48 protein-coding genes and 1 tRNA gene are annotated in these 52,351 nt (G+C 71.9%); 35 read left to right on the top strand and 14 right to left on the bottom strand.

Annotated elements, in window-relative coordinates:
* Positions 1–188 precede the first annotated feature (188 nt).
* A complete protein-coding gene (locus ACZ407_RS11005) occupies positions 189–1,658 on the top strand; it encodes an amino acid permease (RefSeq protein WP_468127398.1) in 1,470 nt (489 codons plus the stop codon).
* 157 nt (positions 1,659–1,815) lie between these two features.
* Here ACZ407_RS11005 and ACZ407_RS11000 read toward each other — a convergent pair.
* A tRNA-Leu gene (locus ACZ407_RS11000) sits at positions 1,816–1,903 on the bottom strand.
* A 173-nt stretch (positions 1,904–2,076) separates the two neighbouring features.
* Between ACZ407_RS11000 and ACZ407_RS10995 the strand changes: the two genes are divergently transcribed.
* The 3 genes from ACZ407_RS10995 (at position 2,077) to ACZ407_RS10985 (ending at position 4,732) form a co-directional block, all read left to right on the top strand.
* Positions 2,077–3,402, top strand: coding sequence for a M20/M25/M40 family metallo-hydrolase (locus ACZ407_RS10995; RefSeq protein ID WP_468127397.1), 1,326 nt, complete (start codon positions 2,077–2,079; stop codon positions 3,400–3,402).
* 130 nt (positions 3,403–3,532) lie between these two features.
* The gene (locus tag ACZ407_RS10990; RefSeq protein ID WP_468127584.1) at positions 3,533–3,766 is read left to right on the top strand and encodes a chaplin; all 234 of its coding nucleotides are present in this window, start codon (positions 3,533–3,535) and stop codon (positions 3,764–3,766) included.
* A gap of 150 nt (positions 3,767–3,916) precedes the next feature.
* Positions 3,917–4,732 (top strand): chaplin, encoded by an 816-nt coding sequence (locus tag ACZ407_RS10985; RefSeq protein WP_468127395.1) that lies wholly within the window; start codon positions 3,917–3,919, stop codon positions 4,730–4,732.
* Positions 4,733–4,793: 61 nt separating this feature from the next.
* On the opposite strand, the gene ACZ407_RS10980 is transcribed toward ACZ407_RS10985, so the two are convergent.
* Positions 4,794–4,982: a DUF5703 family protein gene (locus ACZ407_RS10980; protein ID WP_468127393.1), complete on the bottom strand. Its 189-nt coding sequence runs from the start codon at positions 4,980–4,982 to the stop codon at positions 4,794–4,796.
* Positions 4,983–5,029: 47 nt separating this feature from the next.
* Here ACZ407_RS10980 and ACZ407_RS10975 point away from each other — a divergent pair, with 47 nt between their 5' ends.
* Positions 5,030–5,680: a hypothetical protein gene (locus tag ACZ407_RS10975; RefSeq protein WP_468127392.1), complete on the top strand. Its 651-nt coding sequence runs from the start codon at positions 5,030–5,032 to the stop codon at positions 5,678–5,680.
* Positions 5,681–5,764: 84 nt separating this feature from the next.
* On the opposite strand, the gene ACZ407_RS10970 is transcribed toward ACZ407_RS10975, so the two are convergent.
* On the bottom strand, positions 5,765–8,131 hold the full coding sequence (locus tag ACZ407_RS10970) for a helix-hairpin-helix domain-containing protein (RefSeq protein WP_468127391.1): 2,367 nt from the start codon (positions 8,129–8,131) through the stop codon (positions 5,765–5,767).
* Entirely contained in the window at positions 8,128–9,120 is a 993-nt protein-coding gene (locus tag ACZ407_RS10965) for an aldo/keto reductase (RefSeq protein ID WP_468127390.1), read from the bottom strand. Before ACZ407_RS10965 ends, ACZ407_RS10970 begins: the two co-directional genes overlap by 4 nt.
* 113 nt (positions 9,121–9,233) lie before the next feature.
* Between ACZ407_RS10965 and ACZ407_RS10960 the strand changes: the two genes are divergently transcribed.
* Together ACZ407_RS10960 and ACZ407_RS10955 are read left to right on the top strand one after the other, a co-directional pair.
* Positions 9,234–10,283: an LLM class F420-dependent oxidoreductase gene (locus ACZ407_RS10960; RefSeq protein WP_468127388.1), complete on the top strand. Its 1,050-nt coding sequence runs from the start codon at positions 9,234–9,236 to the stop codon at positions 10,281–10,283.
* A 259-nt stretch (positions 10,284–10,542) separates the two neighbouring features.
* On the top strand, positions 10,543–11,331 hold the full coding sequence (locus ACZ407_RS10955; protein ID WP_468127386.1) for a ferritin-like domain-containing protein: 789 nt from the start codon (positions 10,543–10,545) through the stop codon (positions 11,329–11,331).
* 58 nt (positions 11,332–11,389) lie between these two features.
* Here ACZ407_RS10955 and ACZ407_RS10950 read toward each other — a convergent pair whose 3' ends face one another.
* A complete protein-coding gene (locus ACZ407_RS10950) occupies positions 11,390–12,382 on the bottom strand; it encodes a magnesium and cobalt transport protein CorA (RefSeq protein WP_468127384.1) in 993 nt (330 codons plus the stop codon).
* A gap of 55 nt (positions 12,383–12,437) precedes the next feature.
* Here ACZ407_RS10950 and ACZ407_RS10945 point away from each other — a divergent pair, with 55 nt between their 5' ends.
* The 4 genes from ACZ407_RS10945 (at position 12,438) to mshC (ending at position 16,028) form a co-directional block, all read left to right on the top strand.
* Positions 12,438–13,145: a histidine phosphatase family protein gene (locus tag ACZ407_RS10945; protein WP_468127382.1), complete on the top strand. Its 708-nt coding sequence runs from the start codon at positions 12,438–12,440 to the stop codon at positions 13,143–13,145.
* A gap of 91 nt (positions 13,146–13,236) precedes the next feature.
* Positions 13,237–13,827 carry a DUF3090 domain-containing protein gene (locus ACZ407_RS10940; RefSeq protein ID WP_468127380.1) on the top strand — a complete coding sequence of 197 codons (591 nt, stop codon included), beginning with the start codon at positions 13,237–13,239 and terminating at the stop codon, positions 13,825–13,827.
* Positions 13,824–14,678: an SCO1664 family protein gene (locus ACZ407_RS10935; protein ID WP_468127378.1), complete on the top strand. Its 855-nt coding sequence runs from the start codon at positions 13,824–13,826 to the stop codon at positions 14,676–14,678. Before ACZ407_RS10940 ends, ACZ407_RS10935 begins: the two co-directional genes overlap by 4 nt.
* A gap of 120 nt (positions 14,679–14,798) precedes the next feature.
* Positions 14,799–16,028, top strand: a complete 1,230-nt coding sequence (gene mshC, locus ACZ407_RS10930) for a cysteine--1-D-myo-inosityl 2-amino-2-deoxy-alpha-D-glucopyranoside ligase (RefSeq protein WP_468127376.1) — start codon at positions 14,799–14,801, stop codon at positions 16,026–16,028.
* 118 nt (positions 16,029–16,146) lie between these two features.
* Here the strand turns inward: mshC and ACZ407_RS10925 are convergent, their stop codons facing one another.
* The 5 genes from ACZ407_RS10925 to ACZ407_RS10905 form a co-directional block, all read right to left on the bottom strand.
* Positions 16,147–17,154 (bottom strand): PAC2 family protein, encoded by a 1,008-nt coding sequence (locus tag ACZ407_RS10925; RefSeq protein WP_468127374.1) that lies wholly within the window; start codon positions 17,152–17,154, stop codon positions 16,147–16,149.
* A 179-nt stretch (positions 17,155–17,333) separates the two neighbouring features.
* Positions 17,334–18,941: a glycerol-3-phosphate dehydrogenase/oxidase gene (locus tag ACZ407_RS10920; RefSeq protein WP_468127372.1), complete on the bottom strand. Its 1,608-nt coding sequence runs from the start codon at positions 18,939–18,941 to the stop codon at positions 17,334–17,336.
* A 50-nt stretch (positions 18,942–18,991) separates the two neighbouring features.
* Positions 18,992–20,518 (bottom strand): glycerol kinase GlpK, encoded by a 1,527-nt coding sequence (gene glpK, locus ACZ407_RS10915; protein WP_468127370.1) that lies wholly within the window; start codon positions 20,516–20,518, stop codon positions 18,992–18,994.
* Between the two features lie 70 nt (positions 20,519–20,588).
* Positions 20,589–21,344 (bottom strand): MIP/aquaporin family protein, encoded by a 756-nt coding sequence (locus ACZ407_RS10910; protein ID WP_468127368.1) that lies wholly within the window; start codon positions 21,342–21,344, stop codon positions 20,589–20,591.
* A 350-nt stretch (positions 21,345–21,694) separates the two neighbouring features.
* Positions 21,695–22,462, bottom strand: coding sequence for an IclR family transcriptional regulator (locus tag ACZ407_RS10905; protein WP_468127367.1), 768 nt, complete (start codon positions 22,460–22,462; stop codon positions 21,695–21,697).
* Between the two features lie 303 nt (positions 22,463–22,765).
* Here ACZ407_RS10905 and metH point away from each other — a divergent pair, with 303 nt between their 5' ends.
* The 4 genes from metH (at position 22,766) to ACZ407_RS10885 (ending at position 30,792) form a co-directional block, all read left to right on the top strand.
* Entirely contained in the window at positions 22,766–26,275 is a 3,510-nt protein-coding gene (gene metH / locus ACZ407_RS10900; protein WP_468127365.1) for a methionine synthase, read from the top strand.
* A gap of 115 nt (positions 26,276–26,390) precedes the next feature.
* Complete coding sequence (locus ACZ407_RS10895) at positions 26,391–27,092, top strand: HAD family hydrolase (protein WP_468127364.1); 702 nt, start codon at positions 26,391–26,393, stop codon at positions 27,090–27,092.
* Positions 27,093–27,538: 446 nt separating this feature from the next.
* Positions 27,539–29,146, top strand: a complete 1,608-nt coding sequence (locus ACZ407_RS10890) for an ABC transporter substrate-binding protein (protein WP_468127362.1) — start codon at positions 27,539–27,541, stop codon at positions 29,144–29,146.
* A gap of 71 nt (positions 29,147–29,217) precedes the next feature.
* Positions 29,218–30,792, top strand: coding sequence for an ABC transporter substrate-binding protein (locus ACZ407_RS10885; RefSeq protein WP_468127360.1), 1,575 nt, complete (start codon positions 29,218–29,220; stop codon positions 30,790–30,792).
* A gap of 125 nt (positions 30,793–30,917) precedes the next feature.
* Here ACZ407_RS10885 and ACZ407_RS10880 read toward each other — a convergent pair whose 3' ends face one another.
* Both ACZ407_RS10880 and ACZ407_RS10875 read right to left on the bottom strand, forming a co-directional pair.
* Positions 30,918–31,589, bottom strand: a complete 672-nt coding sequence (locus ACZ407_RS10880) for a response regulator (RefSeq protein ID WP_468127358.1) — start codon at positions 31,587–31,589, stop codon at positions 30,918–30,920.
* Between the two features lie 62 nt (positions 31,590–31,651).
* Positions 31,652–32,524 carry a RecB family exonuclease gene (locus tag ACZ407_RS10875; RefSeq protein WP_468127357.1) on the bottom strand — a complete coding sequence of 291 codons (873 nt, stop codon included), beginning with the start codon at positions 32,522–32,524 and terminating at the stop codon, positions 31,652–31,654.
* Here ACZ407_RS10875 and ACZ407_RS10870 point away from each other — a divergent pair.
* From ACZ407_RS10870 to ACZ407_RS10860, 3 genes are all read left to right on the top strand, one after another.
* The gene (locus ACZ407_RS10870) at positions 32,523–33,908 is read left to right on the top strand and encodes a site-2 protease family protein (protein ID WP_468127355.1); all 1,386 of its coding nucleotides are present in this window, start codon (positions 32,523–32,525) and stop codon (positions 33,906–33,908) included. The genes ACZ407_RS10875 and ACZ407_RS10870 overlap by 2 nt on opposite strands.
* A 19-nt stretch (positions 33,909–33,927) precedes the next feature.
* Complete coding sequence (locus ACZ407_RS10865) at positions 33,928–34,830, top strand: tRNA (adenine-N1)-methyltransferase (protein ID WP_468127354.1); 903 nt, start codon at positions 33,928–33,930, stop codon at positions 34,828–34,830.
* 221 nt (positions 34,831–35,051) lie between these two features.
* Positions 35,052–35,621: a hypothetical protein gene (locus ACZ407_RS10860; protein ID WP_468127352.1), complete on the top strand. Its 570-nt coding sequence runs from the start codon at positions 35,052–35,054 to the stop codon at positions 35,619–35,621.
* Positions 35,622–35,625: 4 nt separating this feature from the next.
* Here the strand turns inward: ACZ407_RS10860 and ACZ407_RS10855 are convergent, their stop codons facing one another.
* A complete protein-coding gene (locus ACZ407_RS10855) occupies positions 35,626–35,946 on the bottom strand; it encodes a ferredoxin (protein ID WP_468127350.1) in 321 nt (106 codons plus the stop codon).
* 253 nt (positions 35,947–36,199) lie between these two features.
* Between ACZ407_RS10855 and arc the strand changes: the two genes are divergently transcribed.
* The 6 genes from arc (at position 36,200) to prcA (ending at position 41,955) form a co-directional block, all read left to right on the top strand.
* Positions 36,200–37,966, top strand: a complete 1,767-nt coding sequence (gene arc, locus ACZ407_RS10850; protein ID WP_468127349.1) for a proteasome ATPase — start codon at positions 36,200–36,202, stop codon at positions 37,964–37,966.
* 238 nt (positions 37,967–38,204) lie between these two features.
* Complete coding sequence (gene dop / locus ACZ407_RS10845; RefSeq protein WP_468127348.1) at positions 38,205–39,716, top strand: depupylase/deamidase Dop; 1,512 nt, start codon at positions 38,205–38,207, stop codon at positions 39,714–39,716.
* Between the two features lie 181 nt (positions 39,717–39,897).
* Complete coding sequence (locus ACZ407_RS10840) at positions 39,898–40,110, top strand: ubiquitin-like protein Pup (RefSeq protein ID WP_328971189.1); 213 nt, start codon at positions 39,898–39,900, stop codon at positions 40,108–40,110.
* Positions 40,046–40,366, top strand: coding sequence for an endonuclease domain-containing protein (locus ACZ407_RS10835; RefSeq protein WP_468127346.1), 321 nt, complete (start codon positions 40,046–40,048; stop codon positions 40,364–40,366). Before ACZ407_RS10840 ends, ACZ407_RS10835 begins: the two co-directional genes overlap by 65 nt.
* On the top strand, positions 40,318–41,157 hold the full coding sequence (gene prcB / locus ACZ407_RS10830; RefSeq protein ID WP_468127344.1) for a proteasome subunit beta: 840 nt from the start codon (positions 40,318–40,320) through the stop codon (positions 41,155–41,157). Before ACZ407_RS10835 ends, prcB begins: the two co-directional genes overlap by 49 nt.
* A 36-nt stretch (positions 41,158–41,193) precedes the next feature.
* Positions 41,194–41,955, top strand: coding sequence for a proteasome subunit alpha (prcA, locus tag ACZ407_RS10825; RefSeq protein ID WP_468127342.1), 762 nt, complete (start codon positions 41,194–41,196; stop codon positions 41,953–41,955).
* Between the two features lie 129 nt (positions 41,956–42,084).
* Here the strand turns inward: prcA and ACZ407_RS10820 are convergent, their stop codons facing one another.
* Positions 42,085–43,089 (bottom strand): LacI family DNA-binding transcriptional regulator, encoded by a 1,005-nt coding sequence (locus tag ACZ407_RS10820; protein WP_468127339.1) that lies wholly within the window; start codon positions 43,087–43,089, stop codon positions 42,085–42,087.
* 135 nt (positions 43,090–43,224) lie between these two features.
* Here ACZ407_RS10820 and ACZ407_RS10815 point away from each other — a divergent pair, with 135 nt between their 5' ends.
* The 11 genes from ACZ407_RS10815 (at position 43,225) to ACZ407_RS10765 (ending at position 52,351) form a co-directional block, all read left to right on the top strand.
* The gene (locus ACZ407_RS10815; protein ID WP_468127338.1) at positions 43,225–44,496 is read left to right on the top strand and encodes an MFS transporter; all 1,272 of its coding nucleotides are present in this window, start codon (positions 43,225–43,227) and stop codon (positions 44,494–44,496) included.
* An 81-nt stretch (positions 44,497–44,577) separates the two neighbouring features.
* Positions 44,578–45,939 (top strand): Pup--protein ligase, encoded by a 1,362-nt coding sequence (gene pafA / locus ACZ407_RS10810; protein ID WP_468127336.1) that lies wholly within the window; start codon positions 44,578–44,580, stop codon positions 45,937–45,939.
* Between the two features lie 126 nt (positions 45,940–46,065).
* Entirely contained in the window at positions 46,066–47,004 is a 939-nt protein-coding gene (locus tag ACZ407_RS10805; RefSeq protein ID WP_468127334.1) for an FKBP-type peptidyl-prolyl cis-trans isomerase, read from the top strand.
* A 40-nt stretch (positions 47,005–47,044) separates the two neighbouring features.
* Entirely contained in the window at positions 47,045–47,422 is a 378-nt protein-coding gene (locus ACZ407_RS10800) for an FKBP-type peptidyl-prolyl cis-trans isomerase (protein WP_468127332.1), read from the top strand.
* A 124-nt stretch (positions 47,423–47,546) separates the two neighbouring features.
* Positions 47,547–48,503, top strand: a complete 957-nt coding sequence (locus ACZ407_RS10795; protein ID WP_468127330.1) for a helix-turn-helix transcriptional regulator — start codon at positions 47,547–47,549, stop codon at positions 48,501–48,503.
* 17 nt (positions 48,504–48,520) lie between these two features.
* Positions 48,521–49,525, top strand: a complete 1,005-nt coding sequence (locus tag ACZ407_RS10790; protein ID WP_468127328.1) for a helix-turn-helix transcriptional regulator — start codon at positions 48,521–48,523, stop codon at positions 49,523–49,525.
* 13 nt (positions 49,526–49,538) lie between these two features.
* The gene (locus ACZ407_RS10785) at positions 49,539–49,796 is read left to right on the top strand and encodes a hypothetical protein (protein WP_468127327.1); all 258 of its coding nucleotides are present in this window, start codon (positions 49,539–49,541) and stop codon (positions 49,794–49,796) included.
* Positions 49,797–49,806: 10 nt separating this feature from the next.
* On the top strand, positions 49,807–50,022 hold the full coding sequence (locus tag ACZ407_RS10780; protein WP_468127325.1) for a hypothetical protein: 216 nt from the start codon (positions 49,807–49,809) through the stop codon (positions 50,020–50,022).
* Positions 50,023–50,149: 127 nt separating this feature from the next.
* Positions 50,150–50,428: a Sec-independent protein translocase subunit TatA gene (gene tatA / locus ACZ407_RS10775; RefSeq protein ID WP_468127323.1), complete on the top strand. Its 279-nt coding sequence runs from the start codon at positions 50,150–50,152 to the stop codon at positions 50,426–50,428.
* Positions 50,429–50,483: 55 nt separating this feature from the next.
* Complete coding sequence (gene tatC, locus ACZ407_RS10770) at positions 50,484–51,440, top strand: twin-arginine translocase subunit TatC (protein WP_468127321.1); 957 nt, start codon at positions 50,484–50,486, stop codon at positions 51,438–51,440.
* A gap of 17 nt (positions 51,441–51,457) precedes the next feature.
* Entirely contained in the window at positions 51,458–52,351 is an 894-nt protein-coding gene (locus ACZ407_RS10765) for a diacylglycerol kinase (protein WP_468127319.1), read from the top strand.

Below are 52,351 nucleotides of genomic sequence, written 5' to 3'. Positions count from 1 at the left end.
GTTTTGTGGCCAACTCCACCTTCCCTGGGTCCCCCCGCCCGGCGTAGACTCGGGCAACAGGGGGGGGGCCCCCGGGAGGGGGGGGGGCGCCCCCCCCCCCCCCCCCCCGCCTCCGGCGCGGAACGGGCACACCCAGGCCTGCTGCGCGCCGCCCGGAGCTGCCCGTTCCACCCACGAAGGCGTCCTACATGAGTGACCGCACCCTGACCGAGGCCGGACAGCCGTCCGGCACCGACCGGGCCGCAGCCGCGTCCCCGCACGTCGATGCCGGCGACGAGGGCTACAGCAAGGACCTGAAGTCCCGCCACATCAACATGATCGCGATCGGCGGGGCGATAGGCACCGGCCTCTTCCTCGGCGCGGGCGGCCGCCTGGCCGGCGCCGGCCCCTCGCTCGCGATCGCGTACGCGGTCTGCGGAGTCTTCGCCTTCTTCGTGGTGCGCGCCCTCGGCGAGCTGGTCCTGTACCGGCCCTCCTCCGGCGCCTTCGTCAGCTACGCGCGCGAGTTCATGGGCGAGAAGGGCGCGTACACCGCCGGCTGGCTGTACTTCCTCAACTGGTCCACGACCACCGTGGCCGACATCACCGCGGCCGCGACGTACGCCCACTTCTGGTCGCTGTTCACCGACGTACCGCAGTGGCTCCTCGCGCTGATCGCCCTGTCCGTGGTCCTCGCCGCCAACCTGATCTCGGTGCGCTACTTCGGCGAGATGGAGTTCTGGTTCTCCATCGTCAAGGTCGCCGCCCTGGTCGCCTTCATGCTCGTCGGCATCTACCTGGTCGCGACCGGGCACCCGATCGACGGCCACACCCCGGGCCTCGGCTCCGTCACCGACAACGGCGGGCTCTTCCCGTCCGGCGTCCTGCCCATGCTCCTGGTCATCCAGGGCGTGGTCTTCGCGTACGCCTCCGTCGAGCTCTGCGGCGTCGCCGCCGGCGAGACCGAGAACCCCGAGAAGATCATGCCCAAGGCCATCAACTCGATCATGTGGCGCGTCGGCGTCTTCTACGTCGGCTCGGTGGTCCTGCTCGCGCTGCTGCTGCCCTACACCGCGTACTCGGCCGACCAGAGCCCGTTCGTCACCGTCTTCGACAAGCTGGGCGTCCCCGGCGCCGCCGGCGTCATGAACCTCGTCGTGCTCACCGCGGCCCTGTCCTCGCTCAACTCCGGCCTGTACTCCACCGGCCGGATCCTGCGCTCGATGGCCATGGCCGGCTCGGCGCCGAAGTTCACCGCCCGCATGAACAAGGGCAAGGTCCCCTACGGCGGCGTGCTCTTCACCGCGGCCTTCGGCGTCGCGGGCGTCGGCCTCAACTACTGGATGCCGGGCGAGGCCTTCGAGATCGTCCTCAACCTCGCCTCCATCGGCATCCTGGGCACCTGGGCCATGGTCATGGTCTGCTCCCTGCTGTTCTGGCGCCGCGCCCAGGACGGCCGGGTCACCCGCCCCGGCTACCGCCTGCCCTGGGCCCCGTACACGCAGATCGCCACCCTGGTCTTCCTGGTGGCCGTGCTCGTCCTGATGTGGTGCGACGGCGGGGTCGGCCGCACCACCGTCATGCTGCTGCCCCTGATCGCCGCAGCCCTGGTCGGCGGCTGGTTCCTGGTCCGCAACCGGGTGGCAGCCCTGGCCGCGGGGGAGCGCGACGCCGGCTGACCCCCCGCCGTACCCCTCCCGGAAGGCCGGGCGCACCGCGGCGCCCGGCCTTCCGGCACGTCCGGACGCGTACGCCGCCCGCGGCCGGGAAGCACGGCCCGGGGAACGCGGCCCGCGGAAACGCGAAAGACCCCGGCCGAAGCCGGGGTCTCTCCCGTGGTGTCCGAGGGGGGACTTGAACCCCCACGCCCGATAAAGGGCACTAGCACCTCAAGCTAGCGCGTCTGCCATTCCGCCACCCGGACAAGGTGTCTGTCTCGCGTCCCTTCCGGGCCGCTCCGACGAAGAGAACATTACCAGGGTTTCGGAGTGCCTCGATCACACCCCCTGACCGGCGGAGACGGGCCTTGGGTGGAGGCCGCCGGGAAGCGAGGATGGGGGAGACCGTGAGAACGGCTGACGAACGGGAGGAACCAGCGTGAGTGATTCGAGCACGGGCCGGACCCTGGCGGGCGAGGACGAGGTCGTCGGACTCTGCAGCGAACTGATCCGCATCGACACCAGCAACTACGGGGACCACTCCGGCCCCGGCGAGCGGAAGGCCGCGGAGTACGTCGCGGAGAAGCTCGCGGAGGTGGGGCTCGACCCGCAGATCATCGAGTCGCACCAGGGCCGCGCCTCCACCGTCGCCCGCATCGAGGGCGAGGACCCCTCCCGCCCCGCACTGCTCATCCACGGGCACACCGACGTGGTCCCGGCGAACGCGGCCGACTGGACGCACCACCCCTTCTCCGGAGAGGTGGCCGACGGCTGCGTCTGGGGCCGGGGCGCCGTGGACATGAAGGACATGGATGCGATGACCCTCGCGGTCGTACGGGACCGGCTGCGCAGCGGCCGCAAGCCCCCGCGGGACATCGTGCTGGCCTTCCTCGCGGACGAGGAGGCGGGCGGGACCTACGGGGCCCGGCACCTGGTCGACAAGCACCGGGGCCTGTTCGACGGGGTCACCGAGGCCATCGGCGAGGTCGGCGGCTTCTCGTTCACCGTCAACGAGAACCTGCGCCTCTACCTGGTGGAGACCGCCCAGAAGGGCATGCACTGGATGCGGCTCACGGTGGAGGGCACCGCGGGCCACGGCTCCATGATCAACAACGACAACGCGATCACCGAGCTGTGCGAGGCGGTGGGCCGGCTGGGCCGCCACACCTGGCCGGTACGGGTCACCAAGACGGTCCGGTCCTTCCTGGACGAGCTCTCGGACGCGCTCGGCACCGAGCTCGACCCCGAGAACATGGACGAGACCCTGGCCAAGCTCGGCGGCATCGCCAAGATGGTGGGCGCCACCCTGCGCAACTCGGCCGCCCCGACCATGCTCGGCGCCGGCTACAAGGTCAACGTGATCCCCGGCGAGGCCGTGGCGCACGTGGACGGCCGCTTCCTGCCCGGCTACGAGCAGGAGTTCCTCTCCGAGCTGGACCGGCTGCTCGGTCCGCGGGTCCGCCGCGAGGACGTGCACGCCGACAAGGCGCTGGAGACCGGCTTCGACGGCCGTCTGGTCGATGCCATGCAGACGGCCCTGGTGGCCGAGGACCCGATCGCCCGGGCGGTCCCGTACATGCTCTCCGGGGGCACCGACGCCAAGTCCTTCGACGACCTCGGCATCCGCTGCTTCGGCTTCGCGCCGCTCCAGCTGCCGCCCGAGCTGGACTTCGCCGGGATGTTCCACGGAGTGGACGAGCGGGTGCCGGTGGACGGCCTGAAGTTCGGCGTGCGCGTACTGGACCGATTCATCGACAACTGCTGAAACCTCGGGCAGGTGTGCGCAATCCACTGGGAAGAGTGAATGCGCTCATACGCTCGTAGCCCTGGTGCGAACTCCTCGTTACAGGTGGTGCGGTCCGCGGCTGGGACCGCATTGCCTACTAGGAGGAATGATGATCAAGAAGGTTGCCGCCGTCGCGGCTGCCACCGGTGGCCTGGTCCTCGCGGGTGCGGGTCTGGCTGCCGCCGACGCCGGTGCGCAGGGTGCCGCCATCGGCTCCCCCGGCGTGCTGTCCGGCAACGTCGTGCAGGTCCCCGTCCACGTTCCGGTGAACGTGTGCGGCAACACGGTCAACGTGATCGGCCTGCTCAACCCGGCCTTCGGCAACACCTGCGTGAACGCCTGATCCGATGCGGATCCGCACCCTCACGAGGGTCTGAGCCCCCGGCCCCCGGAGCGCCTCCAGCGCTCCGGGGTGCCGGGGCTTTCTTCGGCGTACGGGCAGGGGAGCACGTGCGCCGGTGCATGCACCAAAACATCAGGGGGTTACGAGCACATGCGACAGGTCACCAGGAAGACGCTGATCACCATGGCGGCCGCAGGGGGTGTCCTCGCTCTCGGTGGGGGATACGCACAGGCCGACGCCGGCGCCGCCGGAGGATCGTCGGACTCGCCGGGCGTGCTGTCCGGCAACACCGTCCAGGCCCCGGTCCACGTACCGGTGAACGCCTGCGGGAACACCGTCTCGGTGGTCGGGATCCTGAACCCCGCCTTCGGCAACCACTGCGCGAACGAGGGGGGCGGCCACGGCCGGCCCGGCGCGCACGCCGAGGGGGGCACCCGCAACTCGCCGGGCATCGGCTCCGGCAACACCGTCCAGGCCCCGGTCCAGGTGCCGGTCAACGCCTGCGGGAACTCGGTCTCCGTGGTGGGGATCCTGAACCCCGCCCTCGGCAACGAGTGCGCGAACGACGGCCACGCGAAGCCGGGCAAGCCGGGGCACCCGGGGGAGCCCGGGAAGCCGGGACACCCCGGCACTCCGGGGAAGCCCGGTCACCCCGGGACTCCGGGCAAGCCGGGACACCCCGGCGAGCCGGGCAAGCCGGGCACTCCCGGGAAGCCGGGGCAGCCGGGCCAGCCGGGGCACCCCGGACAGCCCGGCCACCCGGGGAAGCCGGCCCAGCCCGGTACGCCCGGCCACCCGGGGCCCTCGGGCACGCACGGCGGTGACTCCCGGGCCCGGGCCGAGGCCGGGGGCGGCGTGCTGGCGCGCACCGGCTCCGACGGCGCCCTCGGGGTCGTCCTGCCCCTCGGCGGGGGCATGCTGCTCGCCGGGGCGGTGCTCTACCGGCGCGCCCGCGCCGCAGCCTGACGGACTCCGCCGCAGGCCGTGAGGGGCCGGGGCCCGGGCAGACCGCCCGGGCCCCGGCCCCTCACCACGTGGCGCGGAGCTGGCGGATGATGCGGCGGCGCAGCCGCACCCGGCGGCTGCCGTCACGGCGCAGCGTCAGCCGGTCCAGTTCCCAGTGGCCGTACTCGGCATGTTCGGTCAGCAGACGGGCGGCCTCCTTGCGTGTCACACCGCGGGGCACGTACACGTCGACAAATTCGTATTCCGGCATCGCATCTATTGTGCGCGCACCGACCCGGTACGGATAGCGTCTGCACTATGTCTGATGCCGCTCAGCCCACCGCTGCCGAGGTACGCGCCGCCGCCGAGGCGGTCAAAGCCGCGCTGGACCGTCACCTGGCGGCGGTCGAGCGCAGGACCGGGGACGACGACCCGGCCGTGTACTCCGCGTTCAACGAACTCGCCGCGGCCGCCGAGGAGTACGACGAACTCCTCTACGACCGCTACGACGAGGTCACGCCCTTCGAGATCCCGGCGGGCGAGGACAGCGCGCGCTACGCCGGCCCGGCCGAGCCGGGGGTCTTCAGCGTGCTGATCCGCCGCGACTACGTCGTGCTGGAACCGAAGCGGCTGGTGGCCCAGGCCGAGCTGGTCGCCGCCGCCGATCCCGACCTGGACCACCCGGCGGACACCACCGGCACCGCCGAGGCCCTCGGAGTCCTTTTCAACGAGTACGAACCGGACGAAATCGCCTCCCGGCACCAGGAGTTCGGACTGGAGGAAGGCGACTCCACCCTCTGGATCGCGACCGCGGAGGAGCCCGCCGAACCCGGAGAGTGGCTCAACAAGCCCTTCGAGCACACCGACCCCGAGCGCATCCTGCACCGCTTCGAGTTCAGCTCCGTCTTCGACGAAGGCACCGACGACTACGACGAGGCGCACGACATCCTCGGCGCCGACCGCGACTGACCCGCCCGCCGCCACCGCGCCCGGCCGCCCTCCCCGAGGAGGACCGGCCGGGCGCCGTCACGACCGGCCCGGTCCGGCGCGGGATCAGGCCGTCGGCTCCGCCGCGGCCGCGGCCGCCAGGGAGCGCAGGAGGTCTGCCAGGCGGGTGGTGCGGGGCCGGGCCGGGATCTCCGCCACGGCCCGCGGCAGGGCCTGGTCCACCCCGTGCACCACCGACAGGTGCCGCTCGGCGCGGCCGAACGCCGTGTACACCCAGTCCCGCGCCAGCGCGTCCGCCGCATCCCCCGGCAGTACGGCCACCACGGCCGGCCAGCGGGACCCGGCCGCCTGGTGGGCGGTCACCGCCCAGCCGTGCCGGACCGCCGTCTCCACCTGCTCCTTCGGGACCACCACCGGCCGCCCCGCGCACTCCAGGTGCAGCCCGGCCGCGTCGGCGGACACCACCCGGCCCGCCAGGGCCCGCCCGGGGGCCGGCACGTACACGATCCGGTCGCCGGGGTCGAAGCCGCCGAACCGGCCGGGTCCGGGGTTCAGGCGCTCCTTCAGGGCCGCGTTGAGCGCGCGGGTGCCCGCGGCGCCGCCGTGCCCCGGAGTGATCACCTGGGTGAGGCCCGGCTCGATGCCGAAGGCCCGCGGCACCGAGTCCGCGACCAGCTGCACCGTGCGGTGCACGGCCTCCCCGGCATCGCGCACCGGGACGATCACGACCTCCTTGCCCGGGGCGTCCACCTGGGCCAGCTCGCCGATGCCGATGCCCGAGACCAGCTCGCCGAGCGGCCCCGGGTCCGGGGTCCGCGAGGCCAGCACCGGGCAGATGCGGGCGGCCAGCACATCGCCGAACACCCGCCCCGGGCCCGCCGAACCCAGCACGGCGGGATCCCCGCTGAGCACCAGCCGGGCCCCGTCCGGCACCGACTCCACCAGCGCCGCCGCCCCGTCCACGTCCAGCTGCGGGGCGTCGAGCACGGCGAGCAGGTCCAGGGCGAAGGCGCCCTCGGCATCCCGGCCCGGCCCTTCCGAGCCGTCCAGCAGCCCGGCCACCGTCACGGCCGCCCCGGCGGGCAGCACCGCGGCGGCCCGCTCCCGGGCATCGGCGGTGTGCACCGCCGCGTACGCACGCAACCCCAGACCGCGGGCCGCCGCCACCAGGGCCAGCGGCTCGGCCCGGGCCGCCTCCGACCCGGTGTGCGCCACCAGGCCGTGCCCGGCCGCGGCCCGGACCAGCTCCGCCGCGGAGGGGTTCGGGGCCGCCGCCGCGGCCTGCTGCCAGTCCGGCTCGTCCCCGCCGTCCTTGCCGAAAGCGTTCAGCAGGCGGGCCAGGCCGTCCGCCAGGCTCTCCTCCGCCAGGGCGTGGCCCTCCAGGCCCACCAGGACCCGGACCGGCCCGGCCGGCTCCCCGTCCTCCTCCGGCTCCTGCCCTTCCCCGCCGGCCGGTTCCTCACCGCCCTCCTGGAACACCAGCACCGCGCCGTCCGCGATGGCCGCCTCCAGTGCACCGTCCGCGTCGGGTACCCCGTACCGGCCGAGCGCGCCGGTCAGCACCGGGGCCTCCAGCGCGGTGTGCCCCTTCAGCGCGGCCTGTGCGAGCAGCCAGCCGACGAGGGCCACGGACCGGCGCTCGTCGTCCGGGCCGCACTCCGGGCCCAGCAGGGCCCGTGCGAACCCGTCGGCCTGCGAGGGCCGCACCCCGGGCAGTTCCAGCAGCCGCCACGGGTCCTGCCGCAGCACCTCCGCCGCCCCCTCGCCGAGCACGGCGGCGGCCGGGGCCGCCAGCGCGGGCGGGGCCCCGCCGGCGGCGAGGACCGCGCCCACGGCGGCCACGAGGTCGCCGGCGGGGGCCGGGGCGGGGGCGGGCCGGACGGGGGCCGGACGCGGGGCCGGCGCCGCCGGCGCGGCCACCCGGCGCGGCGCCGGCGCCTGCCGCCCGTCGAAGGACCGGGTCTCCGGCTGCTTCCCGCTCTCCACCGCCCGTACGGCGGCCAGCAGATCGGCGGCGGTACCGCTCAGCTTCGCCCCGGCCTCGATCGGCGCCGTGCGCTCGGCCTTGCGCCGCTCGATCCGCTCCCGCTCCACCTTCTGCGCCGCCAGCTCGGCCTCCGCCTCGCTCCGCGCCGCGGCCGCACCGCCGTCCCCGTCCGCGGCAGCCCCGTCCGCGTCCGCGCTCCCGGCGGCACCGGCGGCGTCCTCGGGCGCGTCCGCCGACCCGTCCGCGTCCGTGTCCTCGGCCCCGGCGTGCTCCGCCCCGTCGTCCTCCGCCTCGTCGTGCTCCGCCCCGTCGGTCTGCGGGCTCTCGGGCTCCGCGGTCCCGGCCTCCGCGGTCACGGCCGCGTCCGCAGCCGCCGGATCCGCCGCGGCCGCCGGGGCGCCCGGGTCCGCACCTTCGGACGGGGCGGCCGGGCGCGCCGCCTCCCCGGTGCCGCTCTCCGTGCCTTCGGTGCGTTCCGTACTCACAACGTGCTCCAGTCCTGGTCGGGATAGCGGTGCACGGGGGCCGACACGTCGTCCAGCGCCCGGCAGATCTCCTCGGGAAGACTAAGGGCCTCCACCGACAGCGCCTCCGCGAGCTGCGCCGCCGTGCGCGCCCCGACCAGCGGCGCGGCCACCCCGGGGCGGTCGCGCACCCACGCCAGCGCCACCTGAAGGGGTGTCACGGCCAGCCCGTGCGCCGCCGTCGCCACCGCGTCCACGATCCGCCGCGCCGTGTCGTCCAGGTACGGGGCCACGAACCCGGACAGCAGCTCCGAATCCCCGCGCGAGCCCGGCGGCACCCCGTCCCGGTACTTGCCCGTCAGCACCCCGCGGCCCAGCGGGGACGCGGGCAGCAGCCCCACCCCCAGGTCCAGCGCGGCCGGCAGCACCTCCCGCTCCACGCCCCGCTGGAGCAGCGAGTACTCCATCTGCGTACCGGCCAGCCGGGTCCGCACCCCGGGCGCCGCCAGCTGCCAGGTCGCCGCCTTCGCCAGCTGCCAGCCGCTGAAACCGGCCACTCCGGCATAGCGGGCCCGGCCGCTGCTCACGGCGAGGTCCAGGGCCTGGAGGGTCTCCTCCAGCGGGGTGTGCGGATCGAAGGCGTGGACCTGCCACAGGTCCACGTAGTCCGTGCCCAGCCGGTCCAGCGAGGCGTCCAGCGCCGCCAGCAGGTGCCCGCGCGAGCCGTCGCTGCGCCGCTCCCGGTCGCGCACGGTGCCCGCCTTGGTCGAGATCACCAGGTCGCGGCGGGGCACCAGCCCGCCCACCAGCTGGCCCAGCAGGTATTCCGCGTCCCCGCCCGCGTACACGTCGGCCGTGTCGACGAGGGTGCCGCCCGCCTCCCAGAAGACCTTCAGCTGCTCGGCCGCGTCGGACTCGGCCGTGCCCCCGGGACTCTGGCCCCAGGTGAGGGTGCCGAGACCGATCCTGGACACACGCAGGCCCGTCCGGCCGAGATGCCTCTGCTCCATGAGCGCTGAGACTACTGGGGCCCTGCCGGATGGCGTCCGGGCGCGCTAGAGTCCCGCGCAGACCGACGTTACTCATCGGTACACCATCATCGGTACAGCGGTAAGGGGACGACATGCGGCTCGGCATCAATCTCGGCTACTGGGGTGCGGGCATGGACGCCGACAACCTCGCCGTCGCCCAGGAGGCCGACCGCATCGGCTACGACGTCTGCTGGGCCGCGGAGGCGTACGGATCGGACGCCCCCACCGTCCTGTCCTGGGTGGCCGCGCAGACCGAGCGCATCGACATCGGCTCCGCGATCATGCAGATCCCGGCCCGCCAGCCCGCCATGACCGCGATGACCGCGGCCACCCTCGACTCGCTCTCCGGCGGCCGCTTCCGCCTCGGCCTCGGCGTCTCCGGCCCCCAGGTCTCCGAGGGCTGGTACGGGATCAGGTTCGACAAGCCGCTGGCCCGCACCCGCGAGTACGTCGAGATCGTCCGCAAGGCCATGACCCGCGAACGGCTCAGCTACGAGGGCGAGCACTGGACCCTGCCGCTGCCCGGCGGCCCGGGCAAGCCGATCAAGCTGACGGTGCACCCCGAGCGCGAGTACATCCCGCTCTACATCGCCGCCATCGGCCCCAGGAACCTGGAGCAGACCGGCGAGATCGCCGACGGCGCCCTGCTCATCTTCCCGGCCGCCGAGCACCTGGAGGCCACCGCCCTCACCCACATCCGGGCGGGCCGCGAGAAGGCCGGCAAGACGATGGAGGGCTTCGACGTCTGCCCGACCGTGCCGCTGGCCGTCGGCGCGGACGTCCCCGGCCTCGCCGACATGTTCCGCCCGTACACCGCCCTCTACGTGGGCGGCATGGGCAGCCGGAAGCAGAACTTCTACAACCAGCTCGCCCAGCGGATGGGCTACGAGAAGGAAGCCGCCGAGATCCAGGACAAGTACCTGGCCGGGGACAAGGCGGGCGCCGCGGCCGCCGTCCCGCACCGCCTCATCGACTCGACCACCCTGCTCGGCTCCGTCGAGCGGATCGCCGACGGCATGAAGGCCTACGCCGAGGCCGGGGTCACCACCCTGACCCTGGCCCCGGCGGGCTTCACCCGCGAGGAGCGGCTGGCCGCCCTGCGGGCCGGTGTCGAGGCCCTGGAGCTCGCCGGCCTGGCCTGAGGGCCGGGCTTGCGCCCACCCCGGCCGCCGGACTCCCGGTCCGGCGGCCGGCCCTGCCCCAGCGGCCGTGGTGGGGGCTCGGGGGGTCTTCCCCGCCACGGCCGTCACCGCCAACAACGCCTTCCGGGCCCGCGGGGTTACGCCCCGGCGGCCGCTCCTTCCGTTCCGCCGTTCGGCGCAGCGGGGCGCCCCCACGGTTGCCCGCCGTGCCGATGCGCCGTTCACTCGGTCGCAGGGGGTCCGTAGGAGGTGGCGATTCATGCTCTCGGCCCGAAGCCTGTTCCAGGAGATCGTCGACGACGACGGCTCCTTCCAGCTCTTCTGCTCCATCGCGGCGAGCGGCGAGTCGCAGGGCGGCTGGGAGAACGCCCGGATCGCCGCCCTCGTGCCGCCCACCATGGCGCACCTCGCCCCGAAGATCACCCGGCACGGGGCCGACGAGGACAAGCACGGCCGGATCTTCAACGCCCTCCTCAGGAAGCGCGGCCTGCCGCCCGTACCGGTGCCCCCGGAGACCGACTACACGATGATCCTGGAGCGCAGCGGCATCGGGCTGCCGCACGCCAAGCTGCGCGCGGACGAGCCGCTGACCGAGGAGGACATCGTCGTCTACCTCGCCCACAGCCGCGTCACCGAACAGCGGGCCGCCGACCAGATGGACATGCTCGTGCGGAACTTCGGGGACCACCCCGAGCTCGGCAAGGCCATCCGCATGATCAGCAACGACGAGGACAACCACCTCGCCTACTGCCACGAGGAGCTGCTGCGGCTCGCCGGCCAGGGCCACGGCCGCACGATCCAGCGGGTGCTGCGCGAGAGCGCCCTCGCCGAGATCGGCATCTACCGCGACGTCAGCCTCGCCGTGATGGCCCACATGGGCCGCCTGCTGGAGTGGCCCGCGGCGAAGTCCGCGGTCCTGCGCGCCGGGATCCGCGGCACGTACGCCTGGGAGCGGTTCGCCGGCTGGCACCGGGCGGTGGGCCTGCGCATGCCGGAGCGCCGGGACGCCCTGGGCGGACCGGCCGTCACCGCCGCCGAGTTCGCCTGAGCCGGCCGCGTCCGGCCGGCGCCCCGCAACCCGGCCGCCCCGCGACCCGGCCGCCGCCTCACAGCCAGCCGCGGCGCTTGAACATCCGGTGCAGCGCGAGCACCGCGCCCGCCATCACCACCAGCACCGCCGGATACGCCCACACCCAGTGCTTCTCCGGCATGTGGTCGAAGTTCATGCCGTAGATCCCCGCCACCATCGTCGGCACCGCCGCCATCGCCGCCCACGCGGAGATCTGCCGCATGTCGTCGTTCTGCCTCACCCCCACCTGCGCCAGGTGGGCCGACAGCGCGTCCGACAGCAGCCGGTCCAGCCCCTCCACGTACTCGTTCGCCTTGGACAGGTGGTCGGCCACGTCGCGGAAGAACGGCCGGGCCCGCTCGTGCACGAAGGGCACCCCCGTGCCCGCCAGCCGCGCCATCGGCAGCGCCAGCGGGTTCGTGGCCCGCCGGAACTCCAGCACCTGCCGCTTGAACCCGTAGATCCGCGCCGCCGTGCCCTTCCGGTCCGCCTCCCGCGGGGCGAACACGTCCGCCTCCAGCTGCTCCAGGTCCGACTGGAGCTCGCCCGCGACCTCGATGTAGTGGTCCACCACCGCGTCGCTCACGGCGTACAGGACCGCCGTCGGCCCCTGCCGCAGCACCTCCGGGTCCTCCTCCAGCCGCCGCCGCACCGCGGCCAGCGGGGCACCCGGACCGTGCCGCACCGTCACCACGAACGAATCCCCTATGAACACCATCAGCTCGCCCGCCGCGACCGTGTCCGAGTCCTCGTCGTACAGCACCGGCTTGAGCACCACGAACAGCGAGTCGTCGTACACCTCCAGCTTCGGCCGCTGATGGGCCGTCAGCGCGTCCTCCACCGCCAGCGGATGCAGCCCGAACTCACTGCTGACGAGCGCGAACTCCTCCTCGGTCGGCTCGTGCACCCCGATCCACAGGAAGGCGTCCCCCGACGCCCGCGCCTCGTCCAGGGCGTCCGAGAAGTCCGCCGGACCCGGCACCCGGGCGCCGTCCCGGTAAATCGCACAGTCCACAATCACGCCCGGCATTCTTCCCTGCCGCCCGCCCGCCCGCACGGGGGCCGCACCGCCTACCCTGGGCGCCATGGCCACGCTGATCCTCGTACGGCACGGACGCTCCACCGCCAACACCGCCGGGCTGCTCGCCGGCTGGACCCCCGGGGTCGCGCTCGACGAGACCGGGCTCGGGCAGGCCGCCGCCCTGCCCGGACGCCTCGCCGGCCTGCCCCTGGCCGCAGCCGTCAGCAGCCCCCTCCAGCGCTGCCGGGAGACCCTCGCCCCGCTGCTGGCCGACCGCCCCGGACTGCCCCTGCACACCGACGAGCGCATCGGCGAATGCCACTACGGCGACTGGTCGGGCCGCAAACTCTCCGAACTCGCCGACGAGCCGCTCATGAAGACGGTCCAGCAGCACCCCTCCAACGCCGCCTTCCCGGGCGGCGAGTCCATGCGCGCCATGCAGCACCGCGCCGTGGAGGCCGTACGCGACTGGAACACCCGCATCGAGGAGGAGCACGGCAGCGGTGCGCTGTGGCTCATGTGCTCGCACGGGGACATCATCAAGTCCCTCGTCGCCGACGCCCTCGGCATGCACCTCGACCTCTTCCAGCGGATCTCCGTCGAGCCCTGCTCGGTCACGGTCCTGCGCTACACCCCGCTGCGCCCCTTCCTGCTGCGCCTCGGCGACACCGGCGACCTCTCCTCCCTGGCCCCCCGCGAGCCCGCCGGGGGAGCCGAAACGGCCGAGAATGGCGGGAACGCGGTCGTCGGGGGTGCTGCGGGCGCGGCGTGATCGAACAGCGCAGTAGGGTGGATACGCCGGGCACGAGCCGCACCGCCCGCACCGCCCCGCCCCCCGCAGCCGACACATCTGGAGACTGGACGTGCCACGTCAGGTGTTCCTCTACGACCCGCCGGACCGCTTCGTGGCCGGCACGGTCGGCCTGCCTGGACGCCGTACGTTCTTCCTCCAGGCCTCCTCGGGCACCCGCGTCACCAGTGTCTCCCTGGAGAAGACCCAGGTCGCGGCGCTGGCCGAGCGCATGGACGAGCTCCTCGACGAGGTGGTCCGGCGCACCGGCGGCAACGCCCCGGTGCCGGCCGTCGCCCCCGCCGAGGCCGGGGACACCGCCCCCCTCGAGGTCCCCGTGGACGAGGAGTTCCGCGTCGGCACCATGGCCCTCGCCTGGGACGGCGAGGAACAGCGCATGATCGTGGAGGCCCAGGCCCTCGTCGAACTCGACGCGGAGTCCGAGGAGGACCTCGCCGAGGCCGAGGAGCGCCTCCTCCAGGACGAGGAGAACGGCCCGCCCATGCTGCGGGTCCGCCTCACCGGCGCCCAGGCCCGCGCCTTCGCCAAGCGGGCCCTGGACGTGGTCAACGCCGGCCGCCCGCCCTGCCCGCTGTGCAGCCTGCCGCTGGACCCGGACGGCCATGTCTGCCCCCGCCAGAACGGCTACCGGCGCGGGGCGTGAGCGGGGAAGCCGGTACGACGGGGGAGCGCAGGGTGACGAGGAACGCAGTGGACACCGAGGAACTCCTCGCCCGCGGGGAGCTGGCGGTGCTCGGCCGCATCGCCGAGGCCTCCAACGCGGTGCTGCGCTGCACCGTCACCCTGGACGGGACGAGCGCCGACTGCGTCTACAAGCCCGTCGCGGGGGAGCGGCCGCTGTGGGACTTCCCCGACGGCAACCTGGCCCGCCGCGAGGTGGCCGCCTACCTGCTCTCGCAGGCCACCGGCTGGGACCTGGTCCCGCCGACCGTCCTGCGCGACGGCCCCTACGGCGAGGGCATGGTCCAGCAGTGGATCGAACGCGCCCCGGAGGACCCGGCAGCCCCCGGGACCGGCCTCCTCGCCCTGGTCGAAGGGGAAGAGGCCGGCGCGGGCTGGCGGCCCGTGGCCTTCGCCGAGGTGGGGGAGGGCCGCACCGCACTGCTCGTGCACGCCGACGACGACCGGCTGCGCCGCCTCGCCGTCCTCGACGCCGTGATCAACAACGGCGACCGCAAGGGCGGCCACCTGCTGCCCGCCTCCGGCGGCCGGCTCTACGGCATCGACCACGGCGTGACCTTCCACACCGAGGACAAGCTGCGCACCCTCCTGTGGGGCTGGGCCGGCGAGCCGCTGACCGACGAGGCCCGCACCGTGCTCGCCGCCCTCGCCGAGGCCCTCGGCGAGGGCACCCCGCTGGCCACCCGGCTGGGCGAACTGATCACCGCCGCCGAGCTGGCCGCCGTACGCGCCCGGGTGGCGCAGCTGCTGCGCACCGGGCGGCACCCGCAGCCCTCCGGGCAGTGGCCCTCGATCCCCTGGCCCCCCGTCTGACGTGCAGCGCAGCCCGGACCGGGGCAATGCACACCCGCGGCAGATCCGCAAGAGCGCGGAACAAGCCAACAGTGGCCATCCGGTTCGTTTCCGGAACATCCGTCCGGTTAGGCTCAAGGCATGCATGCCTGGCCAGCTTCTGAGGTTCCCGCCCTGCCCGGCAAGGGCCGCGACCTCCGGATCCACGACACCGCGACCCAGGGGACGATCACCCTCGTCCCGGGTCCCGTCGCCCGTCTCTACGTCTGCGGGATCACCCCGTACGACGCGACCCACATGGGTCACGCGGCGACCTACAACGCGTTCGACCTCGTTCAGCGCGTGTGGCTCGACACCAAGCGTCAGGTTCACTACGTCCAGAACGTGACCGACGTCGACGACCCGCTGCTGGAGCGGGCCCTGCGCGACGGACAGGACTGGACCGAGCTCGCCGAGCGCGAGACCGCCCTGTTCCGCGAGGACATGACCGCCCTGCGGATGCTCCCGCCCCGGCACTACATCGGCGCGGTCGAGGCGATACCCGGCATCGTGCCCCTCGTCGAACGCCTCCGCGACGCCGGCGCCGCCTACGAGCTCGAAGGCGACATCTACTTCTCCGTCGAGTCCGACGCCCACTTCGGCAAGGTCTCCGGCCTCGACGCCGAGGCCATGCGCCTGCTGTCCGCCGAGCGCGGCGGGGACCCGGACCGCCCGGGCAAGAAGAACCCGCTCGACCCGATGCTGTGGATGGCCGCCCGCGAGGGCGAGCCCAGCTGGGACGGGGCCTCCCTCGGCCGCGGCCGCCCCGGCTGGCACATCGAGTGCGTGGCCATCGCCCTGGACCACCTGGGCATGGGCTTCGACATCCAGGGCGGCGGCTCCGACCTCGCCTTCCCGCACCACGAGATGGGCGCCTCGCACGCCCAGGTGCTGACCGGCGAGTTCCCCATGGCCAAGGCGTACGTGCACGCCGGCATGGTCGCCCTGCACGGCGAGAAGATGTCGAAGTCCAAGGGCAACCTGGTCTTCGTCTCCGCGCTGCGCCGCGCCGGGGTGGACCCGGTCGCGATCCGGCTCGCCCTGCTCTCCCACCACTACCGGGCCGACTGGGAGTGGACCGACCAGGTCCTCGCCGACGCCGAGGCCCGCCTCGGACGCTGGCGCGCGGCCGTCTCCCGGCCCGACGGCCCCTCCGCCGACGCCCTCGTCGAGGAGGTCCGCGAGGCCCTCTCGAACGACCTCGACGCCCCGGCGGCCCTGGCCGCCGTGGACCGCTGGACGGAGCTCCAGGAGAGCGAGGGCGGCACCGACGAGTCGGCGCCGGGCCTGGTCTCCCGTACCGTCGACGCCCTCCTCGGCGTGGCCCTCTAGGGTCCCTCCGCCGAACCGGAGCACAGCACCCGCAGACGCGGAAGGGGCCGGCACCCACGGGCGCCGGCCCCTTCCGCATGTCCCGCCACCCGGCACCGCCGCGTGGCCTCCCGGACGGCTACCCGTCCGGGTTCTCCTCCTCGCCGCCCCGCTCCTCCTGAGCCGGACCCGGCCCGGAGGACTCCGGCGGCTCCCCGGACTTGCGGCGCGGCGGCCGCGGCCGGCCGCCGCCCGAGGTGTCCCGCAGGTACGAGGTGTCCCCGCCCTCCGTGGCCAGGCCCGGACCGCCGTCCCGGCGCCGCAGGTACCTCTCGAACTCCCGCGCAATGGCCTCGCCGGACGCCTCGGGCAGGTCCGCGGTGTCCCGGGCCTCCTCCAGCGTCTGGACGTACTCCGCCACCTCGCTGTCCTCCGCGGCCAGTTGGTCCACGCCCAGCTGCCAGGCACGTGCGTCCTCGGGCAGCTCGCCCAGCGGGATCCGCAGGTCGATGAGGTCTTCCAGCCGGTTCAGGAGGGCCAGCGTCGCCTTCGGGTTCGGCGGCTGCGACACGTAGTGCGGCACCGCCGCCCACAGCGACACCGCCGGCACCCCGGCATGCGTGCAGGCCTCCTGCAGGATCCCGACGATGCCCGTCGGACCCTCGTACCGGGTCTCCTCCAGATCCAGCGTCCGGGCCAGATCCGGATCCGAGGTGACCCCGCTGACCGGCACCGGCCGCGTGTGCGGGGTGTCGCCCAGCAGGGCGCCCAGGATCACCACCATCTCGACGCCCAGTTCATGGGCGAATCCGAGGATCTCGTTGCAGAACGACCGCCAGCGCATGGACGGTTCGATCCCGCGGACCAGTACGAGGTCGCGCGGCTTCGCCCCGCCGATGCGCACCACCGACAACCGCGTCGTCGGCCAGGTGATCTTCCGTACTCCGCCGTCCAGCCACACCGTGGGGCGGTTGACCTGGAAGTCGTAGTAGTCCTCGGCGTCCAGCGCCGCGAAGACCTCGCCCTTCCACTCCCGGTCCAGGTGCGCGACCGCACCGGAGGCCGCGTCACCCGCGTCGTTCCAGCCCTCGAACGCGGCCACCATGACCGGGTCGATCAGCTCGGGCACGCCCTCAAGCTCGATCACCCAGGTCTCCTTCCGAAGTTCCCTTGCGTTACCGGGGTCAGCCTACGGCTTGGATCCATCCCCGCCACAGCAAGGGGAAAACGGGGAACTGCCAGTGCAGCAGCGCAAAGGGGCGGTCCGCACCCGGACCGCCCCTCTGCGCGCTCTGCCGCCGCCGGGCCCGGCGGGCCCGGCCGCCGTCAGGCCCGGCGGTCCAGCATCTCCTCGACCCGGGTGCGCACCTCGTCGGTGTCCAGGCCGCGGATCGTCAGCGTCGTGCGGCGGCGCAGCACGTCGTCGGCGGTCTGCGCCCACTCGTGGTCGCGGGCGTAGGCGACCTGGGCCCAGATCTCCGGGCCGTCCTCGTGGATGCGCTCGCCCAGCGCCGGGTCCTCGTTCACGAGGCGGGCGATGTCGAAGGCCAGCGAGCCGTAGTGGGTCGCCAGGTGGCGCGCGGTCAGCGGGTCCATGCGCATGCCCGGCTCGCGGTCCACGAGCAGGCGGTGCGCGACCGCGTTGGGGTTGGCGACACCGGGCAGCGGAACCCGGCGCACCAGGGACTTCACCGGCTCCATGTCCTCGGTCAGCGGGCTGCCCGGGAGCTTCGCCAGCTTGTCCATGACCACCCGGCCGATGTGCCGGTACGTGGTCCACTTGCCGCCGGCCACCGACAGCATGCCGGCGCGGCCCTCGGTGACCACGGTCTCGCGCTTGGCCTGGGCCACGTCCCCCGGGCCGCCGGGCAGCACCCGCAGACCGGCGAAGGCGTACGTCATCAGCGAGCGGTCGAGGTCCGCGTCCTGGATGGAGAACGCCGCCTCGTCCAGGATCTGCTGGATGTCGGACTCGGTGGCGCGCACGTCCGCCGGGTCGCCCTCGTACTGGGTGTCGGTGGTGCCCAGCAGCAGCTGGTCCTCCCACGGCAGCGCGAAGGTGATGCGGTACTTGTCGATCGGGGTGGCCATGGCGGCCTTCCAGGGCGAGTTGCGCTTCATCACGATGTGCGCGCCCTTGGAGAGGCGGATCGACGGGGCCGCGTGCTTGTCTTCCAGACGCCGCAGGTGGTCCACCCACGGGCCGGTGGCGTTGAGCACGACGCGGGCGTCGATGCCGAACTCGGTGCCGTCCAGGCGGTCCTTGAGCTCGGCGCCGGAGACCCGGCCGCCGGTCATGCGCAGACCGGTGACCTCGGCGTGGTTGAGGACGACGGCACCCGACTCGACGGCCGCGCGGACCGTCATGACGGCCACCCGGGAGTCGTTCATCTGGTGGTCGTAGTAGACCGCGACGGCCTTCAGGTTGTCCGTGCGCAGGCCCGGGTTGTCGGCGGCGGCGCGGGCCGGGGATATGACCTTGCCGATGCCGTCGCCGAAGGCCGACAGCGCGGAGTACGCGAAGACGCCCGCGCCCAGCTTGGCGGCGCCCACCGGGCCGCCCTTGTAGACGGGCAGGTAGAAGGTGAGCGGGTTGACCAGGTGCGGGGCCACGTCCTTGGCCAGCACCCGGCGCTCGTGGTGGTTCTCGGCGACCAGCTTGACCGCTCCGGTCTGCAGGTAGCGCAGACCGCCGTGGACCAGCTTGGAGGAGGCCGAGGAGGTGGCGCCGGCGAAGTCGCCGGCGTCCACCATGGCGACCCGCAGGCCCGACTGCGCGGCGTGCCAGGCCACCGAGGTGCCCAGGATGCCGCCACCGATGACCAGCAGGTCGTAGGTGGCCTTCGCCAGCTGCTCTCGGGTCTCGGCGCGGCTCGGGTTCGAGCCGGCGGTCGGGTGCGTGCCCAGCGCGGGCACGCTCTGCAGGCTGCTCATTGTTAGCTCCTCGTCAGCTGTCAGTGATCGACAAGTCCGTCAGCCGGAACTCAGCTGTGGTCTTCCTCGTCGATCCAGCCCATGGTCCGCTCGACGGCCTTGAGCCAGTTCTTGTACTCGCGGTCCCGCTGGTCGGCGGGCATCCGCGGGGTCCACTCGGCGGCCCGGCGCCAGTTCGCGCGCAGCGCGTCCGTGTCGGGCCAGAAGCCGACGGCCAGGCCGGCGGCGTACGCGGCGCCGAGGCAGGTGGTCTCGGCGACCATCGGGCGCACCACGGGGGCGTCCAGGAAGTCCGAGAGCGTCTGCATCAGCAGGTTGTTGGACGTCATACCGCCGTCGACCTTGAGCGCGGACAGTTCGACGCCGGAGTCCTTGGTCATGGCGTCGGTGATCTCGCGGGTCTGCCAGGCGGTGGCCTCCAGGACGGCACGGGCGATGTGCGCCTTGGTGACGTAGCGGGTGAGGCCGGCGATCACACCGCGGGCGTCGGAGCGCCAGTACGGGGCGAACAGGCCGGAGAAGGCGGGCACGAAGTAGGCGCCGCCGTTGTCCTCGACGGAGGAGGCCAGGGTCTCGATCTCGGCCGCGGTCTTGATCATGCCCATCTGGTCGCGCATCCACTGGACGAGCGAGCCGGTGACGGCGATGGAGCCCTCCAGGGCGTAGACCGGCTTCTGGTCGCCGATCTGGTAGCCGACCGTGGTCAGCAGGCCGCTGTAGGAGTTGATGATCTTGTCGCCGGTGTTCATCAGCATGAACGTGCCGGTGCCGTACGTGGACTTGGCCTCGCCCTCGGCGAAACAGGTCTGGCCGAACAGGGCGGCCTGCTGGTCGCCGAGCGCGGAGGCGACCGGCACGCCCGCCAGGACCCCGTCCTTGACCTCGCCGTAGACCTCGGCGGAGGAGCGGATCTCCGGCAGCACCGCGGCCGGGATGTCGATGGACTGGAGGATGCGCTCGTCCCAGGCCAGCTCGTGCAGGTTCATCAGGAGGGTGCGCGAGGCGTTGGTGACGTCGGTCACGTGCCGGCCGCCGTTCACGCCGCCGGTCAGGTTCCAGATGACCCAGGTGTCCATGGTGCCGAAGAGGATGTCGCCGGCCTCGGCGCGCTCGCGCAGGCCCTCGACGTTGTCCAGCAGCCAGCGGACCTTCGGGCCGGAGAAGTAGGAGGCCAGGGGGAGGCCGGTCTCGCGGCGGAAGCGGTCCTGGCCGACGTTGCGGCCGAGCTCCTTGCAGAGGGCGTCGGTGCGGGTGTCCTGCCACACCAGCGCGTTGTGCACCGGCTCGCCGGTGTTCTTGTCCCACATCACGGTGGTCTCGCGCTGGTTCGTGATGCCGACGGCCTTGACGTCCGCGGCGGTGATCCCGGCCTTCTGGATGGCCCCGGCGACGACCTCCTGGACGTTGGTCCAGATCTCGGTGGCGTCGTGCTCGACCCAGCCCGGCTTCGGGAAGATCTGCTCGTGCTCCTTCTGGTCGACGGAGACGATGCGGCCGTCGCGGTCGAAGACGATGCAGCGCGAGGACGTGGTGCCCTGGTCGATCGCGGCGATGAAGGGCCCGGTGCTCGTGGTCATGGTGTCTGCTCCTGGCAGGTCGTGAGGGGGCGGCGAAAGTGTTCCGTGCAGCTGGTGCTGTTCAGACGAATCAGACGAACGCGATCTTGTAGAGACCACCGGCGAGGAGGGCGCCGACGAGCGGGCCCGCCACCGGGATCCAGGAGTATCCCCAGTCCGAGCCGCCCTTGTTGGGCAGCGGCAGGACGGCGTGCATGATGCGCGGGCCGAGGTCGCGCACCGGGTTGATGGCGTAGCCGGTCGGGCCGCCGAGCGAGAGGCCGATGCCCACCACGACGAACGAGGTGATCAGGACGCCGATCACGCCGAGGCCCTTGCCGCCGTCCTGGAGGCCCTGCGTGAGGATGGCGAGGACGAGCACCGCGGTGCCGATGATCTCGGTGGCCAGGTTCTGCACCACGTTGCGGATCTCGGGGCCGGTGGAGAAGATCCCGAGCACCGGACCGGCCGGCCCGCTGAGGTCGTGCGTGACCTCGGGGTCCGTGAGGTGGGCGCGGAACTGGCCGTAGTACGTGATCCACATCAGGGCGGTGCCGATCATGGCGCCGAGCAGCTGGCCGGCCAGGTAGATGCCGGTGTTGCTCCAGTCCCCGTCCTTGACGGCGATGCCGACGGTGACGGCCGGGTTGAGGTGCGCGCCGGAGAGCGGGGCGGACACGTACGCGGCGATCAGCACCGCGAAGCCCCAGCCGAAGGTGATGGCGAGCCAGCCCGCGTTGCGGGCCTTCGAGCTCTTGAGAGTCACGGCGGCGCAGACGCCTCCGCCGAGCAGAGTGAGCAGGGCGGTACCGATGGTCTCGCCGATGAAGATGTCGGAGCTGGACACCCGCGACTCCTTTGTCCTACGTCCAGGGGGTGAGCGGTTCCACCGGTCCCGTTCGGTGGTCCGCGCACTCGGTGAGTGCGATTCCGGCCCGTGGCACTGCCCTACCTTAACGCGTATTGCCGTTAGGTGTTCGACAATGCCGACCGGTGAACGGCAGTTTTCCGCCCGTGTGAAGACGGCGTCAAGAGTCCGAGGTGCCGAATGCCGGATCGTTACCACACGGTAGGATCCCCTGAAATCCCTCGTAATGCACTGAAAGCGGACATGGCGAAAAGGCGTGGCGTCCATGAAGCCACGCCCGAGGGGCCCTGTGAAGCGCGCCTATCCGGCCACCGGCGCGTCGCCGGCGCTCAGAACCGGCCGGCGCCGAGATCGCGGGAGACCGCCCGCGCGCAGTCCCGTACGGCCGCCACCAGCTCGGAGCGCACCTCGCCCGGAGCTCCGCAGACCCGCTCCACGGCGCCCGCCACCGCCACCGCGCCCACCGGCATCCGGCGCCGGTCGTGGATCGGGGCGGCGACCGAGGCCAGCCCCTCCCAGGTCTCCTCCACGTCCGCGGCCCAGCCGCGGGCCCGGGTCAGGTCGAGGACCGCCTCGAAGCCCTCCAGGTCCGTCACCGTGGCCGCCGTGAACGCCTGGCGCTCGGCCTCGACGGCCTCGGAGTGGGCCACCGGGTCGTAGGCGGACAGCACCTTGCCCAGGGCCGTGGAGTGCAGCGGCTGCATGGCCCCCACCTCCAGCACCTGGCGGCTGTCGTCCGGCCGGAACACGTGGTGCATGATCAGCACGCCCTGCTTGTGCAGCACGCCCACGTACACGCTCTCCCCGCTCGCGCGGGCCAGGTCGTCCGTCCACACCAGGGCCCGGGCCCGCAGCTCGTGCACGTCCAGGTAGCTGTTGCCCAGCCGCAGCAGCTCGGCGCCCAGCTGGTAGCGGCCCGAGGCCGGGTCCTGCTCCACGAAGCCCTCGGCCTGCAGGGTGCGCAGGATCCCGTGGGCCGTGCCCTTGGCCAGGCCGAGCGCGGAGGCCACGTCGGACAGCCCGAGCCGGCGCTCACCCCCCGCGAGCAGGCGCAGCATCGCAGCAGCCCGTTCGAGCGACTGGATGTTCCGTGCCATCGGCGCTGCCTCCTGTGCTTGCCGGTGCGGCCCCCGGCGGGGAGGCGCTGCTTACCGGACGTGGTTCGACAATGACGAACACTATCGGTCGATGCCGACCTTGTGCATGGTGAGGGAAAGTCTGTCAAGAGCGAGTCGCGCCAGCCACCCCCGGCAACAGCATGCCCTCCGGAGTTGCCAAGGTGGTCGTCCGGAGGGTGGGACGCCTTCACCCGCCGGGCACACGCGCGGTTAACCTGACGGCGTGCACCCTGGACACACAGGGTGCAAAGCCGACAGCCGTCGCATTCCAGGGAGCAGTCCATGGCCTCGTTGCCGAACCCGTCCGCAGACACCCAGACCCGGGCCGACGCCCTCCGCCAGGCGCTCGCCACGCGCGTGGTGGTGGCCGACGGAGCCATGGGAACCATGCTCCAGGCGCAGGACCCCACCCTCGAGGACTTCCAGAACCTCGAAGGCTGCAACGAGGTCCTCAACGTCACCCGCCCGGACATCGTCCGCTCGGTGCACGAGGCCTACTTCTCCGTCGGCGTGGACTGCGTCGAGACCAACACCTTCGGCGCCAACCTCTCCGCGCTCGCCGAGTACGACATCCCCGGGCGCAACCACGAGCTCTCCGAGGCCGGCGCCCGGATCGCCCGCGAGGTCGCCGACGAGTTCACCGCCGCCACCGGACAGCAGCGCTGGGTCCTCGGCTCCATGGGCCCCGGCACCAAGCTGCCCACCCTCGGCCACATCTCGTACGGCGCGATCCGCGACGCCTACCAGACCAACGCCGAAGGGCTCATCGCCGGCGGGGCCGACGCCCTCCTCGTCGAGACCACCCAGGACCTCCTCCAGACGAAGGCCTCCCTCATCGGCGCCCACCGCGCCATGGCCGCCCTCGGCGTCACCGTCCCGCTGATCTGCTCCGTCACCGTCGAGACCACCGGCACCATGCTGCTCGGCTCCGAGATCGGCGCCGCGCTGACCTCGCTGGAGCCCCTCGGCATCGACATGATCGGCCTGAACTGCGCCACCGGCCCGGCCGAGATGAGCGAGCACCTGCGCTACCTCGCGCGCAACTCCCGCATCCCGCTCTCCTGCATGCCCAACGCCGGCCTGCCCGTGCTCACCAAGGACGGCGCGCACTACCCGCTGTCCGCCTCCGAGCTCGCCGACGCCCAGGAGAACTTCGTCCGCGAGTACGGGCTCTCCCTCGTCGGCGGCTGCTGCGGCACCACCCCCGAGCACCTGCGCCAGGTCGTCGAGCGGGTCCGCCCGCTCTCCCCGGCCGTCCGCGAGCCCCGCCCCGAGCCCGGCGCCTCCTCGCTCTACCAGACCGTCCCGTTCCGCCAGGACACGGCGTACATGGCGATCGGCGAGCGGACCAACGCCAACGGCTCCAAGAAGTTCCGCGAGGCCATGCTCGACGGCCGCTGGGACGACTGCGTGGAGATGGCCCGCGACCAGATCCGCGAGGGCGCCCACATGCTCGACCTCTGCGTCGACTACGTGGGCCGCGACGGCGTCGCCGACATGGAGGAGCTCGCCGGCCGCTTCGCCACCGCCTCCACCCTGCCCATCGTCCTCGACTCCACCGAGGTGGACGTCATCAAGGCGGGCCTGGAGAAGCTCGGCGGCCGCGCCGTCATCAACTCCGTCAACTACGAGGACGGCGACGGCCCCCGGTCCCGCTTCGCCCAGGTCACCCGGCTGGCCCAGGAGCACGGCGCCGCGCTGATCGCCCTCACCATCGACGAGGAGGGCCAGGCCCGCACCGTCGAGCACAAGGTCGCCATCGCCGAACGCCTCATCGCCGACCTCACCGGCAACTGGGGCATCCGCGAGTGCGACATCCTCATCGACACCCTGACCTTCACCATCTGCACCGGCCAGGAGGAGAGCCGCGGCGACGGCATCGCCACCATCGAGGCCATCCGCGAGCTCAAGCGCCGCCACCCCGAGGTGCAGACCACCCTCGGCCTGTCCAACATCTCCTTCGGGCTCAACCCGGCCGCCCGCATCCTGCTCAACTCCGTCTTCCTCGACGAGTGCGTCAAGGCCGGACTCGACTCCGCCATCGTCCACGCGAGCAAGATCCTCCCGATCGCCCGCTTCGACGAGGAGCAGGTCACCACCGCCCTCGACCTCATCTACGACCGGCGCGCCGAGGGCTACGACCCCCTCCAGAAGCTCATGGAGCTCTTCGAGGGCGTCAACACCAAGTCCCTCAAGGCGGGCAAGGCCGAGGAGCTCCTCGCCCTGCCCCTGGAGGAGCGCCTCCGGCGCCGCATCATCGACGGCGAGAAGAACGGGCTCGAAGCCGACCTCGACGAGGCGCTGCAGACCCGGCCCGCCCTGGACATCGTCAACGACACCCTCCTGGAGGGCATGAAGGTCGTCGGCGAGCTCTTCGGCTCCGGCCAGATGCAGCTGCCCTTCGTGCTCCAGTCCGCCGAGGTCATGAAGACCGCGGTGGCCTACCTCGAACCCCACATGGAGAAGTCCGACGCGGAGGGCAAGGGCACCATCGTCCTCGCCACCGTCCGCGGCGACGTCCACGACATCGGCAAGAACCTCGTGGACATCATCCTCTCCAACAACGGCTACAACGTGGTCAACCTGGGCATCAAGCAGCCCGTCTCCGCGATCCTCGAAGCCGCCGAGGAGCACCGGGCCGACGTCATCGGCATGTCCGGCCTCCTGGTCAAGTCGACCGTGATCATGAAGGAGAACCTGGAGGAGCTCAACCAGCGCAAGCTGGCCGCGGACTACCCCGTCATCCTCGGCGGCGCCGCCCTCACCCGCGCCTACGTGGAACAGGACCTCCACGAGATCTACGAGGGCGAAGTCCGCTACGCCCGCGACGCGTTCGAGGGCCTGCGCCTCATGGACGCCCTCATCGCCGTCAAGCGCGGCGTCCCCGGCGCCACCCTGCCCGAGCTCAAGCAGCGCCGCGTGCCCAAGCGCGACACGGCGGACCTCCGGATCGACGAGCCCGAGCCGGGCGGCCGGTCCGACGTCGCCACCGACAACCCGGTCCCCGCACCCCCGTTCTGGGGCACCCGCGTGGTCAAGGGCATCGGCCTCAAGGAGTACGCCTCCTGGCTCGACGAGGGCGCCCTCTTCAAGGGCCAGTGGGGTCTCAAGCAGGCCCGCGCCGGCGGCCCCACGTACGAGGAGCTCGTCGAGCAGGAGGGCCGGCCGCGGCTGCGCGGACTCCTGGACCGGCTGCACACCGACAACCTCCTCGAAGCCGCCGTGGTCTACGGCTACTTCCCGTGCGTGTCCAAGGGCGACGACCTGATCCTCCTCCACGAGGACGGCTCCGAGCGCACCCGCTTCACCTTCCCCCGCCAGCGCCGCGGCCGCCGCCTGTGCCTCGCCGACTTCTTCCGCCCGGAGGAGAGCGGCGAGACCGACGTGGTCGGCCTCCAGGTGGTCACCGTCGGCTCGAAGATCGGCGAGGAGACCGCCCGGCTGTTCGCCGCCGACTCCTACCGCGAGTACATGGAGCTGCACGGCCTGTCCGTCCAGCTCGCCGAGGCCCTCGCCGAGTACTGGCACGCCCGGGTCCGCGCCGAGCTCGGCTTCGGCGGCGAGGACCCGGCCGGCATCGAGGACATGTTCGACCTGAAGTACCGCGGCGCGCGCTTCTCCCTCGGCTACGGCGCCTGCCCCGACCTGGAGGACCGCGCGAAGATCGCCGACCTCCTCCAGCCCGAGCGGATCGGCGTCCACCTCTCCGAGGAGTTCCAGCTGCACCCGGAGCAGTCCACCGACGCGATCGTCATCCACCACCCCGAGGCGAAGTACTTCAACGCACGCTGACGCAGATCGACGTACACTTGTCGGTCCCACACAGGCCGGTCGCCTGAACCCCGGGGCATGCATGCCCGCGGGGGGAGGCGGCCGGCCTTGTCGTCCCCTACAGGAGGTGTGCCGTATGACCAGCACGGTTCCGGCGTCCGTCACCAGGACCGCCGACGGCTCGGCGCTCCAGGCCGTCCTCCTCGACATGGACGGCACCCTCGTCGACACCGAGGGCTTCTGGTGGGACGCCGAGGTCGCCGTCTTCGCCGAGCTGGGCCACCGGCTCGACGAGTCCTGGCGCGACGTGGTGGTCGGCGGCCCCATGAGCCGCAGCCTCGGCTACCTCATCCAGGCCACCGGCGCCGAGGTCGGCCTCGCCGAACTCAGCGTCCTGCTCAACGAGCGCTTCGAGGCCCGCATCGCCGACAGCGTGCCCCTCATGCCCGGAGCCGAGCGCCTGCTCGCCGAACTGGCCCGCCACAACGTGCCCACCGCCCTGGTCTCCGCCTCCCACCGGCGCGTCATCGACCGCATCCTCCGCTCCCTGGGCCCCGAGCGCTTCGCCCTGAGCGTCGCCGGCGACGAAGTGCCCCGGACGAAGCCGCACCCCGACCCGTACCTGCGGGCCGCCCAGGCCCTCGGCGCGCACCCCTCGCGCTGCGCCGTCATCGAGGACACCGCCACCGGGGTCGCCGCCGCCGAGGCCGCCGGCTGCCGCGTGGTCGCCGTGCCCTCCGTCGGGGCCATCGCCCCCGCCCCGGGCCGCACCGTCGTCTCCTCGCTCGAAGACGTGGACCTGGCCTTCCTGCGCTCCCTCATCACCGGAATGAACTGAACGGTCACCCGGAGTGCCGGTGCGGTCCGCTCCGGCGGGCCCGATTCCGTCACAGCGCGTTCCTCTCTCCGGGATCCCCGGGTGACCTTCGTCACCCGGGAAGACCCGCCGTGTCCCCTTTGCGCGCCCGCGGCCCTTCCCTTGTGTCCGGATTGATCATCTCCTGACCGAAACAGCCGGGCGTCACCGTGCGCAGCCAGTTGGCACCCATCACCGTGCGATTACGCCCCAAGTCCGGCCAGTTCCAGCCATCCCGCCACGGACCACTATCGTCAACGCTGGCAGTCGCGCCGCCACCTCCGTGGGCCTGCGTACACACCCCTGCACGCACCCCGCGTGGAACCGATCGTCTATCGACCCGGCCCGATCGTTCCGCCCCGAACGGGCGCCCGGCGCATTGCCCGACACCGCTGTGACCAAGTGCCGGTTGAGGGAGAACTCCGAGGATGAACCGCAAGACCCTGGTGCTGACGGCCGCCGCCGTACTGCTCACCCCCGCGCTCGCCGCCTGCGGCAGCGCCACCGGCGGGGGAGCGGGCGGAGGGGCCATCGTCGTCGGCACCACCGACCGGTTCGAGGCCGCGGACTACGCACCCGCCCCCTTCGACCCCGCCTACGCGTACGACGCCGGCGCCTGGAACGTGCTGCGCCAGACCGTCCAGACGCTGATGCACATCCCGCGCGGCGGCGGCGAGCCCGTCCCCGAGGCGGCCGAGGACTGCCGCTTCACCGACGAGAGCAACGAGAGCTACCGCTGCACCCTGCGCCAGGGCCTGCAGTTCTCCAACGGGGACGCGCTCACCGCCCAGGACGTCAAGTTCTCCATCGAGCGCACGCTGAAGATCAACGACGAGAACGGCCCCGCCGTCCTGCTCTCCACCCTCGACACCGTCGAGACCAAGGGCGAGGACACGGTCGTCTTCCACCTGAAGACCCCCGACGCCACCTTCCCGTACAAGCTGTCCACCCCCGCCGCGGGCATCGTCAGCAGCAAGCAGTACGACGGGAACAAGCTGCGCCCCGGCTTCGACGTGGACGGCTCCGGCCCGTACACGATGAAGCCCGAGGTCAAGGACAACCAGCTGGTCCGCGTCGTCTTCAGCAAGAACAAGAACTACAAGGGCGACCTCAAGCTCAAGAACGACAAGGTCGAGCTGCGCACCTTCGAGGACTCCGCCGCCATGGGCAAGGCCCTGGAGGACGGGGACATCCACATGATGTCCCGCAGCCTCTCGCCCGCCCAGATCGAGGAGCTGTCCGCGAAGCCCCCCAAGGGGGTCAAGCTCGTCCCGATGTCCGGCCTGGAGATCCGCTACCTCGGCTTCAACACCGAGGCCCCGGCCGTCAAGGACAAGGCCGTCCGCCAGGCCGTCGCCGCGTCCGTCAACCGGGCCGCGCTGATCGAGAAGGTCTACGGCCGGTCCGCCGAGCCGCTGTACTCCCTGGTGCCCTCCAGCGTCGGCGGCCACGTCAACTCGTTCTTCAACAAGTACGGCGGCGAGTCCGACCCCGCGGCCGCGGCCTCCCTGCTGCGCGGGGCCGGGGTCGCCACCCCCGTCAAGCTCACCCTGAACTACACGACGGACCACTACGGCGACGGCACCGCCGCCGAGTTCGAGGCCCTCAAGGCCCAGCTCAACGCCACCAAGCTGTTCGACGTCACGGTCAAGGGCACCCCGTGGGCCGAGTTCCGCCCCGCCCAGAAGAAGGGCGAGTACGCGGTCTACGGCCTCGGCTGGTTCCCCGACTTCCCCGACGCCGACAACTTCCTCGCGCCGTTCCTGGAGGAGGGCAACTTCCTCAACACGCCGTACGCCAACGGCACGGTGCGCAAGAAGCTGATCCCCGAGTCCCGGCGCGCGGGTGACCGCACCATCGCCGCGAACACCTTCGGGCAGATCCAGGACATCGTCGCCGAGGACGTACCGGTGCTGCCGCTGTGGCAGGCCAAGCAGTACGTGGCCGCACGCGACGGGATCACCGGTGTGGAGTGGTCGGTCAACTCCATCTCCGACCTTCAGCTGTGGGAGCTCGGCCGCGGCGTCAGCGGCTGAGACGGGCAGCAACCGGCAGCGGATGGCGCGGGCCGGCGGACACAACAGTCAAGACAGTGAGGCACGTTCGCGTGAACAGACGTAACCAGTGGTTGGCGGCCCCGCTCGGCGCGGTGACCGCGGCAGCCCTGCTCAGCGGTTGCGGTTCGGAGGAGTCGGCTTCCTCGGGCACCGGCGGTTCGGTGGTCATGGGGATGTCCGACAAGGTGGCGGCGACGGACCCGGCCTCGGGTTACGACGCCGGCTCCTGGCTCCTGTTCAACAACGTCTTCCAGACCCTGCTGAGCTTCCCCAAGGGCAGCACGTCCCCCGAGCCCGACGCCGCGCAGCAGTGCGCCTTCGAGGACAGCAGCAGCAAGGTGTACCGCTGCACCCTCAAGTCCGGGCTGAAGTTCAGCAACGGCAACCCGCTGACCTCGAAGGACGTCAAGTTCTCCTTCGAGCGCACGCTGAAGATCAACGACGAGAACGGCCCCGCGGTCCTGCTCTCCTCCATCGAGGGCATCGAGACCCCGGACGACAAGAACGTCGTCTTCCGCCTGAAGACCCCGGACGCGACCTTCCCCAGCAAGATCGCGGCCGGTGCCGGCTCCATCGTCGACCACCGGGAGTACCCGGCCGACAAGCTGCGCACCGACGGCAAGGCCGTGGGCTCCGGCGTCTACACCCTCGACTCGTTCGACGACGAGAGCGCCAAGTTCTCCGTCAACGGCTCGTACACGGGCTCGGCCAAGGCGAAGAACTCCGGCATGACCATGAAGTTCTTCCACAACGACCAGGCGGCGCTGAAGCGCGCGCTGGAGAAGGGCGACATCGACTTCGCCTTCCGCGGCCTGGCCTCGGCGGACATCGCCGGCCTGGGCACCGGCGGCGAGTCGATCGACGTGGTCCAGGGCACCGGGGCCGAGGTCAAGTACCTCGTCTTCAACACGGCCGACCCCGTCGCCGGCAAGGCCTCGGTCCGCAAGGCCATCGCCTACCTGGTCGACCGCGAGGCCCTGGTCCGCGACGTCTACAACGGCACCGCCACCCCGCTGTACTCGATCATCCCGTCCGGGATCAACGGCCACACCACGCCGTTCTTCGACCGGTACGGCGGCACCCCGCAGCCCGACAAGGCCAAGGCGGTCCTGCGCAAGGCCGGGATCACCGGCAAGGTCAAGCTCACCCTGTGGTCCACGCCCTCCCGCTTCGGGCCGGCCACGGACCAGGAGCTGGCGGCCATCGCCCGGCAGCTCAACGCGAGCGGCCTGTTCTCGGCCGAGGTGAAGTCCGTCGCCTACGACCAGTACGAGAAGGCCGTCGAGGCCGGTGAGTACGGGGTCTACGTCAAGGGATGGATCCCCGACTACCCGGACCCGGACAGCTTCGCCCAGCCGTTCTTCGGCGAGGGCAACGTGCTGAACAACCGCTACGAGAACGCCACGATCACCGGGAAGATCATCCCGAAGACCGCCAAGATCTCGGACCGGACGCTCACCAACGCCGAGTACACCCAGCTCCAGAACATCGTCGCGGACGACGTGCCGGTCCTGCCCCTGTGGCAGAGCAAGCAGTACGCCGTGGCCCGCGAGAACGTCACCGGACTCCAGTGGTCCCTGGACGCCTCGACGGTCTTCCGCTTCTGGGAGATCAGCAAGGGCTGAGCCCGGCCCGCCCCGGACGAACCGCCGCCCCGGCGCCACCAGGCGCCGGGGCGGACGCGTATCCGGCGCCGGGGCGGACGCGCCGCCGGAACACCGCCCGCGCCGCCCTGCCGCCCGCCCGGGTCCTACTGCGCGCCGGGGCGCACCAGCCCGCTCTCGTACGCGTACACGGCCGCCTGCACCCGGTCGCGCAGGCCCAGCTTGGTCAGCACGTGGCCCACGTGGGTCTTCACCGTGGTCTCGCTCACGAACAGGTCCGCGGCGATCTCCGCGTTCGACAGCCCGCGCGCCACCAGCTTCAGCACGTCCACCTCCCGCTCGGTCAGCGAGCCCAGGGTGTCCGGCACCGCCTGCTCACCCGAGGGCAGATGGCCCGCGTACTTGTCCAGCAGCCGCCGGGTGATGCTCGGCGCGAGCATCGCCTCGCCGCCCGCCACCACCCGGATCGCCTGCACCAGCTCGTTCGCAGGGGCGTCCTTGAGCAGGAAGCCGCTCGCACCCGCGCGCAGCGCCTCCACCACGTACTCGTCGAGGTCGAAGGTGGTCAGCACCAGCACCTTCGCCGGGCCGTTGCGGTCCGGGCCGGTGATCTGCCGGGTGGCCTCCACCCCGTCCATCCGCGGCATCCGGATGTCCATCAGCACCACGTCCGGCTGCAGGGCGCGCACCTGGTCCAGGGCCTGCAGGCCGTCCCCGGCCTCGCCGACCACCACGAGGTCCTGCTCGGCCTCCAGGATCATCCGGAAACCGGTGCGCAGCAGCGGCTGGTCGTCGACCAGCAGGACACGGACAGCCACGGATAACCTCACATCGTCGGGCGGATCGCGCAGTCCCGGCCCATTCTGCCCTGACCGGCGGATCAGCCTTCGGCCGGGCGCTCCCCCGCGCCCCGGCGCACGATCTCCAGAGGGTAGACCGGGGGAGTGCCCCCGAATTCGGGACACACCGACTGATGATCACACCAGCCGCAGAGCTTGGTCGGCCGCGGCCGCCACTCGCCCGTCTCCGTCGCCTCCCGGATCGCCTCCCACAGGGCCAGCAGCTTGCGCTCCACCCGCTCCAGGTCCGCCGGCACCGGGTCGTACGTCAGCACCTCGCCGCTGCCCAGGTACACCAGCTGGAGCCGGCGCGGCAGCACGCCCTTCAGCCGCAGCACGACCAGGGCGTAGAACTTCATCTGGAACAGCGCCCCCTCCGCGTACTCCGGCCGCGGCGCCTTCCCCGTCTTGTAGTCGACGATCCGCACCTCGCCCGTCGGCGCCACGTCCACCCGGTCGATGATCCCGCGCAGCCGCAGCCCCGACTCCAGCTCGGTCTCCACGAAGAACTCGCGCTCCACCGGCTCCAGCCGGGTCGGGTCCTCCAGCGTGAACCAGCGCTCCACCAGCGCCTCGGCCTCCGACAGCCAGCGGGCCAGCCCCGCCCCGTCCGGATCCTCCGCGAACAGCCCGGCCAGCTCCGGCTTGGCCTCCAGCAGCCGGTCCCACTGCCCCGGGATCAGCGCCTTCGCCCGCGGCGCGGTCCGCTCCGCCGCCGGATGGTCGAAGAGCCGCTCCAGGACCGCGTGCACCAGCGTGCCCCGGGTCGCCGCCGCGCTCGGCTTCTCCGGCAGCCGGTCGATCACCCGGAACCGGTACAGCAGCGGGCACTGCATGAAGTCACTCGCCCGCGACGGGGACAGCGAAGAGGGAGCCGCGGCACCGCCGCCGCCCGGACCGGGGATCGTCGTCATGACGAAGACCCTACGGCCCGCCGCCGACAGCCCGCGCATACCATCGACGGCGGGGCACCTCGCGCTGCATGATCGAAGCATCACCCCGCGCAGCGGAACGGCAGCCTCGGACCGCACCGAAACGGCACGGACCCCCACGAACCGACCAGCCGACCGAAGGACAGCAGTGGCCGACACCGACACCCCGGAAGGCCCCGCGGACCCCCAGCGCAACGGACGCCCCCGCCGCGATCCCGGCGGCGGCCTCCTCATGGGCCGCCCCTTCGGCGTGCCCGTCTACGTCTCGCCCAGCTGGTTCCTCGTGGCCGCCCTCATCACCTGGGCCTTCGGCGACCGCCTGGAATCCGTCCTCCCCGGGCTCGGCGCCGCCCGCTACCTCGTGGCCCTCTTCTTCGCCGTGGCCTTCTACGCCTCGGTCCTCGTCCACGAGCTCGCGCACACCGTCGCCGCGCTCCGCTACAAGCTCCCCGTACGCCGGATCCGCCTCCAGTTCTTCGGCGGGGTCTCCGAGATCGAGAAGGAGTCCGAGACCCCCGGCCGCGAATTCGTCCTCGCCTTCGTCGGCCCGCTGCTCTCCCTCGTCCTCGCCGGGCTCTTCTACGCCGGCATGCAGGCCACCCGGCCCGGCAGCATCCCCGGTGTCCTGCTGGCAGGACTGATGATCTCCAACCTGATCGTCGCCGCGTTCAACCTGCTGCCCGGCCTCCCCCTCGACGGCGGCCGCATGCTGCGCGCCGTGGTCTGGGGCATCACCGGCAAGCCCATGACCGGGACCGTCGCCGCCGCCTGGACCGGCCGGGCCCTGGCCATCGCCGTCCTCGTCGGCCTGCCCTGGCTCACCCGCAGCGAACTGCTCGGCAACCGCGCCGAGGACATCGGCGGCATGGACACCGTCACCGACGCCCTGCTCGCCGCCATCCTCGCCGCCATCATCTGGACCGGCGCCGGCAGCAGCCTGCGCATGGCCCGCCTGCGCGAGCACCTGCCGCGCCTGCGCGCCCGCACCCTCACGCGCCGGGCCATCCCCGTGGAAGCCGGCACTCCCCTCTCCGAGGCCCTGCGCCGCGCCAACGAGGCCGGCGCCCGCGCCCTCGTCGTGGTGGACGCCGAGGGCGAGCCCACCGCCCTCGTCCGCGAAGCCGCCCTGGCCTCCGTCCCCCCGCACCGCCGCCCGTGGGTGGACGTCGGCACCGTCGCCCAGGACCTCACCGAGGGGATGAAGGTTTCGGCAGAGCTCGCCGGCGAAGACCTCCTCGAAACCCTCCGCGCCACCCCCGCCACCGAATACCTCGTCGTCGAGCCCACCGGCGAGATCTACGGGGTCCTGTCCACCCAGGACGTCGAGACCGCCTTCGTGCAGGCCATGGCGCGGCCCCACTCCTGACACCCAATACACTGGTCACATGTCCGAACCGACCGGTGCCGCCCGCCGACGCGGGCCCTTCAAGGTCGGGGACCAGGTCCAGCTCACCGACCCCAAGGGACGCCACTACACGTTCACGCTCGAAGCCGGGAAGAATTTCCACACCCACAAGGGTTCCTTCCCGCACGACGAGCTGATCGGCGCTCCCGAGGGCAGTGTTGTCCGTACCACGGGGAACGTCGCGTACCTCGCGCTGCGCCCCCTGCTCCCCGACTACGTCCTGTCCATGCCCCGCGGCGCCGCCGTGGTCTACCCCAAGGACGCGGGCCAGATCCTGGCCTTCGCCGACATCTTCCCCGGCGCGCGCGTCGTCGAAGCGGGTGTGGGCTCCGGCTCGCTCAGCAGCTTCCTCCTGCGCGCCATCGGCGACCACGGGATGCTCCACAGCTACGAGCGCCGCGCGGACTTCGCCGAGATCGCCAAGGACAACGTCGAGCGCTACTTCGGCGGCCCGCACCCCGCGTGGCAGCTGACCGTCGGCGACCTCCAGGACAACCTGTCCGACACCGACGTGGACCGCGTCATCCTCGACATGCTGGCCCCCTGGGAGTGCCTGGAGGCCGTCTCCAAGGCCCTCGTGCCCGGCGGCATCCTCTGCTGCTACGTGGCCACCACCACCCAGCTGTCGAAGACCGTCGAGTCCATCCGCGAGATCGGCTGCTTCGCCGAGCCGCAGCCGTGGGAGTCGATGATCCGCAACTGGCACGTGGAGGGCCTCGCCGTCCGCCCCGACCACCGGATGATCGGCCACACCGGCTTCCTCGTCACCGCCCGGCGCCTCGCCGACGGCGTCGAGCCCCCGCTGCGCCGCCGCCGCCCCGCCAAGGGCGCCTACGGCGAGGACTACGAGGGCCCCGGCTCGGGCTCCGGCCGGCGCGACTGAGCGCACCGCCCCGCAGCACCCAACACCAAGGCGCCGTGGCGCAGTTCCCCCGACCATCCGGGAACTGCGCCACGGCGCCCTTTCGTTGCCCCACCGGGGCCCCGCACCCTCTGCCGCCCGGCCGCACGGACCCGACCGTTCCGCCGCGGTGTGAGGTGTGGCACGATGCTGGCCTCCCCCTCCGGAACACCCGTCGGCCGCGCCCCCAGGAGCCACCCCGCGTGCACACCCCCGTCGTCCCGGAACCGGCCCACACCCGCAGCCGGCCGGTCCACTGGCTCGCCACCGCCGCCGCCCTGGCCGCCGTCGTCGCCTCCGCCGGCCTCCTCCAGCCCGGCCGGGCCGCAGGCCTCCACGAGGCCGCCGCGGCCCTCCCGGCCCCCGAGGCGCCCGTCCCCGACGCCGGAGCCGCCGCGTACCCGCTCGACTGCCGCGGGGCCGGGACCGAGGTGACCGCGCGGGCCGCCGGCGACCTCGACGGGGACGGCCGCCCCGAAACCGTGGCCGCCGTCCGCTGCGCCGCGGGCCTGGGCACCCCGCCCAACGGCATCTACGTCCTCGTCGGCGGCGGGCCGGGGGGCCGCCCGCGGGTGGTCGCCACCCTCCTCGACCCCAAGGACCGCCGGAACGCCACCGCGCTCGCCGTCCGCAAGGGCACCGTCACGGCCACCCTGCTCGGCTACTCCACGCCCGAGGTGCCCAGCTGCTGCCCCGACACCCGCATCCATGCCAAGTGGCACTGGAGCGGCGGCAAGTTCCGGCAGGAGACCACCGAAGCGAAGCGTGTGTGATCCGTCACTCCGCGTCCGGGCCGTAGACCTCGACCCCGTCCGAAACCCGCCGTACGTGGATGCAGTCGCCCGGGCACTCCCGGGCCGAGTCCACCACGTCCTGGAACAGCGGCAGCGGAACCGGAGCGGTCGCCCCCGCCTCCTGCAGCAGCTCGTCCTCGGCGCTCTTCACGTACGCCAGGCCGTCGATGTCGAGCTCGAAGACCTCCGGCGCGTACTGCACGCAGATCCCGTCCCCGGTGCAGAGGTCCTGGTCGATCCAGACCTCCAGACCCTCCCGGTCCGCGTCCGCCACGCCCCCCGGGGCCTCCTGCTGCACGGTCATGTCTCCTGCCGTTCCCTGCGCACTGTGATCCAACGTGACGCAAGTCGCGCCGCCCCTGACGGGTGTTGAACGCTTCGACCTTACAACCGGCTGCTTTCCGATGTTGATGGGTGGGTATTTCCCTGGCGTGAGGGAGTACGCAAGGGTGAAGATCGGACACACCCCTACCGTCTTTGTGATCTAGGGGTTTCAATCACCACCAGCCCAGGTAGGGTCAGGAAGCGTCCAGCTCCCCTTGGAGGAGGTGAGGACCGTGGCAGCCCACGACGACGACATCAACCGCGGCATCCGGCCGGGGCGGGGGTCTGAGGACCCCGCTGGCCAGGTTGCCTATCTTGAGCAGGAAATCGCCGTCCTGCGCCGCAAGCTCGCCGACTCTCCGCGTCACACGAGGATTCTCGAAGAGCGGATCGTCGAGCTGCAGACCAATCTGGCGGGTGTGTCCGCTCAGAATGAGCGGCTCGCCAATACGCTCCGTGAGGCCCGAGACCAGATCGTGGCCCTCAAAGAAGAAGTGGACCGGCTCGCTCAGCCGCCGGCCGGTTTCGGCGTCTTCCTTCAGGCAAATGAAGACGGCACCGTCGACATCTTCACCGGAGGCCGAAAGCTCCGTGTGAACGTCAGCCCCAGCGTCGACCCTGAGGACCTCAGGCGCGGCCAGGAAGTCATGCTCAACGAAGCGCTCAACGTGGTCGAGGCCATGGAATTCGAGCGCGCCGGGGACATCGTCACCCTCAAGGAGATCCTGGAGGACGGCGAGCGCGCCCTGGTGGTCGGGCACACCGACGAGGAGCGGGTGGTGCGGCTCGCCGAGCCGCTGCTGGACATCACCATCCGCCCCGGCGACGCCCTCCTGCTGGAGCCCCGCTCCGGCTACGTGTACGAGGTGGTCCCGAAGAGCGAGGTCGAGGAGCTCGTCCTCGAAGAGGTTCCGGACATCGACTACGACAAGATCGGCGGCCTGGGCGACCAGATCGAGCTGATCCGCGACGCCGTCGAGCTCCCCTACCTCTACCCCGACCTCTTCAAGGAGCACGAACTGCGGCCGCCGAAGGGCATCCTGCTCTACGGCCCGCCCGGATGCGGCAAGACGCTCATCGCGAAGGCCGTCGCCAACTCCCTTGCCAAGAAGGTCGCAGAGGTGACCGGAAAGGCAGCCGGGAAGTCGTACTTCCTGAACATCAAGGGACCCGAGCTCCTCAACAAGTACGTCGGCGAGACCGAGCGGCACATCCGCCTGGTCTTCCAGCGCGCCCGTGAGAAGGCGAGCGAGGGCACCCCCGTCATCGTCTTCTTCGACGAGATGGAGTCCCTCTTCCGCACCCGCGGATCCGGCGTCAGCTCGGACGTGGAGAACACCATCGTCCCGCAGCTCCTCGCCGAGATCGACGGTGTGGAAGGCCTGGAGAACGTCATCGTCATCGGCGCCTCCAACCGCGAGGACATGATCGACCCGGCCATCCTGCGCCCCGGCCGGCTCGACGTGAAGATCAAGATCGAGCGTCCGGACGCCGAAGCGGCCAAGGACATCTTCGCGAAGTACCTCAAGGCCTCGCTCCCGCTCCACGCCGACGACCTCGCCGAGCACCAGGGGTCCTCCGAGGTCGCGGTCGCGAGCATGATCCAGACGGTCGTCGAGCAGATGTACGCGGAGAGCGAGGAGAACCGCTTCCTCGAGGTCACGTACGCCAACGGCGACAAGGAAGTCCTGTACTTCAAGGACTTCAACTCCGGCGCCATGATCCAGAACATCGTGGACCGGGCCAAGAAGATGGCCATCAAGGCCTTCCTCGACCAGAACCAGAAGGGCCTCCGGGTCTCCCACCTCCTCCAGGCGTGCGTGGACGAGTTCAAGGAGAACGAGGACCTGCCCAACACCACCAACCCGGACGACTGGGCCAGGATCTCCGGAAAGAAGGGCGAGCGGATCGTGTTCATCCGCACCCTCGTCACCGGGAAGCAGGGCGCGGACACCGGACGCTCCATCGACACGGTGGCCAACACCGGTCAGTACCTCTGAGAGACACGGGCGGCTGCGGGAGCCCTCCGGGGGCACCCGCAGCCGACTGCTTTTCAGCCGGGCGCCGCAGCCACGGCAATGACCGAAATGATCTCCCCAGCAGAGCGGAGCCGCTCTAGGCTCTTCCGTACCGCCGCATCCGCAGTGCGGGGACGGGCACCGCACACGCACCGGAGCACCAGCGGTACTTGAGCGCCGCTCCCGGAGGGGAGCGCCGCCGGGCAAGGAGGGCCGCCGCATGACCGTACGGCGAGTAATGGGGATCGAGACGGAGTACGGGATCTCCGTCCCCGGTCACCCGAACGCCAATGCCATGCTCACCTCGTCCCAGATCGTCAACGCCTACGCGGCGGCGATGCACCGGGCGCGCCGCGCCCGCTGGGACTTCGAGGAGGAGAACCCGCTGCGGGACGCCCGCGGCTTCGACCTCGCCCGCGAGGCGGCCGACAGCAGCCAGCTGACGGACGAGGACATCGGCCTCGCCAACGTGATCCTCACCAACGGGGCGCGGCTCTACGTGGACCACGCGCACCCCGAGTACAGCTCGCCGGAGATCACCAACCCGCGGGACGCCGTCCTCTGGGACAAGGCCGGCGAGCGGATCATGGCCGAGGCCGCCGAGCGGGCGGCGCAGCTGCCCGGCGCCCAGCCGATCCACCTGTACAAGAACAACACCGACAACAAGGGCGCCTCGTACGGCACGCACGAGAACTACCTGATGAAGCGGGAGACCCCCTTCTCGGACATCGTGCGCCACCTCACGCCGTTCTTCGTCAGCCGGCAGGTGGTCACCGGCGCCGGCCGCGTCGGCATCGGGCAGGACGGGCGCGAGCACGGCTTCCAGATCAGCCAGCGCGCGGACTACTTCGAGGTCGAGGTCGGGCTGGAGACCACCCTCAAGCGCCCCATCATCAACACCCGGGACGAGCCGCACGCCGACGCCGAGAAGTACCGCAGGCTGCACGTGATCATCGGGGACGCGAACCTCTCCGAGATCTCGACCTACCTGAAGCTGGGCACCACCGCCCTGGTCCTCTCGATGATCGAGGACGGCTTCATCACGGTGGACCTGGCCGTGGACCAGCCGGTGCGCACCCTGCACCAGGTCTCCCACGACCCCGACCTGCGGCACCTGATCCAGCTGCGCAGCGGGCGCACCCTGACCGCCGTACAGCTCCAGATGGAGTACTTCGAGCTGGCCCGCAAGTACGTGGAGGAGCGCTTCGGCTCCGACGTGGACGAGCAGACCCGGGACGTGCTCACGCGCTGGGAGGACGTGCTCGGCCGGCTGGAGAGCGACCCGATGAGCCTGTCCGGGGAGCTGGACTGGATCGCCAAGCGGGAGCTGCTGGAGGGCTACCGGCGCCGGGACGGGCTGGACTGGGACGCGGCCCGGCTGCACCTGGTGGACCTCCAGTACTCCGACGTACGGCCCGAGAAGGGCCTGTACAACCGTCTCGTGGCCCGCGGCAAGATGAAGCGGCTGCTGGACGAGCCGGCGGTGGAACGGGCCGAGAGCAAGCCCCCCGAGGACACCAGGGCCTATTTCCGCGGGCGCTGCCTGGAGCAGTACGCGGACGACGTGGCCGCGGCCTCCTGGGACTCGGTGATCTTCGACCTGCCCGGCCGGGACTCGCTCCAGCGGGTGCCCACCCTGGAGCCGCTGCGCGGCACGCGCAACCACGTCAAGGAGCTGCTGGACCGCTGCCGCACGGCCGAGGACCTGGTCCGGGTCCTTTCGGGCGGCTGACGGCGGCTGAAAGCCCCCGCGCCTGGGAATCATGGACATGAGGCGCGAAGAACCCGGGTGTTCCTGAAATGACCGGCCCGAAACCGGGGCACTGAATGTAGGGTCTGATCAGGGTCTGATCTTGAGATTCCGTCCCCGGAATCTCTCCACGAGCGTGCGAACCGAGCGGGGTGAGGGAGACATGGCGACCAAGGACACCGGCGGCGGACAGCAGAAGGCCACGCACTCGACCGAAGAGGTCGAGGAGCAGGCCGCGGAGGCACAGTCCGACCTCAAGGAGCGACAGGAGAAGCTCTCCGACGACGTCGACTCCGTCCTCGACGAAATCGATGATGTGCTCGAAGAGAACGCCGAGGACTTCGTGCGGTCCTTCGTTCAAAAGGGTGGCCAGTAGGCTGCCTGAACCTTCGGATCGAAGGTGGGGGCGGCCGGTGGGCTGCGAGGCAGGCCGCTGGACCGCCCCCTTCGCGCAGGTGGACCACTGCCCGAGGGAGGGTAGTGTCCCTGGCGCAATGTGCTTCAACTGCAATTCGTGCATCGGCAAGTTGGGAGACGCTCCCGACACCGTTCGTCGGGCCATCTCATTTCTGGAGGGACACGCGTGGAAGCCAACACTCGTAGCACCGGGCGTCTACCTGCGGCCTTCCTGACGCCGGGGTCTTCGTCCTTCATGGACTTCCTCGGGAGTCACTCGCCGGAGCTGCTGCCGGGGAACCGGAAGCTGCCGGAGGGGATCGTCGAGGCGCCGCACGGCACCACCATCGTGGCCGCGACGTTCCCGGGGGGCGTCGTGCTCGCGGGTGACCGGCGGGCCACGATGGGCAACATGATCGCGCAGCGGGACATCGAGAAGGTGTTCCCGGCCGACGAGTACTCCGCGGTGGGCATCGCCGGCACGGCCGGCCTGGCCGTGGAGATGGTGAAGCTGTTCCAGCTGGAGCTGGAGCACTTCGAGAAGGTGGAGGGCGCGACCCTCTCCCTGGAGGGCAAGGCCAACCGCCTGTCCACCATGATCCGCAGCAACCTCGGCATGGCCATGCAGGGCCTGGCCGTCGTCCCGCTCTTCGCGGGCTGGGACGAGGGCAAGGAGAAGGGCCGGATCTTCTCCTACGACGTCACCGGCGGCCGGTCCGAGGAGCACGGCTTCGCGGCCACCGGCTCGGGCTCCATCTTCGCCCGCGGCTCCATGAAGAAGCTGTACCGCCCCGATCTGACGGAGGAGCAGGCCACCACGCTGGTCGTGCAGGCGCTGTACGACGCCGCCGACGACGACTCGGCGACCGGCGGCCCGGACCTGGCCCGCCGGATCTTCCCGATCGTCACCGTCATCACCGACGAGGGCTTCAGGAGGCTCACCGAGGAGGAGTCCTCGGCCCTGGCCCGCTCGGTCACCGAGCACCGCCTGGAGCAGCCCGACGGGCCGCGCGCGGCCCTCCTCTGAGTCCTCGTCACCCGAGAAGAAAGGGACGGACAGCCGGTGTCGACTCCGTTCTATGTCTCCCCCCAGCAGGCGATGGCCGACCGGGCGGAGTACGCCCGCAAGGGCATCGCCCGCGGCCGCAGCCTGGTCGTGCTGCAGTACGCCGACGGCATCGTGTTCGTCGGTGAGAACCCGTCCCGCGCGCTGCACAAGTTCAGCGAGATCTACGACCGGATCGGCTTCGCCGCGGCCGGCAAGTACAACGAGTACGAGAACCTGCGGATCGGCGGTGTGCGCTACGCGGACCTGCGCGGGTACACCTACGACCGCGACGACGTGACGGCCCGCGGTCTGGCGAACGTGTACGCGCAGACCCTCGGCACCATCTTCTCCTCGGCGGCCGAGAAGCCGTACGAGGTGGAGCTCGTGGTCGCGGAGGTCGGCACGACCGCCGCCGGGGACCAGATCTACCGGCTGCCGCACGACGGCTCGATCGTGGACGAGCACGGCTCGGTCGCGGTCGGCGGCAACGCCGAGCAGATCAGCACCTTCCTGGACCAGCGGCACCGCGACGGCATGACCCTGTCGGAGGCGCTGAAGCTGGCGGTGCAGGCCCTGTCCAACCAGACCAACGGCACCGACCGGGAGATCCCCGCGGACCGGCTGGAGGTCGCGGTGCTGGACCGGACCCGGGTGCAGCAGCGGAAGTTCAAGCGGATCCGGGGCCGGCAGCTGGAGCGGCTGCTGGAGCCGGTGGTGGCGGCGGAGGCCCAGGCCGATGCCGTGTCGAACGACGAGGCGCCGGAGGAATCCGAGTAGGTTCCCGGCGCATGTGCCCCGGCCCGCCGCGAGCGGGCCGGGGCACAGCCGTGTCCGGGTGTGTTCGGGGCGCAGCCGTGTCCGGGACCCGGCGGGGCGGGTGCCCGCGGGTGCGGGGCGCGGCCGCGGTCAGCGCGGGGTCGGCGGGGGCGCGGTGGAGCCGCGGACCTTCAGGGTGACCGGGAGGTCGGGGGACTCCCAGGGGCGGCCTTCGAGGACGGTGAGCAGGGCGTGCATGCCCTGTTCGCCGACCCGCTCGGCGGGCAGGGCCACGGTGGTCAGCTCCGGTTCGACGGCCCCGGCGAGGGCCAGGTCGTCGAAGCCGGTGACGGAGAGGTCCTGGGGGATGCGCAGGCCGAGCCGGCGGGCGGCCTTGCAGGCGCCCGCGGCGAGGATGTCGTCGTCGCAGACGATGGCGGTGGGCCGGTCCGCCGGATCGGCGAGGGCCGCTTCGGCGGCGGCGCGGCCGGCGTCCACGTTGAGGGCGGCGCGGGCGGTGCGCAGGCGGGCGCCGGCCCGGCCGAAGGCGGTGGCGAGGGCCTCGGCGCGGACGTCGAAGGTCCAGGTGTCCACGGCGGCGGCGAGGTGGAGCACGTCGCGGTGGCCGAGGTCCACGAGGTGCCCGGCGATCTGGTGCATGCCGTCGGCGAGGGCCACGTTCACGAAGGCTGCCGCCGTCCCGCCGGCCGGGTTGCTGTCGAGCATGACGAGCGGGAGCTCCTCTCCGTGGATGGCGTCGAGGGCGCCGGCGGCCATGGAGGAGGCGATGACCCCGTCGAGGGCGGCCCGGGCGGAGGGGAAGGGGTCGCGGGCGGGGCCGGTGCCGTCGGGGGAGAGGTAGAGGACCACGCCGAAGTCGTGCTCGGCGGCGATCCGCGCGGCGCCGGTGTAGACGCGGGCGAAGAACTCGTTGGTCAGGGCCGGGACCACGAGGAGGGCGGTGCGGGTGTGGCCGAGGCGCAGGTTGCGGGCGGCGAGGTTGGGCCGGTAGCCGAGGGTGCGGGCGGTGTCGCGGACGAGCCCGGCGGTGCGCTCCGAGACGCGTCCGCGCCACTTGTCGCCGAGTACGAGCGAGACGGTCGCCTGGGACACCCCGGCGGCCCGGGCGACGTCGCGGCTGGTGGGCCTGGTCACAGGTGCTCTCCGGGAGTGCAGGTCAGACGACGGGTGCGCAGCGCGGGAGTGGACCCGCCACTTGGGGACATGGTACGTATGACGACGTTGGTTATACGTATTACCCCGGCCGGGTCCGGGCGGAGAGGGGCGGACATGGCCGCGGGATACGCGGAACTGCTCAGGACCCGGCATGCCGCGCGGCTGCTGGCGGGCACGCTGATCGGCCGGCTGCCCAACGGCGTCGCGTCGATCGCCATCGTCCTGTTCGTGCGCGGCGAGGGCGGCAGCTACAGCCTGGCGGGTGCGCTGGCGGCCGCGTACGGCGTGGCGAACGCGGTGGGGCAGCCGCTGCTCGGCCGGGCTGTGGACCTCTACGGTCAGCCGCGGGTGCAGCTCCCGGCGGCGGTCCTGTCGGCCCTGGGCATGACCGGCCTCGCGCTGGCCGGCATCGGCTCGGCGCCGGTGGCGTACGGCTCGGTGGTCGTGGCGGGTCTCTTCACCCCGCCGCTGGAGGGCGGGCTGCGGGCGCTGTGGCCGAGCGTGCTCGGCGGCCGCGAGGAGCGGGTGCACGCGGCGTACGCCCTGGACGCGGTGGCCCAGGAGGTCATGTACACGGTGGGTCCGCTGCTGGTGACCCTGTGCGTGTCCCTGTGGTCCCCGCAGGTCGCCCTGCTGGTCCTGAACGCGGCCGGAGTGCTCGGTGCGCTCTCCGTGGTCGTGTCCGAGCCCTCCCGCACCTGGCGGTCGGCCCCGCGCGAGGCGCACTGGCTGGGCGCCCTGCGCTCGCGGGGCCTGCTGGCCCTGCTCGGCGCGTTCTTCTTCGTGGGGGCGGCGCTGGGCTCGATCGCGGTGGCGGCCATGGCGTACTCGGACGGCAACGGCGGCGAGACGGTCTACGGCTGGCTGATGGCGGCCCTGGGCCTGGGCGCCCTGGTCGGCGGCGTGGCGTACGGGGCGCGGCAGTGGACCGGCCCGGCCGAGAACCGGCTGCGGGTCCTGGTCGCGCTCCTGGGCCTGGGCTACCTGCCGCTGCTGCTCCTGCCGGGTCCGGTGGCGATGACCGGCCTGACCGCGCTGGCCGGCGTGTTCCTGGCCCCCTCGATCGCGTGCGCGTTCATCGTGGTGGACCGGCACGCCCCCCGGGGCACGGTGACGGAGGCCTTCTCCTGGCTGGTGACCTTCTTCGGGGTGGGCGCGGCGATCGGCACGGCGCTGGCGGGCCCGGCCGTGGAGTCCGGCGGCGCGGTGCGCGGCTTCGGCGTGGCGGTGGCCGCGGGCGTGGCCGCCTGGCTGGTGCTGATGGCCACTCAGCGGGTGCTGGCGGCCGGCGGGCGCAGCATCCCCGTGGCGGGCTCCGCGGAGGGCTCCCCGGCGGGCTCGGCGGCGGCTCCGGAGGCCCCGGCGGAGGCCGGTTCGGTGCACTAGCCCGCGCACTCATCGGAAAATGATCGGAACGGCGCTCTCGAACCCGGTTTCAGAACACAGCAGAAGGCGTAATGTTCAGTCATGGACCGCCGCATTTTCGGGCTGGAGAACGAGTACGGCGTCACGTGCACGTTCAGGGGACAGCGCCGACTGTCTCCTGACGAAGTGGCGCGCTACCTCTTCCGCCGAGTCGTGTCATGGGGCCGCAGCAGCAATGTCTTCCTGCGGAACGGCGCCCGTCTGTATCTTGACGTGGGTTCACATCCGGAATACGCAACTCCCGAATGTGACAACGTGACGGAACTGGTCACGCACGACAAAGCAGGCGAGCGCATTCTGGAAGGCCTGCTCGTCGATGCCGAACGCCGTCTGCACGAGGAGGGAATCGCGGGAGACGTCTACCTCTTCAAGAACAACACGGATTCCGCGGGCAACTCGTACGGCTGCCACGAGAACTATCTGGTGGCCCGGCACGGGGAATTCTCGCGGCTCGCGGACATCCTCATCCCGTTCCTCGTCACCCGGCAGCTGATCTGCGGGGCCGGAAAGGTGCTCCAGACCCCGCGCGGCGCCGTCTACTGCGTGAGCCAGCGGGCGGAGCACATCTGGGAGGGCGTCAGCTCCGCGACCACCCGGTCGCGGCCCATCATCAACACCCGCGACGAGCCGCACGCGGACGCGGAGCGCTACCGGCGCCTGCACGTGATCGTCGGCGACTCCAACATGTCCGAGACGACCATGCTGCTGAAGGTCGGGGCCACCGACCTGGTGCTGCGCATGATCGAGGCGGGCACCGTGATGCGCGACCTGACCCTGGAGAACCCGATCCGGGCGATCCGCGAGGTCAGCCACGACATCACGGGGCAGCGCAAGGTGCGCCTGGCCAGCGGCCGGGAGGCCTCGGCGCTGGAGATCCAGCGGGAGTACTACGACAAGGCCGTGGACTTCGCCGAGCGCCGGGGCATCCGCACCGGCACCGTGGCGCAGGTCCTGGAGCTGTGGGGCCGCACCCTCGACGCCGTCGAGCAGGAGGACCTGGACCGGATCGGCACCGAGATCGACTGGGTCATCAAGTACAAGCTCATCGAGCGGTACCGCGCCAAGCACAACATGACCATGTCGAACCCGCGGGTGGCGCAGATAGACCTCGCGTACCACGACATCCACCGCCGGCGGGGCCTGTACTACCTGCTGGAGCGCAAGGGGCAGGCGGCCCGCGTCTGCAACGACCTGAAGATCTTCGAGGGCAAGTCGGTGCCCCCGCAGACCACTCGGGCGCGGCTGCGGGGCGACTTCATCCGGCGGGCGCAGGAGCAGCGCCGGGACTTCACCGTCGACTGGGTGCACCTGAAGCTCAACGACCAGGCGCAGCGCACCGTGCTGTGCAAGGACCCGTTCCGCTCGGTGGACGACCGGGTGGAGAAGCTGATCGCGGGCATGTAGCCCCGGGCCGGGCCGCGGCCCGGGCGCGTGTCGCGCACCACAGGGCCCCGTACGGTTCTCGTACGGGGCCCTCGCTACGCCTTAGAGTGGCGGCGACCGTTGTGCCGTCTGAGATCTGAGGAACACGTGCGCCGACTTGCCGGCCTGCTGGTCGTCCCGCTCCTGCTGCTGTCGACAGCAGCCTGTGGTGACGACAAGGGCTCCGACTCCGCCACCATGAAGAACGGTGTGCCCGCCATCACCGCGGGTGCAAAGTTCGGAGAGAAGCCCACCCTGGCCAAGGGGGAGGGCGAACCGCCCAAGAAGCTGAAGGTCGAGGTCCTCAGCGAGGGCAAGGGGCCGGCGCTGAAGAAGGGCGACGCGGCCGATGTGAACTACCTCGGCCAGACCTGGGACGGCACCGAGCCGTTCGACAACAGCTTCGACCGCGGCCAGCCGTTCCAGCTGACCATCGGCGCCGGCGGCGTCATCAAGGGCTGGGACCAGGGCCTGGAGGGCCAGAAGGTCGGCAGCCGCGTCGAGCTGGTCATCCCGCCGGACCTCGGCTACGGAGCGACCGGTTCCGGCGACAAGATCAAGCCGAACGCGACGCTGGTCTTCGTCGTGGACATCGTGAAGGCGAAGAGCATCCCGGTCTCCGCCAAGGGCAAGGCCGTCCCGCAGGAGGACAAGGCCCTGCCGCAGGTCGGCACGAACACCGACGGCAAGGAGCCCTCGCTGAAGGTGCCGGCGGGCGAGGCCCCGGCGAAGCTGGTCTCGAACTACGTGATCGAGGGCGACGGCCCGGTGGTCAAGCCCACCGACACCGTCGTGGTGAAGTACGTGGGCAAGATCTGGAAGGGCGACAAGCTCTTCGAGAGCACCTACGCCCAGGGCAACACGGTGAACTGGCCGCTGGACCAGCTGACCGTCAAGGGCCTCAAGAACGGCATCGCGGGCAAGAAGGCCGGCAGCCGCGTCCTGCTGGTCCTGCCCCCCTCGGAGGGCTTCGGGGACAAGGCGAACGGGGCCATCCCCGCCAAGTCGACGCTGGTCTTCGCGCTCGACATCCTCGCCGTGATGTAAGACTGTGCCGGTTGACCTGTTTTAGTTTGAGGAGCTGTTCGTGAGCAAGCTGGAGAAGCCCGAGATCGACTTCTACGAGGACGGCGTCCCCGCCGACCTCGTGATCAAGGACATCTGGGTCGGCGACGGCCCCGAGGCCAAGGCGGGCGACTTCGTCAAGGTCCACTACGTGGGTGTCGCCCTCTCCACCGGCGAGGAGTTCGACGCCTCCTGGAACCGCGGCAACCCGCTCGAGTTCAAGCTGGGCGCCGGCCAGGTCATCACCGGCTGGGACCGCGGCATCCAGGGCATGAAGGTCGGCGGCCGCCGCCAGCTGGTCATCCCCGCCCACCTCGCCTACGGCGACCGCGGTGCGGGTGCGGGCGTGATCGCCCCGGGCGAGACCCTGATCTTCGTCTGTGACCTCATGGGCGTCTGATCCGGACAGCTGCGATCAGTGAGGGGCCCCTGCCGGACGGCAGGGGCCCCTCACTTTTGCCGGGACGCGCCGGAGCGGTACGGTCAACGGTCACGACTGTGTACGGATGCGGGGAAGGGCGTCGATGGCGATTGCCAAGGCCGAGCGGCTGATGAACCTGGCGCTGTGTCTGCTGGGGACGCGGCGGCCGCTCAGCAAGCGCGAACTGCGCGGGTCCATCGAGGCGTACATGGAGGCCGCGAACGACGACTCCTTCAACCGCATGTTCGAGCGGGACAAGGACGACCTGCGGGAACTGGGCCTCGTCATCGAGACGGTGGAGAACATCGAGGGGGAGACGGGCTACCTGGCCCGCCGCGACCGCAACCGGCTGCCCCCGGTCTCCCTGGACGCCGAGGAGGCCGCCGCGCTCGGCCTCGCGGCGAAGGTGTGGCAGCAGGCCCGCCTCGCCGGGGCGGCCAGCGGCGCCCTGCAGAAGCTGCGCGCGGCCGGCATGCCCGAGGCGGGGGACCCGTACGAGGGCCAGCACAGCGTCATCGAGCCGCGGATCCCGGTGCACGAGGCCGCGTTCGAGCCGCTCATGCTGGCCTGCCGGGACCGGCGGCCGGTGGTCTTCGACTACCGCAAGTCCAATGCGGCGCGGCCGGAGCAGCGGCAGGTCGAGCCGTGGGCCCTGGAGTGCTGGCGCGGCCAGTGGTACCTGGCCGGTTTCGACCGGGAGCGCGGGGCGGAGCGGGTGTTCCGGCTCTCGCGGATCACCGGCAAGGTGAAGTCGCGGGCCGGGGCCTACACCGCCGAGGTGCCGGACGTGGTGACCGTGCGGGAGACCGTCGCGGGCTGGGCCGGGGAGACGGCCGACCGCTCGGCGCGGATCCGGCTGCGGTCGGGGGCCGGCTACCCGCTGCGGGCGAAGGCCACCGCGGTACGGGAGCTCGGCGACGGCTGGGACGAGCTGGAGATCCCGTACGGGCACGGACTGGACGCCTGGCTGGTCGAGTTCGGGCCGGACGTGGTGGTGCTGGAACCCGCGGACCTGCGGGCGGATGTGGTGGACCGGCTGCGAGCCGTGGCCAAGGGCTGAGGGGGACGCGTACCAGCATGGCTGCGAATGCCATTGACCAGACCCGCCGGATGCTGTCGCTCGTGACGTACCTGCGGGAGCGCCCCGGGGCGCACATCGCGGACGTCGCGCGGGCGTTCGGGATCACCGAGGACGAGCTGATCTCGGACCTCGACGTGCTGCCGATGTGCGGCACCAGTTTCCGCGGCGGGGACCTGCTCGACATCGACACCGACGGGGAGCGCATCTGGTGGCGCAATCCCGACGCCTCGGGGGAGTCCACCGCGGAGCCGCTGCGGCTGGCCGCCGACGAGGCGACCGCGCTGCTCGTGGCCGCCCGGGCGGTGGCCACCCTGCCGGGGCTGCGCGAGAGCGACCGGGACGCGCTGCTGCGGGCCACGGCGAAGCTGGAGGCGGCGGCCGGCGAGGCGGCGGGAGCCAGCGCGCGGCTGTCGGTGACCTTCGAGTCCGAGGGCGGGGTCTTCGCGGACGTCGACCGGGCGATCTCGGAGCGGCGCCGGCTGTGGCTGCGCTACTACTCCCCGGCGCGCGACGAGCTGACCGAGCGGACCGTGGACCCGATCCGCCTGTTCGCGGTGGGGCACACGTACATGGAGGGGTGGTGCCACCTCTCGGAGGCGCGGCGCACCTTCCGGCTGGACCGGGTGGCCGAGATCCGGCTGCTCGACGAGCGGGCCGAGCCGCCCGCGATCGAGCCGCGGGACCTGTCCGAAGGGCTGGTGCAGCCGGCCGCCGAGGACCCGGAGGTCGTGGTCGAGGTCGGGCCCGGCGGCCGCTGGGTGGCCGAGTACTACCCGCACGACAGCGCCCGTGAGCTTCCGGACGGGGGGCTGCGGATCACGCTGCGCACCCCGGACCCGGCCTCGCTGCGCCGGCTGGCGCTGCGGCTGGGGCGGGACGGGCGGATCGTGGCCCCGCAGGAGCTGGCGGACAGCGCCGCCAGAGCGGCCCGCGAGGCGCTGGAGGCGTACGACCTGCCGCAGCCGCGGGGGGCGGAGGAAGGCCAAGAGGTCCGGGGCTGAGGGGGCGGCGGGCATGACGCGGGGAGAGTCGGGGAAGCAGGGGCTGTCCGCGGTGGTGGGGGAGGTCCTGTTCAAGGCGGCCTGCCCGGACTGCCGGGCCCGGTTCGAGCTGTCGGCGGGCGCCCTGCGGCTGGCGATCGGCGGGAGCAGGCGCTCGACGTTCTACTCGTTCACCTGCCCCGAGTGCGGGGCGGCCGTGCGCAAGCCGGCCGGGGAGCGGATCGTCGAGCTGCTGACGGGCGGTGGCGTCCGGACGCTGCGGAGCGTCTAGGCTGCGTCCCATGCTGTGGCCGATGATCGCAATCGTGTGTGGCTTCCTCGGGCTGGTCGTGCTGGCGGTGCCCGCGGTGCGGGTGTTCGCGGAGGTGCGGCGGCTCTCCCTCCAGGTCGCCGAGTCCAGCCACCGGATCTCCCGGGCGGCAGGAGAACTGGAGGATGCCGCCACCGCTCTGGCCGGGCACGGGGACGCGATCCGGACGGCCGGTACGCAATCGTGAGGACCCCGGGGGATTGCCGGGCGTTCACACCCGCGGGTTACGATCCTTGGCAGACGCGATCGGCGGGCTGCTGCCCGGGCGGTCGCAGCCACCACCTCCAGCCGCCTCGGTGAGAAGGAAGCCACACATGATCGGCAATCTGAAGCCCCTCGAGATCGTTCTGATCATCGCTGTCATCCTGCTGCTGTTCGGCGCCAAGAAGCTTCCGGAGATGGCCCGTTCCCTCGGCAAGTCGGCCCGCATCCTCAAGAGCGAGGCCAAGGCCATGAAGAAGGACGACGAGCAGGCCGACGCGCCCGCCGAGCAGTCCGCGCCGCAGGCCGCCCCGAAGACCATCCAGGCCGCGCCCGGCGACGTCACCAGCGCCCGCCCGGTGAGCGAGCCCGGTCGCACCACGCAGGGCTGACCCGGCTGCCCGCTCCACCCCGCTGTTGACCACTGCACGAGACGAGGGACGTGGGTTGCTCAAGTCTGCCCGCAAGCAGGAGAAGCAGGAGAAGGACGCCGAGGGGCGGATGCCTCTCGCCGAGCACCTGCGTGAGCTGCGAAACCGCCTGCTGAAGTCGGTCCTGGCGATCCTGGTGATCACGGTCGCCGCCGCGTTCTTCTACAAGGACCTCATCGACTTCATGCTGAAGCCGATGCTGGACTCCGTCGGCTGCACCCAGGGCGTCGTCAAGCAGGTCAACGGCCGGCCGTGCGCCGACATGACGGTGAACGGCCTGATCGCGCCGTTCTCGATCGCCCTGAAGGTGTCCCTCGCGGCCGGTGTGGTGCTGTCCGCGCCGGTGTGGCTGTACCAGCTGTGGGCCTTCGTGGCCCCGGGCCTGCACGGGCACGAGAAGCGGTACGCGATCAGCTTCGTCGGGGTCGGCGCCCCGCTGTTCCTCGGCGGCGCGGTCCTCGCGTACCAGATCCTCCCGCAGACGGCCCAGATCCTGCTGGAGTTCACACCCGAGAACGCCCGCAACCTGCTGCCGGTCGACGACTACCTCGACCTGGTGACCCGCATGGTCGTGGTCTTCGGCCTCGCCTTCGAGCTGCCGCTGCTGCTGATCCTGCTCAACGTCACCGGGGTGCTCTCCGCGAAGCGGCTGGGCGGCTGGTGGCGCGGGTTCGTGCTCGGCATCACGATCTTCGCGGCGTTCGCGACGCCCACCGGCGACCCGCTCACGATGCTGGCGCTGGCCGGGCCGATCGTGGCCCTGTACTTCGCCGCCCTCGCGATCTGCTGGCTGAACGACCGCCGGCGGGTACGGAACAACCCGGACGCGGGCCTGGACGACGACGAGGCCTCGGACCTGGACCTGACCCCGTCGGACATCGGCGGAGTCGAGCGGGTCGGGGGACCCTCGCCGCTGCCGGAGCAGGCCGACGGTGGCCGGAACCGGATCAACGGTTACGACGACGCCACCTGACCGGTAGTGTCCGGGCGGTGACCGCAGAGATCACCCTTTTCGTCAATCCCGCGGCGGGCCGCGGCCGGGGCGCGCACGCCGCGCAGCCGGCCGCGGCCGCTCTGCGTTCGGCCGGCCACACGGTGCGCACGGTCGTCGGCACCGACGCCCCCGATGCGCTGGCCCGGCTGCGCACGGCGGTACGGGAGGGGACCGGTGCCGTGATCGCCGTGGGCGGGGACGGCATGGTCTCGCTGGCGCTCCAGGCGCTCGCCGGGACCCTGGTGCCGCTGGGTGTGGTGGCCGTGGGCACCGGAAACGATTTTGCACGCGCGATGGGGCTGCCCGTCGGGGATCCTGCGGCGGCCGGGCGGCTGGCCGCCCGGGCCCTCAAGGGGGCCGACTTCCGCGAGGTGGACCTCGGCCGGGCGGCCGGCCGCTGGTACGGGACGGTCCTCTGCTCCGGCTTCGACTCCCGGGTCAACGACCGCGGGAACCGGATGCGGCTGCCGGCCGGCCGCTTCAAGTACGACCTGGCGATCCTGGCCGAACTGGCCGCCTTCCGGCCGTTCCCGTACCGGATCACGCTCGACGACGGGCCGGTGATCGAGACCGAGGCGACCCTGGTCGCCGTCGGCAACGGCTCCTCGTACGGCGGCGGCATGCAGATCTGCGCCGGGGCGCGGACCGACGACGGGCTGTTCGACGTCACCGTGGTCGGGGCGTGCAGCAGGGCCACGCTGCTGCGGGTGTTCCCGCGCGTCTACCGGGGTACCCATCTCAGTCATCCGCAGGTGACCGTCCACCGGGCCGCGAAGGTGACCCTGGAGGCGCCCGGGATCACCGCGTACGCCGACGGGGAACCGCTGGGTCCGCTGCCGGTCACCGCGGAGTGCGTGCCGGGTGCGGTACGGGTCCTGACCGGTCAATAA

The sequence above is a fragment of the Streptomyces sp. NPDC030809 genome (assembly GCF_055572195.1).
Note: the sequence above shows the minus strand (reverse complement) of the source record. Positions and strands in the feature narration are given on the sequence as shown.

Coding starts and splice junctions, on each gene's coding strand:
- ACZ407_RS10905 (WP_468127367.1), bottom strand. CDS start 22,462: ATGGCACGGAACATCCAGTCGCTCGAACGGGCTGCTGCGATGCTGCGC.
- ACZ407_RS10790 (WP_468127328.1), top strand. CDS start 48,521: ATGGCTGCGAATGCCATTGACCAGACCCGCCGGATGCTGTCGCTCGTG.
- ACZ407_RS10835 (WP_468127346.1), top strand. CDS start 40,046: ATGATGTGCTCGAAGAGAACGCCGAGGACTTCGTGCGGTCCTTCGTTC.
- ACZ407_RS11005 (WP_468127398.1), top strand. CDS start 189: ATGAGTGACCGCACCCTGACCGAGGCCGGACAGCCGTCCGGCACCGAC.
- glpK (WP_468127370.1), bottom strand. CDS start 20,518: ATGACCACGAGCACCGGGCCCTTCATCGCCGCGATCGACCAGGGCACC.
- ACZ407_RS10960 (WP_468127388.1), top strand. CDS start 9,234: ATGCGGCTCGGCATCAATCTCGGCTACTGGGGTGCGGGCATGGACGCC.
- ACZ407_RS10840 (WP_328971189.1), top strand. CDS start 39,898: ATGGCGACCAAGGACACCGGCGGCGGACAGCAGAAGGCCACGCACTCG.
- mshC (WP_468127376.1), top strand. CDS start 14,799: ATGCATGCCTGGCCAGCTTCTGAGGTTCCCGCCCTGCCCGGCAAGGGC.
- ACZ407_RS10975 (WP_468127392.1), top strand. CDS start 5,030: ATGTCTGATGCCGCTCAGCCCACCGCTGCCGAGGTACGCGCCGCCGCC.
- pafA (WP_468127336.1), top strand. CDS start 44,578: ATGGACCGCCGCATTTTCGGGCTGGAGAACGAGTACGGCGTCACGTGC.
- ACZ407_RS10865 (WP_468127354.1), top strand. CDS start 33,928: ATGTCCGAACCGACCGGTGCCGCCCGCCGACGCGGGCCCTTCAAGGTC.
- ACZ407_RS10920 (WP_468127372.1), bottom strand. CDS start 18,941: ATGAGCAGCCTGCAGAGCGTGCCCGCGCTGGGCACGCACCCGACCGCC.
- metH (WP_468127365.1), top strand. CDS start 22,766: ATGGCCTCGTTGCCGAACCCGTCCGCAGACACCCAGACCCGGGCCGAC.
- ACZ407_RS10980 (WP_468127393.1), bottom strand. CDS start 4,982: ATGCCGGAATACGAATTTGTCGACGTGTACGTGCCCCGCGGTGTGACA.
- ACZ407_RS10955 (WP_468127386.1), top strand. CDS start 10,543: ATGCTCTCGGCCCGAAGCCTGTTCCAGGAGATCGTCGACGACGACGGC.
- ACZ407_RS10950 (WP_468127384.1), bottom strand. CDS start 12,382: ATGCCGGGCGTGATTGTGGACTGTGCGATTTACCGGGACGGCGCCCGG.
- ACZ407_RS10965 (WP_468127390.1), bottom strand. CDS start 9,120: ATGGAGCAGAGGCATCTCGGCCGGACGGGCCTGCGTGTGTCCAGGATC.
- ACZ407_RS10990 (WP_468127584.1), top strand. CDS start 3,533: ATGATCAAGAAGGTTGCCGCCGTCGCGGCTGCCACCGGTGGCCTGGTC.
- ACZ407_RS10780 (WP_468127325.1), top strand. CDS start 49,807: ATGCTGTGGCCGATGATCGCAATCGTGTGTGGCTTCCTCGGGCTGGTC.
- ACZ407_RS10875 (WP_468127357.1), bottom strand. CDS start 32,524: ATGACGACGATCCCCGGTCCGGGCGGCGGCGGTGCCGCGGCTCCCTCT.
- tatA (WP_468127323.1), top strand. CDS start 50,150: ATGATCGGCAATCTGAAGCCCCTCGAGATCGTTCTGATCATCGCTGTC.
- dop (WP_468127348.1), top strand. CDS start 38,205: ATGACCGTACGGCGAGTAATGGGGATCGAGACGGAGTACGGGATCTCC.
- ACZ407_RS10890 (WP_468127362.1), top strand. CDS start 27,539: ATGAACCGCAAGACCCTGGTGCTGACGGCCGCCGCCGTACTGCTCACC.
- ACZ407_RS10870 (WP_468127355.1), top strand. CDS start 32,523: ATGACGAAGACCCTACGGCCCGCCGCCGACAGCCCGCGCATACCATCG.
- ACZ407_RS10855 (WP_468127350.1), bottom strand. CDS start 35,946: ATGACCGTGCAGCAGGAGGCCCCGGGGGGCGTGGCGGACGCGGACCGG.
- ACZ407_RS10985 (WP_468127395.1), top strand. CDS start 3,917: ATGCGACAGGTCACCAGGAAGACGCTGATCACCATGGCGGCCGCAGGG.
- ACZ407_RS10895 (WP_468127364.1), top strand. CDS start 26,391: ATGACCAGCACGGTTCCGGCGTCCGTCACCAGGACCGCCGACGGCTCG.
- ACZ407_RS10815 (WP_468127338.1), top strand. CDS start 43,225: ATGGCCGCGGGATACGCGGAACTGCTCAGGACCCGGCATGCCGCGCGG.
- ACZ407_RS10795 (WP_468127330.1), top strand. CDS start 47,547: ATGGCGATTGCCAAGGCCGAGCGGCTGATGAACCTGGCGCTGTGTCTG.
- ACZ407_RS10945 (WP_468127382.1), top strand. CDS start 12,438: ATGGCCACGCTGATCCTCGTACGGCACGGACGCTCCACCGCCAACACC.
- ACZ407_RS10785 (WP_468127327.1), top strand. CDS start 49,539: ATGACGCGGGGAGAGTCGGGGAAGCAGGGGCTGTCCGCGGTGGTGGGG.